This window comes from Alphaproteobacteria bacterium (assembly GCA_004295055.1).
Lineage (GTDB): Bacteria > Pseudomonadota > Alphaproteobacteria > SHNJ01 > SHNJ01 > SHNJ01.
Map to the genome: position 1 here is coordinate 56128 of SHNJ01000006.1, position 57642 is coordinate 113769.

58 protein-coding genes and 1 tRNA gene (1 of these 59 only partly in view) are annotated in these 57642 nt (G+C 51.7%); 47 read left to right on the top strand and 12 right to left on the bottom strand.

Annotated features, from left to right (window positions below; all coding sequences use genetic code 11):
• Positions 1-148, bottom strand: partial view of a hypothetical protein gene (locus EYC62_00715; GenBank protein ID TAH37785.1) — the beginning only. 593 nt of this gene lie to the left of the window's left edge; only the first 148 of its 741 coding nucleotides appear in the window; the start codon lies at positions 146-148; its stop codon lies beyond the left edge, outside the window.
• A 305-nt stretch (positions 149-453) separates the two neighbouring features.
• Here EYC62_00715 and EYC62_00720 point away from each other — a divergent pair, with 305 nt between their 5' ends.
• From EYC62_00720 to EYC62_00755, 8 genes are all read left to right on the top strand, one after another.
• Complete coding sequence (locus tag EYC62_00720; GenBank protein TAH37786.1) at positions 454-663, top strand: 50S ribosomal protein L35; 210 nt, start codon at positions 454-456, stop codon at positions 661-663.
• Between the two features lie 30 nt (positions 664-693).
• On the top strand, positions 694-1050 hold the full coding sequence (locus tag EYC62_00725) for a 50S ribosomal protein L20 (protein ID TAH37787.1): 357 nt from the start codon (positions 694-696) through the stop codon (positions 1048-1050).
• 183 nt (positions 1051-1233) lie between these two features.
• Positions 1234-2313, top strand: a complete 1080-nt coding sequence (locus tag EYC62_00730; GenBank protein ID TAH37788.1) for a phenylalanine--tRNA ligase subunit alpha — start codon at positions 1234-1236, stop codon at positions 2311-2313.
• The gene (locus tag EYC62_00735) at positions 2310-2645 is read left to right on the top strand and encodes a hypothetical protein (protein TAH37789.1); all 336 of its coding nucleotides are present in this window, start codon (positions 2310-2312) and stop codon (positions 2643-2645) included. Before EYC62_00730 ends, EYC62_00735 begins: the two co-directional genes overlap by 4 nt.
• On the top strand, positions 2642-5137 hold the full coding sequence (locus EYC62_00740) for a phenylalanine--tRNA ligase subunit beta (protein TAH37790.1): 2496 nt from the start codon (positions 2642-2644) through the stop codon (positions 5135-5137). Before EYC62_00735 ends, EYC62_00740 begins: the two co-directional genes overlap by 4 nt.
• Complete coding sequence (locus EYC62_00745) at positions 5137-5679, top strand: N-acetyltransferase (protein ID TAH37791.1); 543 nt, start codon at positions 5137-5139, stop codon at positions 5677-5679. The genes EYC62_00740 and EYC62_00745 overlap by 1 nt, the downstream gene beginning before the upstream one ends.
• 16 nt (positions 5680-5695) lie before the next feature.
• Positions 5696-7498 carry an elongation factor 4 gene (locus tag EYC62_00750; GenBank protein TAH37792.1) on the top strand — a complete coding sequence of 601 codons (1803 nt, stop codon included), beginning with the start codon at positions 5696-5698 and terminating at the stop codon, positions 7496-7498.
• Between the two features lie 3 nt (positions 7499-7501).
• A complete protein-coding gene (locus tag EYC62_00755; protein ID TAH37793.1) occupies positions 7502-7792 on the top strand; it encodes a hypothetical protein in 291 nt (96 codons plus the stop codon).
• Here the strand turns inward: EYC62_00755 and EYC62_00760 are convergent.
• Positions 7787-8431, bottom strand: coding sequence for an exopolysaccharide biosynthesis protein (locus EYC62_00760; protein TAH37794.1), 645 nt, complete (start codon positions 8429-8431; stop codon positions 7787-7789). The two genes, EYC62_00755 and EYC62_00760, sit on opposite strands and share 6 nt — an antisense overlap.
• 323 nt (positions 8432-8754) lie before the next feature.
• Between EYC62_00760 and EYC62_00765 the strand changes: the two genes are divergently transcribed.
• The 16 genes from EYC62_00765 (at position 8755) to EYC62_00840 (ending at position 23773) form a co-directional block, all read left to right on the top strand.
• Positions 8755-8844, top strand: a tRNA-Ser gene (locus tag EYC62_00765).
• A 269-nt stretch (positions 8845-9113) separates the two neighbouring features.
• The gene (locus tag EYC62_00770; protein TAH37844.1) at positions 9114-9752 is read left to right on the top strand and encodes a DUF2924 domain-containing protein; all 639 of its coding nucleotides are present in this window, start codon (positions 9114-9116) and stop codon (positions 9750-9752) included.
• Positions 9749-11089: a recombinase family protein gene (locus EYC62_00775; GenBank protein TAH37795.1), complete on the top strand. Its 1341-nt coding sequence runs from the start codon at positions 9749-9751 to the stop codon at positions 11087-11089. Before EYC62_00770 ends, EYC62_00775 begins: the two co-directional genes overlap by 4 nt.
• Positions 11089-11508, top strand: coding sequence for a hypothetical protein (locus EYC62_00780; GenBank protein ID TAH37796.1), 420 nt, complete (start codon positions 11089-11091; stop codon positions 11506-11508). Before EYC62_00775 ends, EYC62_00780 begins: the two co-directional genes overlap by 1 nt.
• The gene (locus tag EYC62_00785; GenBank protein TAH37797.1) at positions 11489-12139 is read left to right on the top strand and encodes a hypothetical protein; all 651 of its coding nucleotides are present in this window, start codon (positions 11489-11491) and stop codon (positions 12137-12139) included. Before EYC62_00780 ends, EYC62_00785 begins: the two co-directional genes overlap by 20 nt.
• 118 nt (positions 12140-12257) lie before the next feature.
• Positions 12258-12485, top strand: a complete 228-nt coding sequence (locus EYC62_00790) for a DNA-binding protein (GenBank protein TAH37798.1) — start codon at positions 12258-12260, stop codon at positions 12483-12485.
• Positions 12482-12958 (top strand): hypothetical protein, encoded by a 477-nt coding sequence (locus EYC62_00795; GenBank protein ID TAH37799.1) that lies wholly within the window; start codon positions 12482-12484, stop codon positions 12956-12958. Before EYC62_00790 ends, EYC62_00795 begins: the two co-directional genes overlap by 4 nt.
• A complete protein-coding gene (locus tag EYC62_00800; GenBank protein ID TAH37800.1) occupies positions 12955-15375 on the top strand; it encodes a hypothetical protein in 2421 nt (806 codons plus the stop codon). The genes EYC62_00795 and EYC62_00800 overlap by 4 nt, the downstream gene beginning before the upstream one ends.
• Positions 15376-15768: 393 nt before the next feature.
• Positions 15769-16473 (top strand): hypothetical protein, encoded by a 705-nt coding sequence (locus tag EYC62_00805; GenBank protein ID TAH37801.1) that lies wholly within the window; start codon positions 15769-15771, stop codon positions 16471-16473.
• A gap of 142 nt (positions 16474-16615) precedes the next feature.
• Positions 16616-16828 (top strand): hypothetical protein, encoded by a 213-nt coding sequence (locus EYC62_00810; GenBank protein TAH37802.1) that lies wholly within the window; start codon positions 16616-16618, stop codon positions 16826-16828.
• Between the two features lie 102 nt (positions 16829-16930).
• The gene (locus EYC62_00815) at positions 16931-17260 is read left to right on the top strand and encodes a hypothetical protein (GenBank protein ID TAH37803.1); all 330 of its coding nucleotides are present in this window, start codon (positions 16931-16933) and stop codon (positions 17258-17260) included.
• 98 nt (positions 17261-17358) lie between these two features.
• Complete coding sequence (locus EYC62_00820; protein TAH37804.1) at positions 17359-18639, top strand: TolC family protein; 1281 nt, start codon at positions 17359-17361, stop codon at positions 18637-18639.
• Positions 18596-19633 (top strand): HlyD family efflux transporter periplasmic adaptor subunit, encoded by a 1038-nt coding sequence (locus EYC62_00825; GenBank protein ID TAH37805.1) that lies wholly within the window; start codon positions 18596-18598, stop codon positions 19631-19633. The genes EYC62_00820 and EYC62_00825 overlap by 44 nt, the downstream gene beginning before the upstream one ends.
• Positions 19634-19651: 18 nt before the next feature.
• Entirely contained in the window at positions 19652-22876 is a 3225-nt protein-coding gene (locus EYC62_00830; protein TAH37806.1) for a CusA/CzcA family heavy metal efflux RND transporter, read from the top strand.
• 11 nt (positions 22877-22887) lie between these two features.
• A complete protein-coding gene (locus tag EYC62_00835; protein TAH37807.1) occupies positions 22888-23304 on the top strand; it encodes a hypothetical protein in 417 nt (138 codons plus the stop codon).
• A gap of 7 nt (positions 23305-23311) precedes the next feature.
• Positions 23312-23773 (top strand): copper chaperone PCu(A)C, encoded by a 462-nt coding sequence (locus EYC62_00840; GenBank protein ID TAH37808.1) that lies wholly within the window; start codon positions 23312-23314, stop codon positions 23771-23773.
• A gap of 8 nt (positions 23774-23781) precedes the next feature.
• Here the strand turns inward: EYC62_00840 and EYC62_00845 are convergent, their stop codons facing one another.
• On the bottom strand, positions 23782-24216 hold the full coding sequence (locus EYC62_00845) for a MerR family transcriptional regulator (protein TAH37809.1): 435 nt from the start codon (positions 24214-24216) through the stop codon (positions 23782-23784).
• 79 nt (positions 24217-24295) lie between these two features.
• Here EYC62_00845 and cadA point away from each other — a divergent pair, with 79 nt between their 5' ends.
• The 12 genes from cadA to EYC62_00905 all read left to right on the top strand — a co-directional run bounded on the left by cadA (position 24296) and on the right by EYC62_00905 (position 35789).
• On the top strand, positions 24296-26485 hold the full coding sequence (gene cadA, locus EYC62_00850; protein ID TAH37810.1) for a cadmium-translocating P-type ATPase: 2190 nt from the start codon (positions 24296-24298) through the stop codon (positions 26483-26485).
• A gap of 521 nt (positions 26486-27006) precedes the next feature.
• On the top strand, positions 27007-27309 hold the full coding sequence (locus EYC62_00855) for an XRE family transcriptional regulator (protein TAH37811.1): 303 nt from the start codon (positions 27007-27009) through the stop codon (positions 27307-27309).
• Positions 27281-28153 (top strand): RNA-directed DNA polymerase, encoded by an 873-nt coding sequence (locus EYC62_00860; protein TAH37812.1) that lies wholly within the window; start codon positions 27281-27283, stop codon positions 28151-28153. The genes EYC62_00855 and EYC62_00860 overlap by 29 nt, the downstream gene beginning before the upstream one ends.
• A 556-nt stretch (positions 28154-28709) precedes the next feature.
• The gene (locus EYC62_00865) at positions 28710-29165 is read left to right on the top strand and encodes a DUF2924 domain-containing protein (protein ID TAH37813.1); all 456 of its coding nucleotides are present in this window, start codon (positions 28710-28712) and stop codon (positions 29163-29165) included.
• Positions 29162-30511 carry a recombinase family protein gene (locus EYC62_00870; protein ID TAH37814.1) on the top strand — a complete coding sequence of 450 codons (1350 nt, stop codon included), beginning with the start codon at positions 29162-29164 and terminating at the stop codon, positions 30509-30511. The genes EYC62_00865 and EYC62_00870 overlap by 4 nt, the downstream gene beginning before the upstream one ends.
• Positions 30508-30933, top strand: coding sequence for a hypothetical protein (locus tag EYC62_00875; protein ID TAH37815.1), 426 nt, complete (start codon positions 30508-30510; stop codon positions 30931-30933). Before EYC62_00870 ends, EYC62_00875 begins: the two co-directional genes overlap by 4 nt.
• Positions 30934-30954: 21 nt before the next feature.
• Positions 30955-31524 carry a hypothetical protein gene (locus tag EYC62_00880; GenBank protein ID TAH37816.1) on the top strand — a complete coding sequence of 190 codons (570 nt, stop codon included), beginning with the start codon at positions 30955-30957 and terminating at the stop codon, positions 31522-31524.
• Positions 31525-31621: 97 nt separating this feature from the next.
• A complete protein-coding gene (locus tag EYC62_00885; protein ID TAH37817.1) occupies positions 31622-31852 on the top strand; it encodes a DNA-binding protein in 231 nt (76 codons plus the stop codon).
• Positions 31849-32316 (top strand): hypothetical protein, encoded by a 468-nt coding sequence (locus EYC62_00890; GenBank protein ID TAH37818.1) that lies wholly within the window; start codon positions 31849-31851, stop codon positions 32314-32316. Before EYC62_00885 ends, EYC62_00890 begins: the two co-directional genes overlap by 4 nt.
• Before the next feature lie 6 nt (positions 32317-32322).
• Positions 32323-34704, top strand: coding sequence for a hypothetical protein (locus tag EYC62_00895; GenBank protein ID TAH37819.1), 2382 nt, complete (start codon positions 32323-32325; stop codon positions 34702-34704).
• Between the two features lie 3 nt (positions 34705-34707).
• Complete coding sequence (locus EYC62_00900; GenBank protein ID TAH37820.1) at positions 34708-35052, top strand: hypothetical protein; 345 nt, start codon at positions 34708-34710, stop codon at positions 35050-35052.
• Entirely contained in the window at positions 35049-35789 is a 741-nt protein-coding gene (locus EYC62_00905) for a hypothetical protein (GenBank protein ID TAH37821.1), read from the top strand. Before EYC62_00900 ends, EYC62_00905 begins: the two co-directional genes overlap by 4 nt.
• Positions 35790-36001: 212 nt before the next feature.
• Here the strand turns inward: EYC62_00905 and EYC62_00910 are convergent, their stop codons facing one another.
• Positions 36002-36217, bottom strand: coding sequence for a hypothetical protein (locus EYC62_00910; protein TAH37822.1), 216 nt, complete (start codon positions 36215-36217; stop codon positions 36002-36004).
• Between the two features lie 132 nt (positions 36218-36349).
• Between EYC62_00910 and EYC62_00915 the strand changes: the two genes are divergently transcribed.
• The 5 genes from EYC62_00915 to EYC62_00935 are packed head-to-tail and all read left to right on the top strand — an operon-like array spanning position 36350 to position 43323.
• Positions 36350-37525 (top strand): ATP-binding protein, encoded by a 1176-nt coding sequence (locus tag EYC62_00915; GenBank protein ID TAH37823.1) that lies wholly within the window; start codon positions 36350-36352, stop codon positions 37523-37525.
• The gene (locus tag EYC62_00920) at positions 37522-39093 is read left to right on the top strand and encodes a type I restriction-modification system subunit M (protein TAH37824.1); all 1572 of its coding nucleotides are present in this window, start codon (positions 37522-37524) and stop codon (positions 39091-39093) included. The genes EYC62_00915 and EYC62_00920 overlap by 4 nt, the downstream gene beginning before the upstream one ends.
• Positions 39094-39107: 14 nt before the next feature.
• On the top strand, positions 39108-39746 hold the full coding sequence (locus tag EYC62_00925) for a type I restriction endonuclease subunit S (protein ID TAH37845.1): 639 nt from the start codon (positions 39108-39110) through the stop codon (positions 39744-39746).
• A 5-nt stretch (positions 39747-39751) separates the two neighbouring features.
• On the top strand, positions 39752-40321 hold the full coding sequence (locus EYC62_00930) for a restriction endonuclease subunit S (protein TAH37825.1): 570 nt from the start codon (positions 39752-39754) through the stop codon (positions 40319-40321).
• Positions 40321-43323, top strand: a complete 3003-nt coding sequence (locus EYC62_00935) for a type I restriction endonuclease subunit R (protein ID TAH37826.1) — start codon at positions 40321-40323, stop codon at positions 43321-43323. The genes EYC62_00930 and EYC62_00935 overlap by 1 nt, the downstream gene beginning before the upstream one ends.
• 29 nt (positions 43324-43352) lie before the next feature.
• Here EYC62_00935 and EYC62_00940 read toward each other — a convergent pair whose 3' ends face one another.
• Positions 43353-43772, bottom strand: coding sequence for an Rrf2 family transcriptional regulator (locus EYC62_00940; GenBank protein TAH37827.1), 420 nt, complete (start codon positions 43770-43772; stop codon positions 43353-43355).
• Positions 43773-43853: 81 nt separating this feature from the next.
• Between EYC62_00940 and hmpA the strand changes: the two genes are divergently transcribed.
• Positions 43854-45077, top strand: coding sequence for an NO-inducible flavohemoprotein (gene hmpA / locus EYC62_00945; GenBank protein ID TAH37828.1), 1224 nt, complete (start codon positions 43854-43856; stop codon positions 45075-45077).
• A 96-nt stretch (positions 45078-45173) separates the two neighbouring features.
• Here the strand turns inward: hmpA and EYC62_00950 are convergent, their stop codons facing one another.
• Positions 45174-47111, bottom strand: coding sequence for a cation-translocating P-type ATPase (locus tag EYC62_00950; GenBank protein ID TAH37846.1), 1938 nt, complete (start codon positions 47109-47111; stop codon positions 45174-45176).
• Between the two features lie 276 nt (positions 47112-47387).
• Entirely contained in the window at positions 47388-47645 is a 258-nt protein-coding gene (locus tag EYC62_00955; GenBank protein TAH37829.1) for a DNA-binding protein, read from the bottom strand.
• Between the two features lie 670 nt (positions 47646-48315).
• On the opposite strand from EYC62_00955, the gene EYC62_00960 reads away from it, so the two are divergent.
• Positions 48316-48933 (top strand): GAF domain-containing protein, encoded by a 618-nt coding sequence (locus EYC62_00960; GenBank protein TAH37830.1) that lies wholly within the window; start codon positions 48316-48318, stop codon positions 48931-48933.
• Between the two features lie 11 nt (positions 48934-48944).
• On the opposite strand, the gene EYC62_00965 is transcribed toward EYC62_00960, so the two are convergent.
• A complete protein-coding gene (locus tag EYC62_00965) occupies positions 48945-49433 on the bottom strand; it encodes a hypothetical protein (GenBank protein ID TAH37847.1) in 489 nt (162 codons plus the stop codon).
• A 282-nt stretch (positions 49434-49715) separates the two neighbouring features.
• Between EYC62_00965 and EYC62_00970 the strand changes: the two genes are divergently transcribed.
• Positions 49716-51632 carry a DUF1800 family protein gene (locus tag EYC62_00970; protein TAH37831.1) on the top strand — a complete coding sequence of 639 codons (1917 nt, stop codon included), beginning with the start codon at positions 49716-49718 and terminating at the stop codon, positions 51630-51632.
• A gap of 9 nt (positions 51633-51641) precedes the next feature.
• Positions 51642-52868 carry a DUF1501 domain-containing protein gene (locus EYC62_00975; protein ID TAH37832.1) on the top strand — a complete coding sequence of 409 codons (1227 nt, stop codon included), beginning with the start codon at positions 51642-51644 and terminating at the stop codon, positions 52866-52868.
• Between the two features lie 82 nt (positions 52869-52950).
• Here the strand turns inward: EYC62_00975 and EYC62_00980 are convergent, their stop codons facing one another.
• Both EYC62_00980 and EYC62_00985 read right to left on the bottom strand, forming a co-directional pair.
• Complete coding sequence (locus tag EYC62_00980) at positions 52951-53157, bottom strand: cold-shock protein (GenBank protein TAH37833.1); 207 nt, start codon at positions 53155-53157, stop codon at positions 52951-52953.
• Between the two features lie 121 nt (positions 53158-53278).
• The gene (locus EYC62_00985; GenBank protein ID TAH37834.1) at positions 53279-53866 is read right to left on the bottom strand and encodes a hypothetical protein; all 588 of its coding nucleotides are present in this window, start codon (positions 53864-53866) and stop codon (positions 53279-53281) included.
• Positions 53867-53906: 40 nt separating this feature from the next.
• On the opposite strand from EYC62_00985, the gene queA reads away from it, so the two are divergent.
• Positions 53907-54947 carry a tRNA preQ1(34) S-adenosylmethionine ribosyltransferase-isomerase QueA gene (queA, locus tag EYC62_00990; GenBank protein TAH37835.1) on the top strand — a complete coding sequence of 347 codons (1041 nt, stop codon included), beginning with the start codon at positions 53907-53909 and terminating at the stop codon, positions 54945-54947.
• 45 nt (positions 54948-54992) lie between these two features.
• On the opposite strand, the gene EYC62_00995 is transcribed toward queA, so the two are convergent.
• Both EYC62_00995 and EYC62_01000 read right to left on the bottom strand, forming a co-directional pair.
• Positions 54993-55556, bottom strand: a complete 564-nt coding sequence (locus tag EYC62_00995) for a fasciclin domain-containing protein (protein TAH37848.1) — start codon at positions 55554-55556, stop codon at positions 54993-54995.
• 242 nt (positions 55557-55798) lie between these two features.
• On the bottom strand, positions 55799-57034 hold the full coding sequence (locus tag EYC62_01000; GenBank protein TAH37836.1) for a DNA polymerase: 1236 nt from the start codon (positions 57032-57034) through the stop codon (positions 55799-55801).
• 99 nt (positions 57035-57133) lie between these two features.
• On the opposite strand from EYC62_01000, the gene EYC62_01005 reads away from it, so the two are divergent.
• On the top strand, positions 57134-57592 hold the full coding sequence (locus EYC62_01005; protein ID TAH37837.1) for a YbaK/EbsC family protein: 459 nt from the start codon (positions 57134-57136) through the stop codon (positions 57590-57592).
• The last annotated feature ends 50 nt before the right edge of the window (positions 57593-57642 follow it).

The following is a 57642-nucleotide window of genomic DNA, read 5'->3' on the forward strand; positions in this document are numbered from 1 at the left end:
CCCGGTCCTGGGGATTGTCGTGGGTTAACAGCCAGCCGCATATTGATTTGGTTTGTTTGTTCCAGCGGATCACAGGGCTGAATCCCAGATCATCCAGGTAGCCTGTTTCCTTGCTTTGCAACATAGCGATACTGTTTTGGCGGCTCATTTATTCTCTCACCCTTATTCCATTTATATATTTGATATTTAATGATATTTTCTCCATAAGGAGTATATATATTTCTTTACAGGAAATATAAGTCATTTATAAAGATATATCAAGAAATATTAACGATATAACAGCATAACAAGGTCAAAAACCGAAATGGGGCGAAATCGTATTTATTTGCATTTTCAAGGATTTCTGCTATAAACCCGCTTTCCGCGCCGATTTGTGCAGATGGGCTGCCCGGCCGGAAATAAGTTAATTAAGGCAGGTCGGCGCCTCGGCGCCGCCACAATAAGGAGAATGAAATGCCCAAATTAAAGACCAAGAGTGGTCTGAAACGCCGTTTTCGCGTATCAGCCAATGGAAAAGTCAAAACCGCACAAGTAGGCAAACGTCACGGCATGCGCAAACGCTCGCGCCGGATGAAACGCAATGCACGCGGCACGGAAGTATTGAAAACTCCGGGCGTAAAAGTGTTCTTGCGCATGGCGCCGTACATCAAGCATTTGCAATAGCGCCTAACCGAAATTTAAAGGAGATTTTCCATGACACGTTCTTTGCCAAAAGTCGCATCGCGTATGCGCCGCAAAAAAGTTTTAAAACGCGCCAAAGGTTATTATGGCCGTAAGAAAAATACCATCAAAGCAGCACGCCAGCAGGTTGAAAAATCCGGCCAGTATGCCTATAACGACCGCCGTTTGAAAAAACGCGACTTCCGCGCCTTGTGGATCGCGCGTATCAACGCCGGTTGCCGCGAATTGGGCTTTACCTATGGCCGCTTGATCGATGGTTTGAAAAAATCCGGTATCGAAGTAAACCGCAAAATGCTGGCTGAAATGGCCGTGCATAATCCAGCGGCGTTTAAATCGGTTGTGGATCAGGCCAAAACCGCTTCTAAGTAAAAATCTTCCTCCCCCTTGTGGGGAGGATAGATATTCTTAGCCGCGAAGCGGATTAGAATATCTTGGTGGGGGTATTCCTGATGATGGACTCTTACCCCCACCCAAGTTAAACTAAATTGCTTTGCAATTAAGTTTAACTATCCCTCCCCACAAGGGGGAGGGAAAAAAGAGCGATAGTTGATAATGTCCGATTATACCTCCCTGAAAAACGAATTGGTTGCCGCAATTAACAATGCGGCCGATCTGGCGCAGCTTGAGAATATTCGCGTTAATGAGCTTGGCAAAAAAGGCCGACTGGCCGAAGCGATGAGCGGCCTTGGCAAAATGTCGCCCGACGAACGCAAAAAAGTCGGCGCCGAATTGAATGTCGTCAAGCAAGAAATCAACGATGCGTTTGCCGCGCGCAAATCGACATTGGAACAAGGCGCGTTGACCGCAAAATTGGCATCTGAAAAAATTGATATTACTTTGCCTGCGCCAACAGCCGCGCCGGGGAAAATTCATCCTATCGCCCAGGTAATCGATGAGGTTACCGCCATCTTTGCCGCGCAAGGATTTGTTGTGGCGGAAGGCCCGGATATCGATACGCAAGATAATAATTTTACCGCGCTGAATATTCCAGAATCGCATCCGGCGCGGCAAATGCACGATACGTTTTATTTGAACGCTAAGGATGAAAAGGGTTTGGATTTATTGCTGCGCACGCATACATCGACCGTGCAAATCCGCACCATGACCAAGCAAAAACCGCCCTTGCGCATTCTGGCGCCTGGCCGCACATTCCGCAGCGATTCCGATATGACCCACACACCGATGTTCCACCAGATCGAAGGCTTTGTGGTGGATGAATCGACGCATTTCGGCCATTTAAAGGGCTGTTTAATCGAATTCGTGCGCGCGTTTTTCGAATTATCGGATGTGCCGGTGCGTTTTCGCCCATCGTTTTTCCCATTCACCGAACCGTCGGCGGAAATGGATATCGGCTGCTCGCGCAAGGATGGCGGATTGAAAATTGGCGCTGGCGATTCGTGGCTTGAAATTCTGGGATGCGGCATGATTCATCCAAAAGTTTTGGAAAATTGCGGCATTGATTCCAAAAAATACCAAGGTTTCGCGTTCGGCATGGGCGTCGAACGGTTGGCGATGTTGAAATACGGCATCCCCGATTTGCGCAGCTTTTTTGGCGGCGATTCGCGTTGGCTGGATCATTATGGATTTTCCGCGCTCGACGTGCCTTCAATGGCTGGGGGGTTATCGCGATGAAACTGACCGATTTATCAAAGGGCACGGTTGACACAATTGCACGCCTATTGTGCATGGGCAATAAGGGATTGCATGAAGGGGTGAATGTCGCTTTGTCGCAAATTGCTACGATTCGCTCTTTGCCAAAGCCAGAACAAGAGGAAATCCGTAAAGATCTTATTTCGGCAATTATGTTGATTGCCAATTGGGAAGGAAACTTGCTGGAAATGAATTTGGAAAAACGGCGCGCCGTTTTTCGCGCCTTGCCGGATTTTATTGCGGTCGAGAAAGGCCGCAAGCAAGTATTGCGCGCTATGTGGGATCAATATAGCCGGCAGGAGATTGCGATATGAAATTCACTTTATCCTGGCTGAAAGAACATCTCGATACCGATGCGGATTTAAAAACCATCACCGACAAATTGACGGCAATTGGGCTTGAGGTTGAAGATGTAGTCGATAACTCCAAGGCCCTCGCGCCATTTATTATCGCCTATGTCGAATCGGCGGAACAACATCCCAATGCCGACCGGTTAAAAGTTTGCAAGGTCAATGATAATCACCAAACCTATCAAATTGTTTGCGGCGCGCCGAATGCGCGCGCTGGCATGAAGGCGGTTTTATCGCTGCCCGGCATGGTGATTCCATCGACGGGAGAGGCCTTGAAAAAAGGCGCGATTCGCGGCGTGGAATCCCAAGGCATGATGTGCTCGGCCGCGGAGTTGGGCCTGGGCGTGGACAGCGCCGGGATTATCGAATTGCCGGCGGATGCGCCGGTGGGTGCGCCATACGCCAAAACCTATGGCCTGGATGATGCAGTAATTGAAATTAATTTAACGCCGAACCGGGCGGATTGTACCGGCATTTACGGCATTGCGCGCGATTTGGCGGCTGCGGGTTTAGGCAAATTAAAACCGATTTCCATGCCGAAAATAAATCCGGCAAACGGACAAAAATGGGATGTTAAAATTGAAACGCCGGATTGCCCGCAATTTGCGTCGTGCCTGATCAAGGGCGTGAAAAACGCCTCTTCGCCGGAATGGCTGCAAAGTAAATTGCGCGCCATTGGCTTGCGCCCCATTTCGGCGTTGGTCGATATCACCAATTATTTTACCATTGTTTATGGCCGCCCGATGCACGTATTCGATGTGGCAAAATTGCGTGGCGCGATGCGCGTGCACCCGGCGAAAGGCGGCGAGAAAATTGCCGCGCTGAATGACAAGGAATATCAGTTGCAGCCTGGTATGACCGCGATTTCCGATGATTCCGGCGTAATCAGCGTTGCGGGCATTGTTGGCGGCGCATCGACCGGCGTCGATGAAAATACCAAAGACGTATTGCTCGAAGTGGCATTGTGGAATCCTGATCGTATCGCCGAAACGGGCCGCAAATTGGAATGCATTACCGATGCGCGGTATCGTTTTGAACGCGGCGTCGATCCCGAATTTGTAAAACCATCGCTGGATTTGGCGACCAAAATGATTTTGGATTTATGCGGCGGCAATGCTGGCGAGCCGGTTGTTACCGGAAAAACGCCGGAATATAAACGGCAAATTGAATTCCGCGCCTCGCGCATTAAATCGCTGGGCGGCGCGGATTTGCCTGCATCTTCGGCGCAAGATATTTTGGCAAAATTGGGTTTCCAAGTTGCGGATAGCGGTAAAGAAATTTGGGCCATCACCCCGCCATCCTGGCGCGGCGATGTGCATGGCGAGGCCGATATTGTCGAAGAAATTATTCGCCTGATCGGGTTCGATAATATTCCAGCCGCATCCTTGCCGATGGGCAAGATAGAGGCAGGACAGGCCTTAAGCGCCTCGCAAAAAAGAATTGCCTTGGCGCGGCGCGCCTTGGCGGTGCGGGGAATGTTGCAATCCACCTCGTTTGCCTTTGTTTCGCGTGAACAAGCGGAATTGTTCGGCGATATAAAAACCGAATTGACGCTGAAGAATCCCATTGCTTCCGATTTAAATTATATGCGCCCCAGCATTTTGCCGTCCTTATTGCAGATGGTGAAATCGAACGCGGATCGCAGCAATCCGGATTTGGCGATATTTGAAATTGGTCCGCAATATGCGGGTGTAAAGCCGGAAGATCAAAAAATTGTGGCTGCCGCCATCCGCAGCGGCGTAACCCCACGCCATTGGCAGGAAAAATCGCGCAAGGTTAATGCGTTCGATGCCAAGGCGGATGCGTTGGCCTTATTGGCGGAATTGGGCGTCGATGCGTCCAAAGGACAAATCACGGCCGGCGCGCCGGAATGGTATCATCCTGGCCAATCGGGCGTCGTTAAATTTGGCCCGAATATTTTGGCGCAATTCGGCGTGCTGCATCCAAAAATATTGGCGCATTACGATATAAAATTGCCAGTGGTTGCGGCAGAAATATTTCTGGAAAATATTCCAGCGCCAAAATCCAAAAGCGGCAAGGCGCGCACATTGCTGAAATTATCACCATTTCAACCGGTTTCGCGCGATTTCGCATTTTTGGTAGATCAATCGGTTTCGGCCGATGCGGTGATACGCGCCGCGCGCGATGCGGATAAAAATTTGATCGTCGATGTTTATGTATTTGATGAATTTAGATTTAAAAAAGATGCTGCAATAAAAGACTTGGAAACAGAAAAAGCAATTGCTGAAGCTAGTCAATACCCTATAATTGATATGTCGGATTCAGAATTCAATAGTGTCGCTAAAGATAAGAAGTTTACGGCGGTTAAATCTATTGCCATTGCTGTGACCATGCAGCCAGCCGATAAGACCCTGACCGATGCGGAAATCGAAGCGGTTTGTAAAAAAATCGTCGATTCGGTGATCGCCGCGACGGGCGGAACGCTTAGAACTTGATGATTGCCAAGCCATTATCGCAAATTGAAACAGAACGCTTATTGCTACGCCCTGTTACGGCCAATGATGCGCCGGAAATTTATTCCAAATGGGGCAGCAGTGCGATTGTCGCCAAATACATGAGCTGGAAATGCGGCATTCCGGCGGAAACCGAAAAATTCCTGCGTTATGCCGAGACGGCCTGGAACACGGGCGAGGAATATACCTGGGTGATTGCGTTGAAATCCGCGCCAAAGGACTTGATCGGGTCGTTCGGAATCCGGGTACGGGCGGATGATGCCGATTTTGGATATTTATTAATGCCTGAGTTCTGGGGCCGGGGTTATATCGCCGAGGCAGGGCAGCCAATCATCGATTGGTGCTGGAAATTGCCCCATATAAAACGCATATGGGCGGTGCATCATGCCGACAATCCAAATTCCGGCCGGGTAATGCGAAAATTAGGGCTAGGGCTAGAGTCTATTTGCAAAAATAACAAAATTTACCCGCAAATCAGCGATACTATTTTGCAGGATGAATGTTTGTATTCTATTGTAAAATAAGCTAAAACTACCGCCCATGACGCACGATTTATCGAAAATTAGAAACTTTTCCATTATTGCCCATATCGATCACGGCAAATCGACTTTAGCCGACCGTTTGATCCAATATTGCGGCGGCTTGACCGACCGGGAAATGACCGATCAGGTTCTGGATAATATGGATATCGAAAAAGAACGCGGTATTACCATCAAGGCGCAAACCGTGCGTTTGAATTACAAGGCCGATGACGGCATTACCTATCAGTTGAATTTGATGGATACCCCAGGCCACGTGGATTTTGCTTACGAAGTATCGCGCTGTCTCGCCGCTTGCGAAGGATCGTTGCTGGTGGTCGATTCCACTCAAGGGGTCGAGGCGCAAACGTTGGCCAACGTGTACCAAGCCATCGATGCCGGTCATGAAATTATTCCGGTGGTCAATAAAATCGATTTGCCGGCGGCCGATGTTGAAAAAGTAAAAACCCAGATCGAGGATATTATAGGCATCGATGCATCGGACGCCGTGCCGATTTCCGCCAAGGCAGGGATTGGGATCAAAGAAACGCTGGAAGCAATTGTTAAACGTTTGCCAGCGCCAAAGGGCGATGTAAACGCGCCGTTAAAGGCGATGCTGATCGATTCGTGGTACGATCCTTATTGGGGCGTTGTGACATTGGTGCGCGTGCGCGAAGGCGTTTTGAAAAAAGGCCAGAAAATCCGTTTTATGTCGAATAATGCGGCCTATTCGCTGGATCGTCTCGGTATTTTCACGCCAAAAAATGTCGAGAAAGACGCGTTATATCCTGGGGAAGTCGGATTTTTCACCGCTGGCATTAAAACCATTTCCGATACCAAGATCGGCGATACGATTACGGATGATAAAACCCCAACCGCGGAACCGCTGCCCGGATTTAAGCCCAGCATTCCTGTGGTTTGGTGCGGCCTTTATCCGACCGATGCCGGAGAATTTGAAAAACTGCGCGATTCCTTGGCGAAATTGCGCCTGAATGACGCCAGCTTTCATTTTGAACAGGAAACATCGCAGGCGCTGGGATTCGGATTCCGCTGTGGTTTCCTTGGATTGCTGCATTTGGAAATTATTCAGGAACGGCTGGAACGCGAATTTAATCTGGATCTGATTACCACCGCTCCATCGGTTATTTACAAAGTCTACATGACCGACGGAACATACAAGGAATTGCATAATCCTGCCGATTATCCCGATGCGACCAAATTAGAAAAAATTGAGGAGCCTTGGATCAAGGCGACGATCATGACGCCGGATGAATATCTGGGCGGGATTTTGCAGTTATGCAACGACCGTCGCGGCGAACAAGTGGATTTAACTTATGTCGGGCCACGCGCGATGGCGGTTTACCGTTTGCCGCTGAATGAAGTGGTGTTCGATTTTTATGACCGTTTGAAGTCTATTTCACGCGGTTATGCCAGCTTTGACTATCAAATCGAAGATTACAAACCGGAAGATTTGGTGAAAATGACTATTCTGGTCAATGGCGATCCGGTCGACGCGTTGGCCATCATCGTGCACCGCGCTCGCGCCGAAAAACGCGGCCGGGTATTGTGCGAAAAATTAAAAGAATTGATCCCGCGGCAAATGTTCCAGGTTGCGATTCAAGCGGCCATCGGCGGGAAAATCGTGGCGCGCGAAACTATTTCCGCGATGCGCAAAGACGTGTTGTGGCGTTGTTATGGCGGCGATATTACGCGTAAACGCAAACTGCTGGAAAAGCAAAAAGAAGGCAAAAAACGCATGCGCCAGGTGGGTAACGTCGAAATCCCGCAATCCGCCTTTATCGCCGCGCTGAAACTGGACGATTGATCTATGCCGCCGCAGAAACCGCCGCATATCCTGAATGCCGCTTCGAATTTGCTGGGAATTTGCTTTATTTTGATTACCGGCATTAAATTGACGGCGCGGGATGTAAACACTCTGGCGGATGAAATAACCGTGTTCGCGGCATTTTGTTTTTTATCCAGCTGTATTTTATCTTATTCCGCGATGCGGTCTGAAAGAAATTCCAGCCGGTTTGAAGATTTTGCCGATCACGCTTTTATGCTGGGCTTGATTATCTTGTTTATAGCCGTATTTATTTTCGCAGGCGGCATATTATAAAAGATTGTTATAAACTTTCATAATGCCTTCCACCCCTAATAAAACAACGGTGGCATTGAACGCCAGCGCCATTGCTCCGACAATCATCCCAAGCAGGACGAACAATCCGTCTTTTTCAATCATACCAAGAGCGATAAGCGCGATCGGTATTGCCAACACCAGATTTCCCAGCGGAATCGGCAAAGACATGGTTGCCGCCATCACCAATATTGCCAGCCCAACTGCCGGTTTCATGTAAGGATGGGTTAATCCCATCAGCCTGGGACGCAATATGCGTTCCACTTTTTCAATAATTGGCCGCGCCTTGGAAAAAAGTTTCTGGAAATTTTCTTTGTCGATACCGCGTTCCATCACCGATTTCGGCAGCCAGGGCCGTTTCAACCCCAACAATAATTGCAAACTGATTAATGCCATCGGCACGCCGAATATGGTGGACAGTCCGGGCAGGGGCAGTGGGATTAAATTTGGCAAATCCAGAACCAGAATTAACAAGCCATAGCCGCGCGATCCAAGCGCATCGACCAAATGGCCGATAGTGACTTTGGATTCTTGATGTGATGCGCCGAAATTTTCCAAAAGCGTGGATACGCTTTTGCGGTAATTGTCGTTGGCGAGGCTGGGAGGATTTAATGGATTCATAAGGTTTCTTTATCTAAGGCTTTTTATCCGAATTTCCAACCGCAAAGCGTTACCGAAAATCAGTATTCCAGAATTGGCCTGTGGCCTGGGGCATAAGCAAGAATATGGCGAAAATCCTGAAAAGAAGGATGTTTTTCATGCAAAAATCGGCGTAAAAGCCCCCATATTTTAATAAAGGAATGTTTGCCAGAAAAAGTCAATTGCGCTAAAAAGACAGGCTGATAAGTTGGGGTAACCAATAGAAGCTTGTCTGGTGGAAACAGTCCACCTTCGCCAAGGCTTCGGTGGACAACCTGTACTTATTGTTTTTTACGGTAAAGGTTGGATGGGTGGCCGAGTGGTTGAAGGCGCACCCCTGGAAAGGGTGTAGACGTGAAAGCGTCTCGTGAGTTCGAATCTCATCCCATCCGCCATTATCCCTATCACGAACATTCTCTGTCCGGTTTTTCCGGTTAGCGACAGCCCGCCTTTCATGGGTTAGCGGCACATTTTCTGTGTACCGCGTCGTCAATGCCGGTTTGCTCAACAGCGCCCGATTTTTCTCTGAATGGGGTTTTATTCTCTGATGGGTGTGTACTGTTTGAGGTCGGTACTCACCCGTAAACGGCTGATTCGCCTGATGCGTGATTTCCGGTTTCGGTTCTGGGGTTCGTCACCCGATTTCGAGCATTTTCAGGGGTCAATGTCGTATAGAAGGGTGTTCTATCGTGTTCAAAGGTTATTGTTGCCCTTTTCGCGCGCGCGTAAAATCAGGGTATGTCAGCACCTCGCAAAAACATCGGTTTCTCTGGTCTATTCGACTGGACTTCATCGCGGAACGGAGCGTTCATGGCGAAACTTCTCAGGAAAGGAGAGTCGCACCGTGAGCAATAATATTATCGCCCGCATTTCAGCCCTGCCCGCCATGACAGCGCCTGATCTGAAAAAACTCTGGAAGGATTTGTACCCCACCGAACCGCCGCCTTTCAACAAAGTCTATTTCGTCAAACGGCTGGCCTACAGGATGCAGGAGCTGGCCTATGGCGCAGACACCTATGTGCTGGAAAGAAAGCTGGAAGCCCATGCCCGCCAGTGCATGGATGCCCAGGGCAAGGTTATCAAACGGGCTGTCAGGCTGTCTCCCGACAAACCTGTCGCCGGAACGCGGCTGATGCGGGAATACAACGGTGAAAACCATGAGGTGACGATACTGCATCACGGCTTTGACTATCGGGGCAGACGCTACAAAAGCCTGTCCGCCATTGCCCGCAGCATTACGGGGACACAATGGTCGGGGCCTCTGTTCTTCGGCCTGAAACGCAGGAATGGAGGCCAGCCATGACGATCAAGCAGAAAGTCCGGTGCGCCGTCTATACCCGCAAGTCGCATGAAGAAGGTCTGGAACAGGAGTTCAATTCGCTGGACGCGCAGCGCGAGGCCGGTGAAGCCTATGTCACTGCCCAGCGGCATGAAGGTTGGCTACTGGTGGCAGATCATTATGATGATGGCGGTTTCTCCGGCGGCAATCTGGAACGGCCAGCTTTGAAACGCCTTATGGCTGATATTGAGGCCGGAAAAATCAACGTCGTGGTTGTTTACAAGATTGACCGCCTGACGCGCTCGCTGCTGGATTTCTCTCACCTGATTGAGGTGTTCGAGAAGCATAAAGTCTCGTTTGTTTCCGTCACGCAGCAGTTTAATACGACCACGTCCATGGGACGGCTGATCCTGAACGTGCTGCTGTCTTTCGCGCAGTTTGAGCGTGAGGTCACCGGAGAACGCATCCGCGATAAACTTGCTGCTTCCAAACGCAAAGGGCTGTGGATGGGCGGTGTGCCGCCGCTGGGCTACGACATCAAAGACCGCAAACTGGTGATCAATGAAACGGAAGCTCTGATTGTACGGCAGATATTCAGCCGCTTCGAACAGCTGCAGTCCGTGACCTCTGTGGCGCAGGAAATGCGTGACAAGGGATGTCGCAGTAAAACCCACACAAGCCGCAAGGGAAAAACACGCACCGGCAGACTGATGGATAAAGGCTTTGTCTACAGAGTGATCACCAATCCGATTTATATCGGCCAGATCGTTCATAAAGATCAGTCTTATCCAGGCCAGCACCTGCCCCTCATCGACCAGGGTCTCTGGCAGCGGGTGCAGGATACGCTGAAAGCCAGCCCCCGCGCGCGTGGCAACTATCACCGCCGTGAAATCGGCGCAGCCCTGCGTGGCGTCCTCAAATGTGCAGGCTGCAGCTCCGGCATGACGCCAACCAGTACGAGACGGCGTGGACGGCTCTATCGTTATTACACGCCGAATGCCCACATGAAGAAATCCTGCGCTTCCTGCCCTGTTGGCAGCGTCAGTGCCGGAGAAATAGAGGAAATTGTCCTGACGCAGCTGCAGGGAATCCTGAAATCACCGGAGATGGTTGCCGAAGCGTGGCGACAGGCTAAAGCATCAGACCCTTACGTTACAGAGCAGGACATTCACAAGTCGCTTGGCAATATCACGGAGGTCTGGGAGCATCTGTTCCCTGCCGAGCAGGAAAGGCTGATCCGGAATCTGGTGCAGGAAGTGATCCTCAAACCAGATGGCGTGGAAATCGCCATACACAGGTGTGCAGTCGGTCAGCTGGCGCAGGAATCAAGCGAAAAACTCCCGCAGAAGGAGGCTGTCTGATGGAAATAACACCGGACGCCATCCGTATTCATGTGCCTGTAGCTTTCAAACGCCGTGGCGGGCGCAAGCTGATCATGCTGCCGGAAGGCAGCCCTGCCGCAGCCGCCTCTGCCCGACAGGACGCGACGCTCATCAACGGCATCGCCAAAGCATGGCGTTGGCAGGAACTTTATGAGAGGGGAAAATTCGCTTCTCTTGAGGCTTTTACCGAAAAGTATAAGATCAACAAATCATATGCCGCACGGGTCATGCGACTCAATCTTCTGGCTCCCGACATCCGCATGGCGATCATGGATGGAGAACAGCCGAAAGACCTGCAGCTGGCCGACCTGCTGCATCCTTTCCCGGCGGACTGGCGGGAGCAGAGAAAAATATTTGGATTTATAAAGGAGAATAAAAATGGCATTGCCGAAACGTGAATATTATTATCTGCAGGAAGTTGTTCAGAAGCTGGAAATCACAGAATTTGATCTGCAATATTATTTGTCGCATGGACAGATGCTGGGATGTACCTGGATAAACAAAAGTATGTTCATTCATGAGCAGAAAGGCGTCTCATCAAAAGATGGTCAGAAAGCGCATTCGGCGCCTTACGAGGGATACGTGACTCTATCCCCCAATGACTGTCGTGAGATTTTTACCACAGGCTTTGTTCATGCCCGCGAATTCTTTGACTATCCGGAAGTGCGTCTCATCGTGCCGGAAGAACAGCCCGCAATCCTGATACGGCGCGGAGGTTTGATGGTCAGCATGTGGGATTTTGAATTTTTTGTGGAGCAATACCTTTCCGGTAAAGAAAAAAAGCCGAATCGTGGAGGTCGTCCAAGTGTGATGAAGAAAGTCCTTGAAGAGCATGAACGGCGCATTCAAAGGAATGAAGCTTACAAGCACAACACGCGTGAAGCACTGACGTTGCGCCAGTGGGCCGAGTTGCACTTCAAGAATCGGGAAGATGTCCCCTCACAAAATACCATTCGCAACGCGCTCATCACTTATAAGCCAAACTCTCATATAAAGCAGCAGAGCGAAGACTTGCATACTGCCGTGTAATCCGTCCCAGACTGCCTGAAACATATTTGAGTTTCAGGCAGTTTAATGCGCCTGTTTCGGGCAGCGCATAGTGTGAATGATGGTCTCCAGAGCAACAAGGGCATGGAGGCCACAGCACATGACGGAAATAAAGCATTTTAACCAGGTAGAACTTTCGCGCAGGCTTGGCGTGTCCTGCCGCACGCTGGAGCGCTGGCGGTGGACGGGTGTCGGGCCGAAATTCATCAAGGTCGGCGGTCGCGTCAAATACCGCCTTTCGGATATTGAAGCCTACGAGCTGTCCAGGCTCTGCCAGTCAACAGCTGATCAGCATTACTTTGAACGGCTGAATGCGGTGAAGCCATGAGCAGGCAGTGGCAGGGGATGAATAAAGAGCAGATCACGCGGGCAATCGGTCTTGTCGAAGACACCGAGCATGTTGTCGCGGTGTTCAAGGCGCTGCGAGACTTCAATGTACGGGTTCTGATCATGCCGCCGGGGAACGATCCGATTGATTTCCGTGGCAGTACAAACCAGCGTCCGTTTATTGCCATGGTTGCTGATGACGGGGACAAGGCGCTGGGGCCGGAAGGATTTCACCCGCCCTCTCTCACCGAGCTTGTTAAAATGACGGATCATGCGGCGGTCATCTCGACAGCGCCCGTCACAGACCTTTACCAGATGATGAGCCTGATGCCCAGCTATCTGCGGACGGGATCGCTGATCATCGAAACGCGCCCCTCCCACGATCTGGCCTGGGTGCGGTTTCTACAGAATATCAAGCCGGACATGCCGGTTGTCCTGAGCGTGCCTCAGCCTGAGAAAAAGGTGAATGCATGACGGAATTGAATATAGGCCATGTTCGCCAGCAGGATATCTCCATCATCGCCGCTTCTCTGAATGCGCGCATCGATGCCCTTGCAAAACATCTGCTGGGCGAACCGAACAAAAGCCTCAGTACGGCGATGCAGCTTCGTTACGGCAGCAAAGGCAGCCTGGCGGTTGATATTTCCGGCAACAAAGCCGGTGTCTGGTATGACCATGAACAAGGCGTCGGCGGCGATGCGCTGGAGCTGGTGTGCAATCGGCTGAACCTGGAAAAGAACGCGGCCTGCAACTGGGCACAGCAATGGCTGGGCATGGCACCGCAAACGCAACATAGAGCCGAGCCTGAAAAAAAGTCGACGCCAGAAGACAGAGCCGCTAAAGTTGCCGACATTGTCGGGGATTGCGGCCCCGTCGAAGGCACACCTGCTGAGCGATACCTGAAACGGCGTGGTATTACGGTTGCGCCGCCAGCCTCTGTTCAGTTCCGGCCTTACGCTTCCGGAAGCTATGGCGCTCTGGTGGCGCTGGCAACGGATGCCTCCGGAAACGTGCTGGCCATACAGCAGATTTACCTGACTGATGCTGGAGAAAAGGCACCATTGGCAGTCGTCAAGCGCACGAACAAGGCTGTGGAGAAATGGGCAGAAAAGTCCGCTGTGCGCCTGCCAGGCAAGCAGCCTGTCATCCTGACCGAAGGCGTCGAGACCGCCCTTTCGGTCTGGCAATCCACAGGTCAGGAGACATGGGCATGCCTCGGCATCAGCAATATCGGCAACGCGCCGGTGCCGGAAAAATCCTCCGTTACCATTGCCCGTGACGGCGATCTCCCCGGCAGCAGGGCGGACGGCCAGATCGGGCGCGCCATTGCCCGGCTGCAAAAACGCGGATGTACCGTATCGGTTGCAGCGCCGCCGCAAGGCACAGATTTTAACGATCTTCTCCGTACCGGCGGAGAGGAGACCGTTCGCGTCCTGATCAGTGAGGGTAAACCCTGTGTCCATCCGGGGTTTTCTGATCGGGCGCGGACGGTTTTTATTGGCTCCGACGTGGAAATTTCCGTCCGTATGCGCGAAGACCTGATCGAGAAATACGGACAGATCGTCCATGCCGAGGGGCAGTTCTGGCGCTACGCGGCGACACGCTGGGAAGCCATACAGGAACATGAGCTGCGTGTGGCCGCACATATATATGACGGGGCCGGTTATAAAACGCCCAGGGGTGAGCCCACTTGCGTCAAACTTGGCAAAAGCCGCGTGGATTCCATTCTGCACGAGCTGGCCGCTCTACTGACACAGGAAAAATTCTTTGCAGACGCGCCCGTTGGAATCAACTGTAGCAGCGGGTTTATCCGGTTTTCTGCGGATGGCAACGCCAGCATCGAGCCGCACAGCCGCGAGCACCGCTGCCGCCATACGCTCCCCGGAAAATGGACGCCGGACGAACAGCCGCGACAATCCGCCAGCCATCTTCTCCATTGCCTCCTGCATGGGGTGTTTCAGGGCGACGATGACGCCTTTGAAAAAACACATGTGCTGGCTGAAGTCTGCGGATCAGCGGCACTGGGTTATGCCACCCGACTGCTCCAGCCACGCGCCGTGATCCTCAAGGGCGCCAGCGCTGAAAACGGCAAAAGCCAGGTGCTTGATCTTGCGCGCGGATTATTGCCCGCCAGCGCCATCAGCTCCGTTCCAGCCGGACGCATGGGAGATGAACGCCATGTCATCGGCCTTGCGGGAAAACTGCTCAATGCCAGCGATGAGCTGTCATCTTCCGTCGCCATCGCTTCGGACACCTTCAAATCCATCGTGACGGGCGAGCCGGTCGATGGCCGTGACGTTTACAAGAGCCGGGTCGAATTTCGTCCGACAGCGCAACATCTCTTCGCCACCAATGCTCTACCGCCGTTTCAGGGCGGAATGGACCGCGGCGTGCAGCGCCGATTGCTGGTTATCTCATTTAACAGGTTTATCCCCATGGAAGAAAGAGTTGAAGCTATCGGGCGTCGCATCGCCTCGGAAGAGGCCGACCTGCTGCTCGCCTGGGCGGTGGAGGGAGCATCCCGTCTCATCCGGCAGCGAAATTTCACGATCCCACCCTCCAGCAAGGATGCACTGAGGGAATGGATACTGGGCGCCGATCCGGTACTGGCATGGCTGGACGCCTGTGTTGAGGTGAAGCCCCATGCCTGCGGCTATCCCCGCCTCGCCGCACGCGAGGCGCACGAACAGTTCCATACCTGGGCCGTAGCCGAGGGATACAGCCGCGACAAGCTCCCCGCTATCAACGGTTTTGTCCAGCGCATTCTTGCCAATGCGGCGGGCATGGAATCCAAACGCCTTAATACAGGGCGCGTTTTTCTGGGCATGACACTGAAACACGCCGTCTCCACCTCAACCTACGCATCCACACGATACGGGAGTGACGCATGAGTGACACAAAAGTGACAGGTTTTCGGGCACAAGCCTTTGAAAGTGTTGAGATGACGCACCAGACTCTTAACTATCGCGATATAGGGGAAAAACGAGACACATATATATCGTGTTCTTACCCCCTATATAAAAAGGATGATGCCGGGGTGCGTCATCTCAACACTATCAGACAGTTAGACAGGTTTTCACACCATTCTGACGTCACTGGCGCGTCACGCGACGTCCTCTCTATGAGGTGGATGAAGCAGAGGGAAAAGAAATCCCGCCGCGCGTCAGGCCAGATATCACGAAAGAATATCTCCCACAGCCACAGGAGAAACACGCGCTGACAGGTCGCGCCCCATCTGTCAGGCCGCTGCCGCCTTCCGGCAGCATCACGAAAGGAAATAAATTATGAAACCGGAAACCCAGAAGCAATATGCTGCCACGCTCAAAATCTTCAAAGCCGCCGACGCATACATATCACAACACAGAAAAGTCGATGAAGCCTTCGCGGCGCTTGAAGTGGAACGCCAAGCCATGGAGAAAGGCCACAAGGAATTTCTGGCAACGGCGGGACATATCGAAGCCCGCCGCCTGCTCGGAGAAACGACAGAGGCCGACAGCCAGCAGGTGAGCGCTGGGCTGTTGCAGGTGCGCGATCAGCAAGACCGTCTCGCCGCCGCCCGATCCGCTCTGGAGGAGAGAAAGAAAACGCTCTCCGCGCAAATCGAGGCTCAGGCCGAAGCCGCCAACGGGTCTCTCTCCGATCTCAGCAGCGCCATTGCCAAAGAGATGGACGAGGAGCTGAGGAGGATCGTCGAGAACCTAAACAGCTTTGCCGCGAGATGCTACGCGATCTATTCCGGCACGCATTACGACTCCTGGCGCAACCGTGATATGTTCAGCCTCCGTATCAACTCTCTGGAGTCGGGGGGAAATATCTTTGAAGACCCCACCCATGGCAAGCGGCTTGAGGAAGGTGCAGAGCCTGTCCCTCAATGGACGCTAGATCCCTCTGCCATGAAGATATACGAGCAACTGCGCGATCTCGGCCAGACAAACCGTACCCTGCAACGCATGGAGAGAGAAATGCTGGATGCGAATGTCGGCACCTGACGGCGTTTGACGGGTCCTTCCTGCGATAAAACGCATGCGGGCGGGCAAGGCGCCCGGGTTTTTTAGCGACAGGCGAAAAAAACGGGTTACAGGTTACAGTTACAGGTTACAACTGGCGGGAATACCGCCAGAAAGGCTCACTATGTCCTACAAGAAAAAATCCATCGATCAGGTCGCCCGCAATTATTTCGGAATCTACGATCTGAACAGCGCCAAAACGCAGACGGTCAAAATCTCCGGCAAGCTGCTGCACTCCGCCCTGAAAGCGGTTTACGAGTCAGGGATGTACGATAAACCCGACATGCGGGCGGTCGCCCTGGAGATTGCCATGGCGCCGACAAAGCGACCTCGATAAATATGACTATCTACACACTTGCTAAAGCATTGAATCTCATTCGACGAAGGTGCGCGATGCTATAAAACTTGACATTCTGCATAGAGCAATTACCTTAAGAGCATGAGATTCTTGTTTTCATTCCTGATCGTCCTGTCCCTGCTCATCGCTCCCGCGATGGCGCAGGCGGCAGATTCGTGCTTTAGCGCGAACTGCTCTGTGTCGGTCGATGTCAGCAAGAACAAAGAGACCGCCAGCAAATCCCAGCCCGACAGCAAGAAGACCGTCAAGGCTGACCACTGCTGTGCTTGCGGCGGCTGCCATACCATTTTCTCCGCTTTCCTGTCTGGCGCGAATGGTGTTGAACATTCACAGCAGCAGCCCATGATGGCAGCGGCTTCTCTTGCTGGCCTTGGCCCGCAAAGCCCCCTGGAACCCCCCCGAACCATCTAAATCCTGAATCCTGTCCGGTTTGAACGGATGCGCTTGGTATGTGCCAGCGCGTTCCTCATGCCCGCAGTCCCATCAATTCAGTCATTTAGTGGTTTATCATGCGTTCTAAAACTCTTCTCCTATGTGCTGGTCTTATCGCCGCGACCTTAAACACGGCTCATGCTCAAGAAGCTGCCCCTGCCGCCGACACCAAGCTCTCGCTGGAAGCGGCCATACGTCAAACCCTGACCTATTCGCCAAAACTCAAGGCGGGATTGGAAGGCATCGGGGTCAGCCGTGGCGAAAGGCAGCAAAGCGGCCTCATCCCCAACCCCGAATTCTCGGCGGAAGCTGAAAACTTCGCAGGCACAAAGTCTGCAAAGGGCTTTGACGCAGCCGAAGTCACCCTGGGCGTGGCGCAGCCCATCGAAATGGGCGGCAAACGCTCTGCCCGCATCAAGGCGGCGGACATGCAGATGAGCATTGCCGACCTTGAACTCCGCGCCACCGCGCTCGACCTTGTGCGCGACACCACGGTTGCCTGGGCGGAAGCCGTGGCCGCGCATGAAGAGGTGGAAGTCGCGCAAAATCAGCAGGAACTAGCCGAAGATGTCCTGCAAAGCGTGGCGCGCCGCGTCGCTGCTGCGGCGGAGCCTGCCATCCAGCAAAGCAAGTCCGAGGTCGCCTTGGCCAGCAGCAAGATCGCGCTGCAAAAGGCCGAGCGCAACCTTGAGGCCGCGATGAAAAACCTTGCCCGCATGTGGGGGCAGGATGCGGTGGATTATCAGATCGACGAGGACAGCTTCTTCACGACACAGGATGTTCAGGGCAAGCCCTCTCTCGAAAACAACCCCGATGTGAAACTACTGCAGGCGGGCATCGGCCTTGCGGGCGCAAACCTTGACGTTGAAAAAGCCAACGCCGTGCCGGATGTGACGGTCGGCGCTGGCATCAGGGATTCACGCGGAGACGACAGCCAGGCCTTTGTGGCGAGCCTCTCCATCCCGTTCCCTGTGTTCAACCGCAATCAGGGCAACATCATGAAGGCGGGCCATGAAGTGGCGAAAGCGGAACACCAGAAAACCGCTGCCGTGCAGGAAATTGAGCTGGAGCTGGTACGGGTGCAGAACGCACTGCAAACTTCACGGCTGGAAATCGAAAGCCTTGAGAAAAGCATCGTTCCCGCCGCCGAAAAATCCTTCGCTCTTGCGAAGAAAGGTTATACGGCGGGCAAGTTCCCCTATCTGGAGGTGCTGGACGCGCAGCGCACGCTGGCCGATGTCCACATGCAGCATGTCAGCGCCTTAAAAGACTACCACATCGCGCAGGCGCAATTCGACCGCCTGACCGGAAAGAATGTCGACCTTCTCAATGCCTATGGAGATAAAAATGCTCAATAAGAAAAAACTCGTCCTCTTTGCCTTCGTGTCCATGCTGGCGCTTAGTGCCGCAGCAGTGCCGGTCTATGCCTCCGGCGATCACAAGGAAGAAGCTGCCACCGCCAGCAAGGGTGAAGAACACGCCGAAGAAGGCGGTGAACACGGCCACGGCGCGGAAGGCGGCGAAGACCATGATGAAGAAGGCAAGGCTGCCATCGACCCGCAGGCCGCCGCAGACATGAAGATCGTAGCGGCGGATGCCGGGGCTGCGGTCATCCAAAGCTCCATCCCTGTGACGGGCAAGATTTCCCTCAACCGCAACGCCATGGCGGAAGTCAAAGGCCGCTTTGCGGGCGTGGTGAAATCCGTGACCAAGACTCAAGGCGAAACCGTGAAGGAAGGCGAAACGCTGGCAACAGTCGAGGCTAACGACAGCTTGCAAGTCTATGCCATCAAGTCACCGATCAGCGGCATCGTGCTGGCCAGAAACACCAATATCGGCCACATCGCCGGAGATGAGCCGATGTTCGTCATCGCCAACCTCTCCAGCCTCTGGGGTGAATTCCACATCTTCCCCAAGGATATGATGTCGGTAAGCAGCGGCCAGAAAATCCGTATCAAGGCGGTCGGCGGCGACATGATCAGCGACACCGAGATTGCCTCGCTGCTGCCGCTGACGGAAAGCGCCAGCCAGACTGTCATCGCGCGCGCGGAAGTCAGCAACGCGGACGGCAAGTGGCGTCCTGGCATGTCCGTCCACGGCGATATCTTCACGGCGGAAAAGAGTGTGCCTGTGGCCGTCAAGCTCTCGGCCATTCAGCGCATTGAAGGCAAGCCTGTTGTCTTTGTTGAAAAGGACGGGAACTACGAGACCCGCAACGTCACGCTCGGCCTGCAGGACAGCACTTGGGCAGAAGTGACCGAGGGCGTACAGGCAGGCGAGAAATACGTTTCCGAAGGCAGCTTCGTCGTCAAAGCGCAGATCGGCAAAGCCGGCGCGGAACACGCACATTAAAGGTAAAGGACGCATATCATGTTTGAACGCATTATCGGCTTTTCCCTGCACCACCGCTTTTTGATCGCGCTCTTGACGCTGACGATTGCCTTGGTCGGGGTTTTCTCCCTGAAAAACCTCCCCATCGACGCCGTACCGGATATCACGAACAAACAGGTACAGATCAACACCGTCGCACCAGCTTTCTCCCCCATGGAAGTCGAGAAACAGGTCACGTTCCCCATTGAAACGGCGCTGTCGGGCATTCCTGGCCTTGAAAGCACCCGCTCGATCTCCCGCAACGGCTTCTCGCAGATCACGGCGATCTTCAAAGACGACGTGGACATTTACTTTGCGCGGCAACAGGTCGGTGAGCGTATTTCCGAGGCGAAAGAAAGCCTTCCCCAAGGTGTGGAGCCTGGCATGGGCGCGATCACGACCGGCCTTGGCGAGATTTATATGTGGACGGTGGAATACGAACACCCTGGCGGCGAAGGCGCGGAAGTCAAGAACGGCCAGCCTGGCTGGCAGAGCGATGGCAGCTATCTCACCCCCGAAGGCCAGAAGCTGAAGGAGGACTTCGAGCTGGCGTCCTACCTTCGCACCGTGCAGGACTGGATCATCCGGCCGCAGTTGAAGTCCGTGGCGGGTGTCGCGGGCATCGACGCCATCGGCGGCTACGTCAAGCAGTACCATGTGCGCCCGTATCCGGAGAAACTGGTCGCTTTCGGCCTTAACTTCTCGGAAATCATCGAGGCGATTGAAAAGAACAACGCCAGCATTGGCGCGGGCTATATCGAGAACAACGGCGAGTCCTATGTCGTGCGCTCCGATGGCCGTATCGAGGCGGCTGACGAGATCGGCAATATTGTCGTTGCCCACCGCAAAGGCACACCGATTTATCTGCGCGATGTGGCCGACATTGGTCTTGGCAAAGAGCTGCGGACGGGTTCTGCCAGCGAAAACGGCCACGAGGTTGTGGTCGGTACTGCGCTTATGCTGATTGGCGAAAACAGCCGCACCGTTTCGGCGGCAGTCGACAAAAAGCTGACCGAGATCAACAAGTCTCTGCCTGTTGGCCTCAAGGCTAAAACCGTCCTGAACCGCACCAAGCTCGTGGATGCGACGATCAGCACGGTTCAAAAGAACCTGTCGGAAGGCGCTTTGCTGGTTATTGCCGTTCTATTCCTGACGCTTGGCAATATCCGCGCCGCCATCATTACGGCACTCGTCATCCCTGTTTCCATGCTGATGACCGCCATCGGCATGGTCAAGGGTGGGATCAGCGGCAACCTTATGTCGCTGGGCGCGCTCGACTTCGGTCTGATCGTGGATGGCTCCATCATCATCACGGAAAACTGCCTGAAACGTCTGGCCGAGAAGCAACATGAGACAGGGAAAACCCTGACGCTGTCGGAACGACTGCACGAAGTCATGGCAGCCAGCCGCGAAATGATCCGCCCGACCGTCTTTGGTCAGGCGATCATCATCATGGTTTACGTTCCGATGCTCACCTTCACAGGCGTCGAAGGCAAGATGTTCGAGCCGATGGCAATCACCGTCATCCTCGCGCTGGCCGCGGCCCTTGTGCTGTCCCTGACCTTTGTTCCCGCGATGATCGCTATCTTCGTCAAAGGCAAGGTCGAGGAGAAAGAAGGCCGCCTGATCGGCGGCGGCAAGCGCGCCTATGAGCCGATGCTGAAACGCGCCATCAACAACCCGCTCAAGGTGGCGGCGGTGTCTTTCGCCGCTTTCGCCTTTTCGTGTGTGGTGTTCATGTCGTTGGGACGGGAATTCATCCCGACGCTGGACGAGAAGGATATCGCCATGCATGCCATGCGTATCCCCAGCACTTCCCTGAGCCAGTCTCAAGCCCTGCAGTTCGAGGTAGAAAGAACGGTCAGCAAGTTCCCCGAAGTCGCTTTTGTGTTTGCAAAGACGGGTACGGCGGAAATGGCGTCCGACCCCATGCCGCCCAACGTCTCGGACACCTTCATCATCCTGAAGGACAAAAAAGAATGGCCGGACAAGTCGCTGGAGAAGGCCGAGCTGATCAAACGCATCGAGGAAGCCGTGAACAAGGTTCCTGGCAACAACTACGAATTCACGCAGCCGATCCAGATGCGCTTTAACGAGCTGATCTCCGGCGTCCGCAGCGATGTGGCCGTGAAGATTTACGGCGATGACTTCGGTGCCATGGAAAAATCGGCCAACGAGATCGCCGCCGCGATGAAGTCCATCCAAGGCGCTGCGGACGTAAAGGTCGAGCAGACCTCCGGCCTTCCCATGCTGGAAATCAAGCTGGATAAGCCCGCCATTGCCCGTTACGGCCTCAATGTCAGCGATATTCTGGAGGTGATCTCCATCGCTGTCGGCGGGCGCGAGGCTGGCATGGTGTTCCAGGGCGACCGCCGCTTTGACATCATCGTGCGCTTGCCCGAACAGTTGCGGGAGGATAAGGAGACCTTGCAAAACCTCCCCATTCTCCTGCCCGCAGAGGACGACAACGGCCACGATAGCGGCCCCACTTATGTCCCTCTGCGTGAGCTGGCCAATATTGAGCTGGTTGACGGCCCTAACCAGATCAGCCGCGAGAACGGCAAACGCCGCGTGGTCATTCAGGCCAACGTGCGCGGGCGCGATATCGGCAGCTTCGTGACCGACGCGCAGGCCGCCATCGCCGCCAAGGTCAAGGTTCCGGCCGGATACTGGCTGGAATGGGGCGGGCAGTTCGAGAACATGAAGGCCGCATCCGAAAGGTTGGCTGTTGTGGTTCCCGCCTGCTTCCTCGCCATCTTCCTATTGCTGTTTATTGCGCTCGGATCGGTGAAACACGCCATCCTGGTCTTTAGCGGCATCCCCTTGGCCTTGATCGGCGGTATCCTGACGCTCTGGCTCTTCCATCTGCCATTCTCGATCTCGGCAGCGGTGGGCTTTATTGCGCTCTCCGGTATCTCCGTCCTCAACGGCCTGGTCATGGTCACTAGCATGAACCAGCATGTGCAGGCGGGTAAGAAAGTGGCTGAGGCCGCCGTGCGCGGCGCGGTGGACAAATTCCGCCCGATGATGATGGCGGCGATTGTTCCGTCCCTCGGCTACGTCCCCATGGCGATCTCCACAGGCGCAGGCGCGGAAGTGCAACGGCCTCTGGCTCTCGTCGTCATCGGCGGTCTGATCGTTTCCACCATGCTGACACTGTTCGTCTTGCCCGCGCTGTACAAAAAGTACACGACCGAGACCGACAATGTTGAAGAAGCTTTATAAGGAGGTATGAAATGAAACGGTCTATATTGCTCACTGGCGCTCTTGTCCTGTTAACGGCATGCGTGTCGGTACCACCGAAAACCTTGGATCAGAAGCTGGCCGAAGCCCAATCGCCCGCTGACAGGAAGGAAGTCTTGAGGCTGGCGTGCTTGAACGAAGCGGAGGTCGTTAATGGTAAGGCTTACCCCTTTAAAGCCCCCACGAGAGGCCGCTCCGTGAAGCACACGCCGCAGGAAGTATACAAAACGAAAGCCCTGTGCAGAAAGATGGACAACCTTAGCGGCGATCAAGGCGACGATACACCGCAAATCAGAGCGGCTCTGTCCAGCGAATGCTCCTCCATGCTAAAGACCTATGCTGAAAAATACCCCAAAGACACCAGGCATGTGTCAGCCATGACAAAAATATGCCGTGAAATGATCAAGTGAAAGGAAAATGAATATGCGTAAAATCATCTACCCTGCCTTAGCTGCCGTTATGTTTGTATCCGTGAGCGCCCATGCAGCCAACGAAACAATCAAAATCTCTGATGTCTGGGCATGGCCGACTGTCCGCAGCGCAAAGGTTGGCGGCGTCTATTTGACGATCACCAACAACGGCTCTGAAGCAGACCGTCTGATGTCCGTCACGACCGACGAAGCCGAAAAAGTCCAGCTCCGCACGCTCTCACAAGGCAGCGTCCCGCAACTGCGGGATTTTGAAAGCGGCCTGGAAATCCCCGCAGGCCAAACCGTAACGCTTGCCCCCGACAACACACACCTTGCTTTAAAGGGCTTAAAAGAGCCTCTGCAAAAAGGCGGTGAGGTTCATTTAACGATGCAGTTCAAAAAGGCTGGAACCATTGATGTCACCGCCAATGTCATGGCCAGAGGCTACACAGGGAAGGCTGCTCAATGAGGATAAAATCAATGCACTTTTGATTTGCATTTTGCGTGGTCTGCCAGAGTTTCAATGATACGGCATTCAGAGATCGTGCCGTGTTTACAGGAGGTGACGATATGACTTAATTCTTTCTCAAGCTTCTTCAGCTTCTTGATGCGCTCTTTCACGCTTTCTAAATACCTCTGTGCGATGCCATCGACAATGGCGCAATCTTGACTTGGTTGCTCAGAGAGATTGATCAATTCGCGGATGTCATCAATATCAAAGCCCATATCCCGTGCATGACGGATAAAGTGCAGGCGCTGCAAACAGGCTGTATTATAGCGCCTCTGGTTGCCAGAGGTTCGTGCGGGAGCTTCAAGCAAACCAATTTTTTCGTAGAATCGAATTGTTTCGACCTTACAGCCGGTCTGACTGGAAAGCTCGCCAATTGTTATTTCTTTCAATGACTTAGTCATTGCCACTTACCTCTTGAATCTATAGTCACTACAGGTTGTAACATAGTATATAAAGCCATAAAAAGCAAAGGAAACCGCTATGTCCGCGTCAGAACAGAAAAAAGAAACCATTTTTGTCATTCAAAAAATGGATTGCCCCACAGAAGAAAAATTGATCCGCAACCGTCTCCAGAACATGGCAGGCGTTGATGATTTGCGGTTTAACCTGATGGAGCGTGAGTTGACAGTGCGCTATAGCCTTGAGAGTGATGAGACAATTGAAGCCGCGCTACAAGATCTAGATATGGCACCCGCGCGGAAAGACAGCGGCGATCAAAAATCAGACGCCCATGCAGCAATACCGAATGCCACGAAAATTGTTGTCGGTTTGTCAGGCGTCGCAGCTCTTACTGCCGAAATTTCTGGATGGGTGACAGGTAATGAACAGAGTCCTGCCGTTATCGCTCTCGCGGTGATCGCCATTCTAACAGGCGGGTACGGAACGGCAAAGAAAGGCTGGACGGCTCTTCGTACTTTCACACTGAATATCTATTTTTTAATGACGATAGCGGTAATCGGTGCTGTTCTCATTGGCGAGTGGCCGGAAGCCGCCATGGTCACGTTCCTGTTTGCCTTTGCGGAATTGATTGAAAGCTATTCACTAGACCGCGCCCGTAATGCCATACGGAGCTTGATGCAAATGACTCCAGATACGGCAACCGTAAAGCAGCCGGATGGCAGCTGGCAATCAATTTCTGTGGACGATGTTAAGGTGGAAGCACTGGTGCGAGTAAAGCCAGGAGAGCGTATTCCCCTTGATGGAATCATCACTTCCGGTCAGTCCAGTATCAACCAGGCACCCATTACAGGCGAAAGCATGCCAGTAGAAAAGAAGGTCGGAGATACTGTTTTTGCTGGTTCAATCAATGAGCGAGGCTCTTTCGAGTTCCGTGTGACCTCCAATAAAGGCAACACCACGCTGGCGCGGATCATTCGCTCAGTCCAGGCGGCCCAAGGCGATCGTGCGCCCACACAACGTTTCGTCGATAGATTTGCGGCTTACTACACGCCCGCCGTGGTCGTACTGGCAATTTTGATTGCCGCCGTGCCGCCGCTCTTCTTTGGGGCAGTATTCAAGGTATGGTTTTATAAAGCACTTGTTATGCTGGTCATTGCTTGCCCTTGTGCCCTGGTTATTTCCACGCCTGTCACTGTTGTGAGCGGCCTTGCTGTTGCCGCGCGCAATGGAATACTCATCAAGGGCGGCGTTTATCTGGAAGAAGGCCGTAAACTAAAAGCTTTGGCGCTCGATAAGACCGGAACACTCACCCATGGTAAGCCGGTGGTGACGGATATTTCACCTCTTGATGGGGAGGCCGCTGACAAATATCTGCGAATAGCCGGAAGCCTCGAAAGCCACTCAGAGCATCCGGTGGCCAGAGCCGTAACAGCGCATGTGGTCAAAGAAAAAGGCCAGAATACCCTGCAGGAAGTGACAGATTTTGAATCCATCACTGGACGCGGTATTAAGGGTAAAATTGACGGTACCCTTTATTATATTGGCAACCACCGCCTTGTCGAAGAACTCGGTATTTGCAACCCCAATGTTGAGGCCGTTCTTGAAAAATTAGAAAAAGAAGGCAAGACAACGGTCATATTGGCAACAGAGCAAAAGCCGCTCTGCATCCTAGCCGTTGCGGACACCATCCGTGACACTAGTGTTGCGGCGATTCAAGATTTGGAAGAGCAAGGCATTCGCTGTGTCATCCTGACCGGGGACAATCAAGTCACGGCCAATGCTATCGCCGCAAGCACAGGCATTAAAGATGTGCGCGGCAATATGCTGCCGGAAGATAAGTTAAAAGCAATTGAAGAACTCCAGCAACGCTACGGCGTGATCGGTATGGTTGGTGACGGCATAAACGATGCGCCTGCCCTTGCCAAAGCCTCCATAGGCTTTGCCATGGGCGCTGCAGGCACCGACACGGCACTGGAAACAGCAGACGTCGCCCTCATGCAAGATGATCTGCATCGTTTGCCGCTATTCATAGCATTGAGCCAAAAGACCGGCGCCATCCTGAAACAGCACATAACTCTCGCCATTACCATTAAGGCGGTGTTCTTGGTGATGAACTTTGCCAACGTGGCAACCCTGTGGATGGCTGTTTTTGCCGATATGGGCGCAAGTTTGATTGTGGTGTTCAACGGCCTGCGTCTTTTGAAATTTAAGAAGGCGGCTTGTTCTCACGATCACGATGGTCACAACCACGGCCATGATCATCGCCATTAGAAGGCTACTCATTTCGGAAAACAAATAAATTCGCTATTAGAGAATTTTTTGGATTGACGCTCACGAGCGAATCGCTCAATGTATTTCTGACGGCTGAAAAGTTGATCGACCCATCCTATGAGCTACTACAGCTCGCGGGTGCCGAAAGGCACTTACCAAATGAGGCGGCATACAGCGTCATGTGATAACACGATGTCATCATATGTCAGCGTCTCGTATCGGGAAAAATGGTGTCGGGTAGACTCCGATGTCACGCTATCCAGTTTTTGGGTCAGTTACGTTTTGAATGAGCAGGCGAAACGTAAACCTAAACTGGAAAGGAGGTGAATGCCCCATGGGCAAACGCTCTGTAAAGCCGTCTGACAAAGGAGCTGGCAACCACGGGACGAAGCGGCTGAAGGCCTTGCTGCGTAATCCCCTGGTACTGAAGTTGGTGATGAAGGTGGTCGTCCGAGTTCTGGATCACATCTTCAGCCTGATGAACGGTAGCTAACCCGACACCATATTTTTCTTAGAAAATTATGATTGGCAGAGCCTTAAAAATTATTCGCAAGTTTAACCATGTAAAGCAAAAGGAATTTGCCGCCAGTACAGGTTTGTCTCCTTCCTATGTATCGGAGATAGAAAACGAGATTAAAGAACCCACAATAGAGGTCATTCAAAAATACAGTGAACGCTTCGATATCCCGATGTCTTCAATTCTTTTCTTTTCGGAGCAACTGAAGAACAAAAAATTCTCCGAGAAAGTACGCCTGAAGTCAGCGGATAAAATATTAAAAATGTTGGAATGGATAGATGACGCCGAAGACGAAAAAACCGATTAAACAATATACGAGGGAACAGTCTCCCTTGTTCAATATCCAGTCAAAAAGAAAATTGGCTGCAATACTAAAGGTAGATTTTGATACATGTAAAAGACTTATTTCAGGCGGCGACACATACTATAATGTATGGCCCAACAAAAAAGGGCGCTTGATCGAGGAGCCTGTAAAAGACATGCGGATCACGCATGATACAATTGCTAAATATTTGAAAAAGATTCAGGTACCAGATTTTTTATTCTGCCCCGTAAAAGGCAGATCGGCTTTGGACAATGCAAGAAGCCATATCGGGAATGATGAATTGATTAAGCTGGATATAGGAAAATATTTTCCCTCCACGAAATTTGAACGCATCTTTGATTTCTTTCATTCTGGCATGAAATGCTCACGCGATGTTTCATGGAGCCTAGCAAAAATATGCTCATACCAAGAACACCTGCCGACGGGGAGCCCTCTGAGCCCCTATATTTCTTACTTCGCCCATGAAAGAATGTGGCAGAAAATAAAAGAAATGTGCGGACAGGATAATTATATAATGACCGTATATGTAGACGATTTATCGATCTCAGGGAAAAAACTCAAGGGCGAAACAATCTGGCGCATAAAAAATGAGATCAAAAAATATGGCCTGAACTATCACAAAGAAAAGAAATACAGCAAAAATCATCCGAAGCTCGTTACCGGTGCCGTCATACAAGACGGGAACATCAAGTTAAGAAATAAACATCACCAGGAGATCAGGAAGTTAAAGAAGGAAATTAAAAGCACCAAGAACCTGGTAGAAAAACAAAAATTAGAAAACTCTCTTAAAGGGCTCTCCAGTTATAGAAATCAGGTGGAGGCCTAACCAGTGATCCCCGCACAAACCGCCAGTGTTGACGCTAGACTTTGCTCTCTGGAGAAGGTTTAATGCCCGGTATTGTTCACACCGCCATTTCTATTACTCGAAAATGCCCAAAGTTATTTTACCCCCTCATAAATCCCCATGTGATGCGGGGTTCAGGGGCGTTTTGTGTGTACCGCGCTCAGCGGGTAGACTTGCCGTTATTTTCGCGCTGATGCTCTGAACGGGCCGATATACTCTTTTTGGTGTGTACTTGATAAACTCGGTCGGTACACAGCCACAGGCTGATTTGACTCACATTTTTCATCGTACATTTTTAACCGCCATGAGCGGTGCCGTTTTTGAGCATGGCAAGCGGCGTTTGCGTGAATAAAAGGGTTTCTTCGTAATTAACGGCGATTGTTGCTCTCTCCGCCGGACCGTAGCATGGACGCTATGGATCGACATCCGCCCATAGAGCCGAAAACCCTTATAAATCTGCTCTTTTCGCGCTTATCAACTGGACTTCGCGCGGTACCGAAGCATTCATGTCGAACCTTAAGAAAGAGAGGCATTCGACATGAGCAATAAAATGACAGCAAGGATTGCGGCCCTGCCGGACATGACGGCTGCGGAACTGAAGGCGCTGTGGCAAAGCCTTTACGCCAAAGAGCCGCCACCCTTTAACAAGACGTATTTCGTCAAACGGTTGGCCTATCGGATTCAGGAGCTGGAATACGGCGTAGACAGCCGCCCACTGGAACGCCAGCTCGAAGCCCATGCCCGCCAGCAGATCGACATGCAGGGCAAGCCCAAGCGTAAAGGCAAGCGCCAGACCCGTGATGCTCCCATCTCCGGCACACGGCTGATGCGCGAATATCAGGGCGAAGAGCATGTGGTGACGGTGCTGCCGCATGGCTTTGATTATCGCGGCCAGCGGTTCAAAAGCCTGTCCCGCATTGCCCGCACCATCACGGGCAAGCAATGGTCGGGGCCTGTGTTCTTTGGCCTGCGCAGTAACGGAGGTTTAAAATGAATAGTCCTACAAAACCAAAAATCCGTTGCGCGGTTTATACCCGCAAATCCCACGAGGAAGGGCTGGAACAAGAATTCAATTCTCTTGATGCGCAGCGCGAGGCGGCGGAAGCCTACATCACGGCGCAGCGTCATGAAGGCTGGATGCTCTATCCCGACCGCTTTGATGATGGCGGGTTCACGGGCGGGAATATTGAACGCCCCGCTCTCAAGCGTCTGATGGCGGATATTGAGGCAGGCAAGATCGACGTGGTTGTGGTTTACAAAATTGACCGACTGACGCGATCACTCGCAGATTTTTCAAAACTGATTGAGGTTTTTGAAAAACACTATGTCAGTTTCGTGTCGGTGACGCAGCAGTTCAACACCACGACTTCGATGGGACGGCTGGTGCTGAACGTCCTTTTGTCTTTCGCGCAGTTTGAACGTGAAGTCACGGGCGAACGCATCCGCGACAAACTGGCGGCGTCAAAACGTAAGGGCATGTGGATGGGTGGCGTGCCGCCCATGGGATATAATGTCGATAATCGCAAGCTCGTCATTGATCCGCCCCAGGCCGAAATCATCCGCTTTATCTTCGCGCGGTTTCTGGCCACGCGCTCCGTGACCACCGTCGCGCTTGAAACCCGCGAACACGATTACCGCACCAAGACCCATACGAGCCGTCGGGGTAATACCCGCGAAGGGCATCTGCTGAATAAGGGCATTATTTATCGCATCATCAGCAACCCTGTTTATACCGGGATCATCACGCACAAAGGCGCATGGCACCAGGGCCAGCACGAGCCGCTCATCAGCCGTGAGGTATGGGATAAGACACAGGCTATCTTGAAAGAAAATCCGCATGTGCGCGGCGGCGAGTTACGCCGAAAAAAGATGTCTGCCCCCTTACGCAATCTCCTGCGCTGCGGCGGCGGATGTGCATCCGGCATGACGATGACGGCCACGACCCGCAACGGGCGCGAATACCGCTATTATGTGCCGACGAATTATTTCAAGAAAGCCTGCCTTGATTGCCCCGTCCGCAGCCTTGGCGCGGGTGAGCTGGAGGAAGCGGTCATCCGGCAGCTTCAGGGTATTTTTACCGCGCCGGAAGTGATCAGCGAAACCTGGAAACAGGCGCAAACGCAGCAGCCGGACATTACCCTGCCGGAGGTGCGCGCGCAGCTCGGCAACATTCTTGAGGTCTGGCAGGAGCTGTTTCCGGCGGAGCAGACGCGCCTGATCCGCCAGATTGTGCGTGAAATCGTTGTCAGCGAAGACGGCATGAAGATTTATCTGCACAGCCGAGATTTAAGCGCACTGGTTCAATCTGCCTCGATCAAAACGCTGGAGGCCGCTGAATGAACGACGATCTCTGCATCCATGTGCCTCTTTCCATCAAGCGCCGTGGCGGACGCAGGCTGATCATCCTGCCTGAAGATGCCGCGAATGCGTCGCATATGCCGCAGCATCATTTTGACGACACGCTGATGAACGGCATCGCCAAAGCCTGGCGCTGGCAGGCGCTTTATGAGCGCGGAAAATACCCATCGCTCGATGCGTTCGCCGAAAAGCATAACCTCAATAAATCCTATGCCGCGCGCATCATGCGCTTGAACCTGCTGGCACCTGATATCCGGCTTGCCATTTTGACCGGAAAGCAGCCAAAGGGCCTGAAACTGGCCGACCTTATGAACCCCTTCCCACCGCTGTGGGAGGAGCAGCGTAAAATATTTGGCTTAACGCCCGACAGTGCTGCCACTGCCTCAGTATGTAAGCATTCGTGAGTAACAGAAGGAAGGTGACGGATGCCACTGCCAAAACGGGAGTATTATTTTCTTGACGAGATCATGACCCGGCTGCCGCTGACGGCGCGGGATGTGCAATATTACATCTGCCATGGACATCTGCTGGCCTCGGTCTGGGTACCGCTGACGGAATTTTCCGGTCAACCGCCGTACCGGGGCTATGTCCATCTTGATCCTGATACGGGATTTGACCTATTTTGCCATGGCAAAGCCGAAGCGCGGAGTTTTTATCATTTCTATCCGTTCACGAAGCTGCTCATCCTGGATGACAGGCCTGGAATTGTCCTGACCGAATCCAGCCTCCTTGTTCATGCCAGCGATTTTGATGCGTTTGTCGCGATCTACGATGTTCCGCTGCCTGATATTAAACGTGCCGCCGGACGCCCCAGCATCATGCCTGCGATCGTCGAGGAATACCGGAAACGGCGCGGTGCGAATAAAGACCATAAAACCCTGTCCGCCGAAAGCGAATTTCTACATGCATGGGCGGCAGAGCATTTTTCTGCCAAATCTGTTCCGCAGCCGACCAGCATTCGCAACGCGCTGATCCAGGAAAAGACAGGCGCATAAAATAAAAACATTTCATGCAATTTAATGCGCCTGTTTCGTGCAGCGCATCGAAAGCATGATGGTCTTCAGAGCAATTCAGGCATGGAGGCCATAACACATGACGGAAATCAGACATATGAATCAGGTCGAACTCTCGCGCAGGCTTGGTGTGTCCTGCCGGACGCTGGAGCGGTGGCGATGGATCGGCGTCGGCCCGCAATTCATCAAGGTGGGCGGGCGCGTCAAATACCGCCTTGCCGATGTGGAATCCTTCGAGCAAAGCCGCTTGTGCCAGTCCACGGCTGATCGTCATTATTTCGATGAGCCAAAAAATACGGTGCGGTCATGATGATCGACCGCGCGACAAAAGAGCAGATCGCGGCGATTCTCGCCATGCCGCAGACGCCGCCTTATCTGAAGCCAGTCTTCGAGGTCGTGCGCGACTATGGCGTTGGCTATCTGACTCTGCTGCAAAATGGCGATGGCCTGGAGCCAGATAGGTTGAAAAGCCAGAACCCCATGATTACGGTTGTGGGCGACGATACGAACGCCGCCCTTGGACCTGATGCATTCGATGCCGCGACCTTAAAGATCCTCACACTACGCGCTTCCTGCGTCGCCATTATTTCAAGCGAGCCAGTGCCGAACATCTACACGCTGTTCAGCCTGATGACGGGACTGCTGCGTGCCAATACGCTGATCATCGAAACGCGCCCCGAACAGGAACATGCCTGGGTCGATTATATACGCACGCTTGCGCCGCACACGCCCGTCATCCTCAGCACGTCACTCCCTGAAGCATGGGAGACGTAAATAAGCATGACGGATCGCATTTCTCTCCCCGATGTTGCCGCCGCCCTGAATGAGCGTATGGAAGATCTTGCTTTGCATCTGCTGGGTGAGCCAAACCATATCTTAAGCACGCGCGAACAATTGCGTTACGGCAACAAGGGCAGCGTGGCCGTCGATATCGCAGGCGATAAAACTGGCAAATGGTACGACCATGAAAGCGGTATTGGCGGCGACGGGCTGGAACTGATCTGTCATACCATGAATCTGCGCAATGGCGCGGCCTGCGACTGGGCCAGAAACTGGCTTGGGTTATCCGAAAACAATCCTATCAAAATCGCTACGCCTTCATCAAAGCAACAACAGGACGATAAGGCAGAAAAAGTCGCCGATATTCTCAAAGGCTGCGGCCCTATCGAAGGCACCCCCGCCGAGCGTTATCTGAAACGGCGCGGCATCAGGGTAGAGCCGCCACCCTCCATTCAATTCCGACCCTACGCCTATGCCGGATATGGCGCGTTGGTCGCGCAGGCCACGGATGAGAACGGCCATGTTCTGGCTATCCAGCAGATTTATCTGACCGATGCCGGTGAAAAAGCCCCTGTTCCGGTTGTTAAGCGCACGAACAAAGCCATCGAAAAATGGGCAGACAAATCCGCCGTCCGCTTTCCCGGCGCGCAGCCGCTGATCCTGGCCGAGGGCGTTGAAACTGCTCTCTCACTCTGGCAAGCAACGGGTCAGGAAACATGGGCTTGTCTTGGGATTGCCAATATCGGATTAGCCCCGGTGCCTGAGAGAGCCTCTGTCATCGTCGCCCGCGACGGCGATTTGCCGGGCAGCAAGGCGGATGGACAGATTGGTCGGGCGATTGCAAAACTGCGGACGCGCGGCTTTTCCGTTGCCGTCGCCACGCCGCCAGAAGGCAAAGATTTTAACGATCTTCTCCAGTCGGGTGGAGAGGAAGCGGTGCGCGCCCCGGTCATACAGGCCGATCCTGGTCATTCCGTCAACCAGGAACGGGCGCGCACCGTCTTTATCGGTTCTGATGTCGAGATCGCGGGCCGCGTCCGTGAAGATTTGATCGAACGGCATGGAAAAATCATCCATGCCGAGGGGCATTTTTGGCGATATGCGACAACACACTGGGAAGCCATTCCCGACCATGAGCTGCGTTTGGCTACTCATATATATGACGGCGCACATTATAATACACCCAAGGGCGATCCGACCCGTGTGAAGCTCGGCAAGGGTCGCGTGGATTCAATCCTCAACGAACTGGCGGCGTTGCTGACGGAAGAAAGTTTCTTTGCCGATGCGCCTGTTGGCATCAACTGCAGAAACGGCTTTATCACATTCCTGCCCGATGGTGCGGCACATATCATGCCGCATGAGCGCGAGCATCGCTGCCGCCATACCCTGCCGGGTCGATGGCAGGCGGATAAGAAAGTTTCCAGCCACCTTCTGGAACGTCTGCTGCATGGCGTATTTCACGGCGATGATGATGCCGATCAGAAAACCAGCCTGCTGGCCGAGGTATGCGGCTCTGCTGCTTTAGGCTATGCCACGCGCCTGATACAGCCACGCGCGATCATATTGAAGGGTGAGCGTGCCGAGAATGGTAAAAGCCAGATTCTTGATCTGGCGCGCGGGCTGTTGCCAGTCTCGGCCATCTCGTCCGTCACTGCCGCGCGCATGGGTGATGAGCGCCATGTCATCGGCCTTGCCGGAAAACTGCTCAACGCCAGTGACGAACTGTCATCATCATCCGCCATCGCCTCAGAAACTTTCAAGGCGATTATCACGGGCGAACCCGTGGACGGGCGTGATGTTTACAAATCGCGCGTAGAGTTCCGGCCCGTGGCGCAGCATATCTTCGCTACCAACACCCTGCCGCCGTTTCAGGGCGGGATGGATCGGGGGGTGCAGCGCCGCCTGCTGGTTATTACCTTCAACCGCGTGATCCCGATTGAGGAACGTGTCGAGGCAATCGGGCGGCGCATTGCCTCCGAAGAAGCCGATCATCTCCTGGCCTGGGCGGTCCAAGGCGCATCACGCTTGATCCGTCAGCGCAACTTCACCATCCCGTCCAGCAGCAAGATCGCTTTGACCGATTGGATACTGGGAGCCGATCCGGTGCTAGCGTGGCTAGATGAATGCGTCGAGATAAAACTTTCTATTGCCAATACACCCATCACCACCCGCTCGGCCTATGAACAGTTTCATGGCTGGGCGGTAGCCGAAGGTTTCAACCGCGACAAGCTGCCTGCCATCAACGGATTTGTGCAGCGTGTGCTGGCGAATGCGCAGGGCGTGGAATCCAAACGCACAAAAACGGGTCGTGTTTTTCTTGGGCTTTCACTCAAGCACGCTGCGCCCGCCTCAACCTACGCACAATCACGATATGGGAGGTGACGCATGGGTGACGCAAAAGTGACGGATTTTCTGGATCAAGTTGTTGATTGTGTTGAGATGATTCACCGATACCCCAACCATCGCGATATAGGGGGAAAAGGTGATCAATATATATCACATCATTATCCTGCATATATAAGGGTTGGACCCAAGGTGCGTCATCTCAACATCGTCAATAGGTTAGATGGATTTTGCCGTCATTTCAGCGTCACTCATGCGTCACCCGCAACGCTGCAATCCCTATCTCTCAAACCAGCTTTCTTCCCCGCGCTGACAGGTCGCGTTCTATCTGTCAGGTCACTGCCGCCTTTCCGGCAGCACATCACCCCTGAAAGGAACCATCCATGAAACCCGAAACACAAAAACAGATTGCAGCCACGCTCAAAGCGTTCAAGCCCATCGAAGCCTATATCGCGCAGAAGAAGAAAATCGCTGCCGCTTTCGATGCGCTCGAAGAAAAAGTTGCCCGCACCGGAGCAGAGCATAAATCATTCCTGCAAAAAGCCGGGGCGCTTGAAGCCAAACGCCTGCTTGGCGAAGCCAGCGATGCGGATGCTCAGGTGCTGGACACAGATCTGATCGCCGTCCGCGATCAGCAGGATCGTCTCTCTGCTGCACGTCAGGCATTGGAGCTTCAGCAGGCGGAACTTGATCATCGGGTCAAACCGCTCTACGAGGCGGCAGGTCAGGCTATCGGCGATCTGCGCCGTGTAATAGAGGCCGATCTCGATCAGGAAATGCGGCAAGCGGCGTCCATGCTAACCTCCATCGTCAGCAGGCTGTATGCCTTTCGTCATGCAACAGGGATTGGTCTGCCGAGCCGTGAAATCATGGACATGAAGATTCCGTCCGTGGTCGATGGCTCAAATCTGTTTCAAGAGCCTGCGCGTTTCCATCCGCGCAATGACAGCGTGATTGAAGCCGCATGGGAAAAAGACAAGGATGCCAAGGCTCTCCATGACAGTCTGCAGGCGTTTGGTCTTGCCTACAGCATCTTGCATCGTGACGAGCGGCGTGTTGATAGCGAAGAAAGACGAACAGAGCGTGACACCGAGCAGCCGCGCGCTACTAATGATGCGGTCTGAGAATATCTTGGGTCCTTCCTGGCCGAAAACCATAGCGGGCGGGCAAGGCCCGGCGGTTTTCTAGCGTCAGGCCCGCAAAACGGGTTACAGGGTCGGTTACAGGTTACATGTTTCCGGCCCGAAACCCCGGTTGAAAGCCATGAAATGATGCTGAATTGACTGGATATATCGCAGGAATGAAGCGTTCATGGGGATATGTAACCCGTAGGATGTCATGACCGATTAAAACAAAGACCGTTATTCAAAACGCCATCACTGCCAACCTCGCCGCGCTGTCCCAGCGTTTGACGGAAGCAGCAAGCCTGGCCGAGCAAGCACACACCGCCATGACGCAGGGTGAGCAGAATCAGTCCATCGGCACGATCCTTGACTTCGACCGGATATTGCCGGAGGCGCAGACACTCTACGCCGCTGCCATCGCCCTGCATGGTGGTCTTTAACGGGAGCGGAGCTTTAGATAGAAATAAGCAATCTTATGACTATCTAATTGAAATAAAACGCTTTACCGCGACCCCAAATTATATATTGCAATTTTAACAAATCGTGTTAATTTTGCACACATGTATCAGAGAGAGCTTACCCAGCAAATCACGGACGGCCTTGCCCACAATGCGGCGGTAGCGCTTCTGGGGCCGCGCCAGATCGGGAAAACAACGCTGGCCCTGGATATTTCCAAAACCAGGCCTGCCGTTTATCTCGATCTTGAAGACCCAGACGATTTTCAAAAACTGCAAAATCCCGTTGAATACGCAAACCTCCACGCCGACAAACTGATTATTCTTGATGAGGTGCAGCGCTATCCAGACCTTTTCACATCCCTGCGTGGCATCATCGATCAACGTCGCCGCGAAGGCCGTGGCGAAGGCCGTTTCCTGCTTTTGGGATCGGCCTCAAACGAATTGCTACAGCAAAGCTCTGAAAGCCTTGCGGGGCGCATCAGCTATCTTGAGCTTTCGGGTCTCAACCCCACCGAGGTCGATGCAAAAGATTCCGCAACACTTCAAAAACTCTGGCTGCGGGGCGGTTTTCCCCGCAGTTTTTCTGCGAAAGACGACAAAGAAAGCGACGCCTGGCGCAAGGATTTCATCCGCACCTATCTGGAACGTGACATCCCTCAGCTCGGCCCCCGCATTCCCGCCGCGACGCTGATGCGATTCTGGACGATGCTGGCGCACACACAGGGCGAGAATTTCAATGCCTCGAAACTGGCATCTTCCCTTGACGTTTCCAGCGTCACCGTCAGCCGTTATCTGGACTTGATGGTGGATTTACTTCTGGTACGCAAGCTGGAACCATGGCACGGCAATGTGAAAAAAAGGCTTGTGAAGGCGCCGCGCGTCTATGTCCGCGACAGCGGCATTCTCCATCACCTTTTGCGCATCTCAGATTACGAAAACCTTCTCTCCAATCCCGCCCTCGGCAAAAGCTGGGAAGGCTTCGTCATTGAAAATATCCTCGCCGCTTTGCCGCACCGCGTGCATCCCTTTTATTACCGCACGGCAGTGGGCGCGGAGATCGACCTTTTGCTTGAGGTCGCGCATCAAAAATACTGGGCGATTGAAATCAAGGCCGGACAGCGCCCAGAGCTTGAAAAAGGGTTTTATACCGCCTGCGACGATCTGAAGGTCAAACGCAAGATTGTCATTTACGGTGGTCAAGAAGTCTTTCCGATGGGTGACGGTGTCACGGCCATGCCGCTCACGGCGTTTTTGAAAGAAATGGAAGAATTACGATGAACAACACCAAAAAAGAGCAGGAACGCGCCGCGCTGCATTCGACCATCTGGCGGATCGCCAACGATCTGCGCGGCAGCGTGGATGGGTGGGATTTCAAGCAATATGTGCTGGGGATGTTGTTTTACCGTTTCATTTCTGAAAATCTCGCCAGCTACATCAACGAAAAACAACGCGAGGCTGGAGAAAAGAATTTCAACTATACTGCCCTCAAAGACAAAGAAGCCGAGCGCGGGCGTGAGCTGATTTTGGAGGAAAAAGGCTTTTTCATCCACCCCAGCGAGTTGTTTGATAATGTTCGGAAAGCAGCGGCAAGTGACACCAATCTGAACGAAACACTGGAAAAGGTTTTCAAAAACATCGAAGCCTCCGCCAAAGGCACGGACAGCGAAAACGATATGCGCGGGCTGTTCGATGATATCGACGTGAACAGCAACAAGCTGGGCGCAACGGTGCAAAAACGGAACGAGCTTCTGACCAAGCTCATGAATGCCATCGGCGATCTGCCTGTGGGCAGCTATGGCGATAATACGATTGATGTCTTCGGCGACGCCTATGAATACCTGATGACTATGTACGCCGCCAACGCAGGGAAATCCGGCGGTGAGTTTTTTACGCCGCAGGAGGTCTCGGAGCTTCTGGCGCGCATCACGGTTGTCGGCAAAACCGAGGTGAACAAGGTTTACGACCCCGCCTGCGGCTCCGGCTCGCTTCTCCTTAAATTCGCCAAGGTGCTGGGCAAGGAAAATGTGCGTAACGGATTTTACGGTCAGGAAATCAACATCACGACCTATAACCTGTGCCGTATCAATATGTTCCTGCACGATATCAACTACGAACAGTTCGACATCGCCCATGGCGACACGCTGGCCGAGCCGAAACATTGGGACGATGAGCCATTTGAGGCTATCGTTTCCAATCCGCCTTATTCGATCAAATGGGACGGCGACGCAAACCCCATCTTGATTAACGACGAGCGCTTTACGCCCGCCGGAATCCTCGCGCCAAAATCCAAAGCCGACCTGGCCTTTGTCATGCACACGCTTTCTTGGCTGGCAACGAACGGCACGGCGGCGATTGTTTCCTTCCCCGGCGTGCTTTATCGCGGCGGAGCGGAGCAAAAAATCCGGCAATATCTGATTGATAACAACTTCATCGATGCTGTTATCCAGCTTCCGCCGGATTTGTTTTTCGGCACGACCATCGCCACCTGTATTCTTGTTCTAAAGAAGAACAAGAAAGACAACAAAACCCTGTTCATCGACGCCAGCGCGGAATTTGTGCGCGGGTCAGCTAAAAATAAGCTGACAGCGGCCAATGCCAAAAAAATTCTGGATTGCTACACCACGCGCGACAGCATCGAGCATTTCTCTCGTTTGGTAGATAATACTGAGATCATAGAACAAGGATATAATATAGGTGTCGGCCAATATGTCGAACAAGAAGATAGAAGAGAAACCGTTAACATTTCTGAATTAAACGCACGTATTACAAATATCGTAGCGCGACAGGCCAAATTAAGGACGGAAATTGACGCAATTATTGCTGATCTTGAAGGAGATGCGGCATGAATAAAATAGAAAAAATGATCGCTGATCTTTGCCCGAAGGGAGTAAAATCCTCAAAATTTGGAGATTTAGCAACAATTGTCCGTGGTGCATCGCCTCGACCAATCCAGAGTTTTGTTACAAGCGACCCTGATGGGGTGAATTGGATTAAGATCGGTGATGTTCCCCCAGGAGGAAAATATATAACGTACACAAAAGAAAAGATTACAAAAGAAGGTGCAGAGAAATCACGGTATGTGAATAAAGGGGATTTCGTTCTTTCCAACTCGATGAGTTTTGGGAGGCCTTACATCATGAAAATCACGGGATGTATTCATGACGGATGGCTGGCTATCAGTGACTTTGATAAAGCTTATATGTCTGATTTTCTCTACTATCTTCTTAGCTCATCTATTGTTCAGAGAATGATGGCGCAGCGCGCGTCGAGCGGAACGGTACAAAACCTAAATGCTGATATTGTCAAATCTCTAGACCTCCCCGTTCCGCCATTAGAAATCCAACGTGAGATCGTGAAAATACTTGACACGTTCACGGCTCTCGAAGCAGAATTGGAAGCAGAATTGGAAGCGCGTCGTCGGCAGTATTCGTACTATCGTGACGCGCTTCTTGCTTTTGATGACGCAGACATAGATAGCGCCGCAAGCAAGCAAGCGTAAGGTGGATGGCGATGGCGTCAATAGCTAAATACTCCGACACGCGAATTAGTGCTAATGCCCTCGACAACGATAACTATGTCGGGGTTGACAACATTCTGCAAAACCGTGCCGGAAAAACATCCTCAAATTATGTTCCACAAACTGGCAAATTCACCTGCTATGAACAGGAAGATATTTTGCTTGGAAATATTCGCCCCTATTTGAAGAAAATTTGGCATGCTGACCGTCAAGGCGGGACCAATGGCGATGTTCTGGTGGTGCGAATAAGGGACGAAGAAAAAGAAACCATCAATTCGCGTTATCTCTATCAGATTTTGGCAGATGACAAGTTTTTTGATTACAGCATGCAACACGCAAAAGGCGCAAAAATGCCGCGAGGCAATAAATCCGCCATCATGGATTATAAAATTCCCGTCCCGCCGATGGAAGAACAGGAACGCATCGTTTCCATTCTCGATAAATTCGATGCCCTGGTGAACGGTATCTCCGAGGGTTTGCCCGCCGAAATCGTCGCCCGCCGCCAGCAATACGAACATTACCGCGATCGCCTTTTGACGTTTCAGGAGGCAGCATAATGACGGAATTAAACATCATCGCCGAAAATCCTAACAGTACCGTCGTCGCGGAATACGTGCCTGTTGATAAAGGCGCGCAAAAATATCAATCCGAGGCCGAGCTGGAGGTGGAATTTATCCGCATCCTGCAAAGCAACGGCTATGAATATCTGCACATTAACAGCAATGACGATTTATTGAAGAACCTACGCGCGCAGCTCGCGCGGCTGAACGCCGTCACCTTTTCCGATGCCGAATGGGACCAGCTCCTTACCCATTACCTTTCAAACAAAAACGATTCCATTGAGGAAAAAACAATCAAGATTCAGGAGGATTATATCTATAACCTCCGCCGCGACGATGGCACGACCAAGAATATCCGCATTATCGATAAGGACAACATCCACAATAACGCGCTTCAGGTCGTTAACCAGTACGAAGCCGCGGGGACGCGGCAAAACCGCTATGACGTGACCGTCCTCGTCAACGGACTGCCGCTTGTGCATGTGGAGCTGAAACGGCGCGGCGTTGCCATCCGCGAAGCATTCAACCAGATCAATCGCTATCAGCGCGATAGCTTCTGGGCGGATTCTGGCTTGTTTGAATTCGTACAATTGTTCGTTATCTCCAACGGTACGCATACCAAGTACTACTCCAACACCACCCGCAGCGCGCATCTGAAAGAACAGGCGGGCAAAACATCTGGCAAGAAAACCAGCAACAGCTTTGAATTTACGTCATGGTGGACAGACGGAAAGAACAAGCGCATCCCCGATCTGGTCGATTTCGCCAAGACGTTCTTTTCCAAGCATTCGCTTCTATCCGTTCTGACGCGCTATTGCGTGTTCACGACCGACAAGATGCTTTTGGCCATGCGCCCCTACCAGATCGCGGCGGCAGAGCGTATTTTGAACAAGATCGCCATGTCCACAAACCTGAGGGCTTTGGGCGATATCGATGCGGGCGGTTATATCTGGCACACCACAGGCAGCGGGAAGACGCTGACCAGCTTCAAGACCGCGCAGCTGGCCAGCCGCCTGGACTTTATTGACAAGGTTCTTTTCGTTGTTGACCGCAAAGACCTCGATTACCAAACGATGAAGGAATACGACAAGTTTGAAAAAGGATCGGCGAATTCCAACACCAGCACGGCGATTTTGACGAAACAGCTTGCCGACCCCAACGCCAAAATCATCATCACGACTATCCAGAAACTGGCCAAATTCATTTCCGGTAATAAAGGCCACGGCATCTTTGATGGCCATATCGTGATGATTTTCGACGAATGCCACCGCTCGCAATTCGGTGAAATGCACACAAAAATCACCAAGGCCTTCAAGAATTATCATATCTTCGGTTTCACCGGCACGCCCATCTTTGCCGCCAACGCCGCTTCGGGCGGCAATCCGCACCTTAAAACTACGGAGCAGGCTTTTGGGCAAAAGCTTCATGCCTATACCATCGTGGATGCGATCAACGATGAAAACGTCCTGCCGTTCAGGATTGATTATATCAATACCCTGAAGATGAAGGACGACATCAAAGATAAAAAAGTCCGCGCCATCGACATTGAGAAGGCGGCGAATGCACCAGAACGCATCGCGCAGGTGACAGATTATATACTTGAGCATTTCGACCAGAAAACCAAGCGTAACGAGCGTTATACGCTCAGGGGCAAGCGACTCTATGGCTTTAATTCTATTTTTGCCGTCAGCTCCATCGAGGTGGCCAAGAAATATTATGCTTCTTTCAAGGCGCGGAATGCGGATTTGAAGGTTGCCATCATCTACAGCTTCGGCGCGAATGATGAGGAAGGCGATGACGGCATCCTGCCGGATGAGGATTTCGACACCAGCGGCCTGGACAAAACATCACGCGATTTCCTTGATGCCGCCATTGCGGATTATAATAAGGATTTCAGCACGAGCTTTGATACCAGTTCCGACAAATTCGAGAATTACTACAAAGACCTCTCGCAGCGGGTCAAAAACCGCGAAGTTGACCTCCTGATCGTCGTCAATATGTTCCTGACGGGTTTTGACGCGACAACGCTGAACACCCTTTGGGTGGATAAGAACCTGCGACATCATGGATTGCTGCAAGCTTTTTCCCGGACCAACCGCATTCTCAACTCCGTCAAGACTTTCGGCAACATTATCTGCTTCCGCGATCTGGAGCAGGCGACCAATGATGCCCTTTCCATTTTCGGCAACAAGGAAGCTGGCGGAATCGTCATCTTGAAGCCCTACAGAGATTATTATTACGGTTGGGATAAAGATGATGGCACGCACCAGCGCGGCTATAAAGAACTTGTCGCCGAATTGCAGGAACATTTCCCCTTGCCTGTGTATATCGAGGGCGAACAAGCCGAAAAGGACTTCATCAAGCTCTGGGGGGCGATCCTGCGCCTTCGCAATATCCTGTCATCCTTTGACGAGTTCGCAGGCAATGAAATCCTGACCGAGCGCGAGTTTCAGGATTATCAGAGCGTTTATCTTGATCTCTACGACAAACTCCGCAAGCACAAGGATGCTGACAAGGAAAACATCAACGACGACATCGTTTTTGAAATCGAGCTGGTCAAACAGGTCACCATCAATATTGATTACATCCTGCAGCTCGTCGCCAGGTACAACACGTCCAAAGATAAAGAAATCCTGGTCACGATTGACAAAGCGATGGGCTCCAGTCCCGACCTGCGCAGCAAGAAAGAACTTATCGAACAGTTTATTCAGACGCTCAATGCCGGGACAGATGTTGACCGCGACTGGCGTATCTTCGCGGATAAGAGCCGCGCGGACGAGCTGGAAAAAATTATCACGGAAGAAAACCTCAAGCCTGAAGAAACCCGCAATTTTGTCGCCAACGCCTTCCGTGATGGGCAAATCAAGGCGACAGGCATGGCTTTTGCGGGCATCCTCCCGCCTGTGTCCATGTTCGATGCTGACAACGCCCGCGCCAAAAAGAAAGGCGCAGTACTGGATAAGCTGCGGGCGTTCTTTGATAAGTATTTTGGGGTGTAGCGTTAATCTTTCTCTACAAGATCCCGATTCTATAAGGTAAACAGCTTTCTATTTTTCACGGTATCCGCCAGCGTGTGCTTGTCGAGGGACGCTAGAAAGGCCTGTTTCGCATCGAATAAATAATGTTTGAGCTGGCATGCGCTGGCAATGCGGCAGGTGTTCGTGTCCTTGTTGAAACATTCGACAATGTCCATGTTCGGCTCCAGCGCCCGCACCAGATCACCCAGCTTCAATTTGTCAGCCCGTTGCGCAATCTTGATACCACCCCCTTTGCCTTTGCTGCTGTCAATGTATCCAAGCTGCGCCAGACGATGCACAACCTTAACCAGATGATTGCGCGAAATCCCGTAATGCTCGGCAACCTCCCTGACGCTGCAGCGGCGGTCAGGATGGGCGGCAAGATACATCAGGCTGCGCAGGCCGTAATCTGTAAAAATGGTCAGTTGCATGAATACTCAATCATTCTGTTATTGACTCCTATAGCATAAACTTTAATATGTATGATAGATACATATTAAAGGAGATTCCCCATGCTCAACGAAAAAACCATCCAGATCGTCAAATCCACCGCCCCCATCCTGCAAGAGCATGGCGAAACCCTGACCCGCCATTTTTACAAGCGCATGTTCAGCCATAACCCAGAGGTTGCCCCATTCTTCAATCCCACCAATCAGACCGCAGGAAAACAACAACGCGCCCTGGCAGGAGCCATCGCCGCTTATGCCGCCAACATCGATAATCTGGAAGTGCTGGGCGGTGCGGTCGAGCTGATTGCCCAAAAACACGCATCCCTGATGATCAAGCCGGAGCATTATCCGATTGTTGGTGAAAATCTGCTGGCATCCATCCGCGAGGTACTGGGCGAAGGCGTAACCGACGACATCATCAATGCCTGGGCGGAAGCCTATGGCTTTCTGGCCGACATCCTGATTGGCCGTGAAAAACAGATTTACGATGAAAATGCCAAGAAACCTGGCGGCTGGGAGGGCTTTAAATCCTTCCGTGTCCTCCGCAAGGAAAAGGAAAGCAGCAACATCACATCATTCTACCTTGTCGCCGCCGACGGTGCGCCACTCCCTACGTTCAAACCTGGGCAGTACATCACCGTTCGTACTGAAACCCCGAATGGCTCGACCACGATGCGAAACTACAGCCTCTCCGACAAGCCGGGGCAGGAGCATTTCCGCATCAGCGTCAAGCGTGAGGTTCCACCGGAGGCGAACACGCCTGCCGGATATGTTTCAAACATGCTGCATGACAAGATTGAAGTCGGTCATACTATCGAGATCGCGCCGCCTTGTGGTGAATTCTTCCTGGACGTCAGCGAAAACCATGCCCGTCCATTGGTTTTGCTGGCAGCGGGTGTTGGGATCACGCCGATCAACAGTATTCTTCTGACAGCACTGGATGCTTTCCCTGAGCGTGAGATCGTCCTTGTGCATGCCGTATTGAACGAGGATGTGCAGGCGTTCCGTAACAGCTTTGATGCCCTAGCGCAGAAACATAAAAACCTGAAAGTCTATTACCGTTACAGCGATGCGCCACAGACAAGCGCCGCCAATGCCAGCAACGGCTTTGTGACAGCGGAATATTTGGAAACGCTTCTGCCAGGACGTGATGCCGATTATTATTTCTGCGGCCCGCAACCTTTCATGGTGACCCTCTATCATGGCCTGATGCAATGGGGCATACCTGCATCCCAAGTGCATTTTGAGTTCTTTGGCCCACGGCAGGAGCTGGAACGCGCAGCATAATCGGTGGCCAAGAAAACCACCGGTCGCTCAAAAAAGAAAGAGAGCCACTTAGCTTAACGCCAATGACGTCTTTATGATATACATCTCTAAAGATGTTTAGCGCCCGGTTGGGTGCACACGTCCATGAGCGAGCAAGCGCAATCCGTTCAGCACAACAAGCACAGTGCCACCTTCGTGACCGATAACCGTCAGGGGTAGAGGCAGATCAAAAAACAACCCTCCGGCAACCAGAACGATCATCGCACCAATCGCGAAGGTCAAGTTTTGTCGTATGATGGATGCGGTCTTACGGGCAAGCAGGTGGGCTGAGGCCAGTTGCGCCATATCTTCGGATAAAAGAGCGACGTCTGCAGCCTGCAGCGCCACATCTGACCCGGCGGCTCCCATTGCAATCCCGACATCTGCCCGAGCAAGAGCCGCCGCATCATTAACGCCGTCGCCGACAAACGCGATCCTGCCCTCGGCGGCCAGATCTCCGACCCTGCGTACTTTATCTTCCGCCAGCATATCGGCGAATATGTTGTCTGGGTGCAGACCAAGCTCCTCGCCAATCCGCAAGGCCACTGGATAGCGGTCGCCAGTCATCATTACAATTTTCTTGATGCCTCCTGCCTTCAAGGAGGCAAGTGCCGGGAGTGATGTCACGCGCAGCTGGTCAGCGATACTGACCGCCCCCAGCACCTGTGATCCCAGACCCAGATAAATGATTGTTTGCGCTGTGCTGGCCAGTTTTACCAGATCGGGATGATCGAGCGCGGCGCCCATCTCCGCTGCCAGCCTTGGATTTCCTGCCCACAATTCCCCGTCTGCATGGCTACCGACGATTCCCGCACTCGGGCGATTGGTAACATTTTTCACAATGGCGAAAGCAATGCCCCGTGCCGTAGCTTCCCGCCTTATAGCGCTTGCGCTGTGATGCTCTGATTGCGCCTCAACACCCGCGAGAAGTGACAAGAAACGCGTTTCGTCACCATCGAGCGCGACCATGGCAGTAATAGCAGCCCTGCCTGTCGTAAGCGTGCCCGTCTTGTCGAAAGCAAATGTATCTACCGCTGCGAGCGTTTCTAGGGCCGCACCACCCTTGAAGAGAACGCCGCCGCGCGCCGCCGCCGAAAGCGCGGACAAAATCGCGGCAGGCACGGAGATAACAATCGCGCAAGGGCTTGCGGCTACAAGCAGCGTGGCAGAACGGTAAAGAGCCTGATCCCAATCGCGGCCAAACCAGTAAAATATTATGAATGCCAAAACCGCGCCCACGAGTACCGCCACCGTATAACGCTGCCCGAACCAGCCGCTGAACCGTTCTGAAGGGGCTTTAGCAGCTTGCGCCTGCGTTACCAAAGCAATCATGCGCGCAACGGTGCTTTCCGCGAGAGCTTTGGTAACTCTCACCTCAAGTACGCTATCGAGATTGATGGTGGCCTCAAAAACAGGCGCGCCAGGGTCTTTACTGACTGGCATGGATTCGCCCGTAATGCTCGCCTCGTCGATAGCACCGTGACCGTTCAGGATCATGCCATCGGCAGGGATGCGCGCTCCTGGACGAAGTATGACAATATCGCCCACGCAAAGCTCGGTAGCTGAAATTTCGGTGACGACCCCATCGGCAGACTTGCGTAATGCCGTTTCCGGGCGCAGCGCCATAAGGGCTTCTATAGCCCGCCTTGCGCGGCCCAGCGCCCTTTCTTCCATTGTCGTAGACAGACTGAAAAGGGTGAGCAACACGGCCCCCTCAAAAGGGGCACCGACAACGGCTGCCGCAATTGCGGCTATGACCATCAAAAGGTCTATATCTAAGACACGCTCTCGCCACAGCGCGGTCATGGCGCGCCAGGCGGCGGGCACTCCGCCTGCAAGGTAAACCAGCGATATGCCCACAACGGAAAGAATTTGTGACGTGTTTTCATCTAATGGCAAGAAACCGGCAATCGACAGCGCCATTCCCAATACGGCCACCCCTGTCAGTAAAACGTCGCCATAACCCGCAAAACTGATCCAATCACCATACCGCAAGGAATTGCAGAAGGAGCACATTTTTGAGGGGGCAGGTTTTGCGATCTTCATGGTTGTCCGATTCTTTTGAATTATCGACAGTATCTGGCAAAAACTGCAGAATACAAGGAAAGGAGACAAAGTACATTCCTTTATCGTTGCTCTTGCTGCAACCACGCGCTCATTTTTGGATAGTCCACGCCGTATCCTAATTGCCAGACGTGTATTGTCTCTCCTACTGATAGTCATAGCTTTGTGGTTCGCTGTTTCGACGAGCGGGGCATTAAAATAAAACGCATAATCTTTGCCTACCAGAATCTATAAAATTCTATCGCTTTTCGCAGCATGGATAGGCATCTGTTCATCAAAATAGTATCGGTCAGAGGTGGCTTGACACAGACGACTATGTTCATATGTCTCGATATCACAAAGTCGGTATCGTACACGTCCACCTATCTTGATAAAGCGAGGTCCAATACCGATCCAGCGCCAGCGCTCAAGGGTTCTGCACGAAACGCCGAGGCGCTCACTCAATTCCTTTTGGTTAATATGTTGAATGGGGGAATTCTTTTGCATGGCTTTTCTCCTTCTCCACGCATGAATGCTTCATTCCAATCTTATATCCAATTAATTCGGCATCATTTTGCGGCTTTCAAAAGATAGCCTGCTTGCCATGCCTTAAGGCCGTTTGATCACGTATCAAAGTAGCGAGTACAATTCCAAAATAAATATAAAACACAATCATCATTTTCCGCCTGTGTACCTCTGCGCTTCTCTCAGGAGCACCGGGCCCCTTTCTCGAACACTCCGCTACACAGGGGCAAAATTTTGTGCTTATATGGCTGGAACGGTAGTAAATACCTCAGATCATTACGAAGATTTCGCCATGGATTCGAGAATAATTCGACAGAGTAAGTCAAAATATGTGGAACCTGGCGCTCCGTTTCTAGTTTTAATTTGAGTCAGTTTCACACCTCCATTTTCTGTATTGATGCGCCGCCGCAATATTGTTCACCCCATGGCTGCATACGGCCACATGCGGTTGCATAAAATTTTAATTAATCTTCCGATTAAAATCCACAAACAGGCCAAAAGTCTTTGCAATATAAGGCTAAATTTATCTTTTTAAGCCTATAATAAAAATATAAAAAATGATTGGCTATAATGCGCTCCTTATGGAAATTTAATGCGCCGGTATTTAGAATCATAAATACCTATGGCATGGAGTAAGGATCAGGAGATCTGTATGGGTAATTCCGACGATGCCCAGGCCGCATCGAAAGGACATAAAAATAAGATCGATCAGGACAAATATGTCGAATCTGTTTTTCGGCTGATTGAGGTTGTCCAGGATTTATCGCATGCGCGCAATTTAAGCGCGGTGATCAATATTATCCGTTCCGCCGCCCGTGATTTAACCGGTGCCGATGGCGCGACGTTCGTATTGCGGGATGGCGACGAATGTTATTATGCCGAAGAAAATGCCATCAGCCCCTTATGGAAAGGCCGACGTTTCCCGCTAAGCGCATGCATTAGCGGCTGGGTTATGTTGAATTCACAAGTGGCTGTTATCGAAGATATCTATGCCGATCCCCGGATTCCGCATGATGCGTATCGCCCGACTTTCGTAAAAAGTTTGGTAATGGTGCCCATTCGCCGCAGCGCGCCGCTGGGAGCCATTGGCAATTATTGGGCACAACAACGCAAACCAACGGAACAGGAAGTGGCTTTATTGCAGGCTCTTGCTGACTCTGCATCCATGTCTTTTGAAAATGCGAATCTATATGCGCAATTACAGGAGAAACTGCGTTTTCCCGCAGATATTGAACCTACCCCGAATAACGGCAGCGAGATTAGACAATAATATTCCGATATCTATTTAGAGGCGGGATACGCTATTGAATCCCGCAACTTGGACATATAATGAACGAAATCCGGGTCTTCACCGGATAACATCACATCCAGCGCCTTGCGAAAATCGTCGCGCTTCATCCAAAACCGAATATAGTCGTCCCAAGACTGCCAAAGACGCTGGGTTTGCTTGCTCATATGTTCTTCGTAAACCAGAATGAAGGCGCGTTCGAACAGAGACAATAATAGATCGAAAATAATCCGTTTTCTTTCTTGCTGCTCATCGGTTAATTGAGAATCCGGGATTACTTTGCCGCTCATTAAATGCAAATCGGCGTTGGTCAGCAATAATTGGCAAAAATCGGCATATTCATCCGATAGTTTTTGATAAATTTCTTCTTCTTCGTTTTGCCGTTCGCGTTTTTGTTCGTACCAAAACAACATCACGGCATAGGGAAGACCGAATACGGTCACAACATAGGAAGCCATTTCCCAAACTTCCAACGGGCTCAACCCGGACAACATAATAACTCTCCATTTTATCTACTTAGGTATTATAGCGTCTCGTTGTGACAACCGCATTACCTTATAACGCATTGAAATATAATAATTATCTATTTAATATTTAAAATTAAGGCTATAATTCGAAGAAAATTTTAAGGATAAAAAATTTGCATTAAAGAAACTTACGTGGTAACATCTATGTTATAATGCTTAAATCCGGTGGGTAATAAACAGATATTTTAGACCACTTATTTCCCCCAATAAATAAGCAATAAGCCGAATGGCGTCAAAATGGGTAAAGGGCAGAAAATGGTCGATAACAATCTAAATCAACAGACTATCACCAACACATTAAGCCAGTTAAAAGCACAGGTTGCCAAAGGTCCCACCTCCACCACTATTTCATCCGCCGATAAATCCAAACTATCCAAAGCGATTGCCGAATCTAAACCGGTTAAAACGGTTGATATGGCCGCCGCTCAATCTTTCATCGCCAAGGAAACCAGGGATAAACTGATGACCAATCTGTCTGGTTTGGTCAAAACGCCGATTGCGGCCGTAAGTGCCAGGGGCGCCTCGATTCCACGGACATCCACGCAGGCGCGCGCCGATGCGGCGGCTATTTTGTCATCTCCGGACGGCACCAATAATTCACCTAAACCAGCTCCGGTCGGTTATGAAATCCGCCAGATTCCCGCAATGACTTTAACTGCTATGCATCGTTATGGTTTGGGGCCCGCTCTGGGTGAAGAAGAAGATATTAATCGGGCTGGTGGGCCGGTTAACTGGCTGCGCGCACAAACCACGGCGCCGTTGGATTTTGGCGGCGATTATCGTCGTACCAGCGATATGCTGGATATTTATGAATCGCGCCATCCATTGGGCGGATTTAACAATACGACCTGGGCGATGTTTTGGAACGCCTATACCGAAGAATGGGGAAAATTTCTGCGCGATGCGGTTTCAACCCGCATGCCTTTCGCCTTTGCTTGGGCAATGTTCTGGTTCAATCATTACGGCACTATCCATAAAATGGATTATTTGGATATGGGCAGTGCGAAGCTGGGAATGCTTGGCACCGCGTTCATCAAAGACGTGGTGTTGCCCAACATGTTTCGTAAATTCGAAGATATTCAGCTGGCTTCTTTTAATAATGCCGGGATGTCATTTCATTTAAATGGGGAAACGGACGGCCGTAATCCAAATCAGAATTATGCCCGGGAAGTTTTAGAATTACATACGGTTGGCCGCGAAGAACGGTATTACCGCAACAGCGGCGCGCCGATGTATACTACTAATACCATTCAAGAATTATCCTATATTTTTAGCGGTCGCGTGGTGCGGATGACGCCGTTTGCCGGCAACGATCAATATGCGCCGGGTGTTCGCGGTTCCATATTCGGTTATCGCGGCACGCACGCGCATCCTGGCGGCACCGCGACCAGTACTCCACTTCCATATCTAGGCAGGCCGTTCGATTTACGGCCATTTCTAAATTACACTTTGGATCGATATCCGGTTGATGCCCATTATATCCAATGGCATATCGAAGACGAACAGACTAAGGTCATGCGTCAAATCGCCAATCACCCCGCGGTTGCCTGGCACCTGGCGGAAAAATTGGTCCGCTATTTCGTCGGCGATGTTGGCATGGAACGCGGCACTTCGCGCGCCTTGATTACGGAACTTGCAACCGTTTGGAACAATACTGGCGGCGATCTTGGGGCGGTAGCAAGGGCGTTAGTAAGCTATCCAGGCGTCTTAACGACCAATAACATGTACATTCCGAAAAAATTCGCCAATCCACAGCAATGGGTTATCAAAACTTTACGGACTTCCGGCTTGTTCTCTTTGAAACCGGCGGGAAGCACCGAACCGGCAGCCTTGAATGATTCTCAGCGGGCGATGATTCAGACTGCGTTGTTTGAATATTTGCGGAAAATGGGAATGAAGTTTGGTTATGCGCCGGATGTACGAGGTTATTTACCGGAAGATAGCAATTGGAAAACGCCATCCGGCATGTTGCAGCGTTTGTTGATTGCATCGGAAATTGGCGAATTGATCAAAGGCCGGGAATCTGCGCGCAGTCTTTATAACCGAACTATTGCAACCATTCGTCTAAATTTCAGCCGTAGTCCGAGCATCTTAAATCTAACATCGAATCAGCATACCGCGTTGCTGGTCAGCGAAGAATTTTTAAAGCGGTAGGAGAGAAGTATGAGTAACTTTTCCAATCTCAGCAGGCGCGGTTTTTTAAAAATTGGCGGCGCATGCGCTGGATTAGCGGTCACGGCCGGTATGCCGGAATTATCCTATGCCACTGTGCCGGGAAACAAAATATTTGTTTTTGTCATGCAAAATGGCGGACCAGACGCGTTGGATTATGTATGTCCATTCAATGATTCGATTTACCGCAACGAACGCCCGGTTTTGCGCCGATCCGCGCCAGGAATCGACGCCAGTTCAGTATTGGATATCAATCACGGTTATTATGGGCTAAGTCCGAATCTTGGATCGATGCGTAATTTATATATGTCTGGAAAGGTTGGATTTTTCCACTCTGTCGCATTTAGCGATTCGCAAGTGCATGGAGGATCGCATTTTGCCGCCACAAACGATATGGTCAGAGGGGCGCCCAATGACAGCGCTGTACGCACAGGATGGGTTAATCGTTTGATGCAGGTGTTGGGCGGTGCAACAGGCATGTCGATGGCGGAATCCAATCGCTCTATGCCATTTCTCGATGGCAGCGGAAATGTTCTAACCTATCAGGCGCCGGGACCCGCGACCGACGTTGGTCTTGTTAATATGATGCGCGAACTATACAGCCCTCTAAGCGGATTAAGCGATTTGTTGCAGCAAGGTTATTCTCAGGACATGGTACTTAGCTCTTCTTTGGCTGGTCATGAAAACCTGACGAATGCCCCGCGCATTAATGATATGTGCAATGCTTTGCGGGAAAGAATGGCGCTGGCCGCATATATGGCGATTGCCGGTGTTGCAAATTGTTTTGTTCTGCGGGGCGATGGCAATGATACCCATAATGGCGCGGTGGTAGCGCAATGGGCCCGCGCTTATGCCGACGGGATGGCTGCTTTTCACGCGATCATGGAAGGCGCCGGCCGTTCCAACGATTATTTGGTGGTAACTGGCGGTGAATTCGGCCGGACAGTAAATGAAAGCGATAACGGCACGCAACACGGCGATGGTGGCTTGATGACGGTAATGTCCGGCAATTCAACCCTAATGGCTGGGATTGGCGGTCAGGTTTTACCGGGACAATTAAACTTGAATCAGCGCTCCATCAATAATTCTATGCGGCCGACAGTATATGCTTATGACATTATACGAGGCTTATTGCGCGCGTTTTATGGTTTAACCAATGCAGAAGCGATGCAAGTATTTCCAAACCGTATAATTAGCAATGTTGGAGGCAATGCCTAAATTTTTAAAATAACCAAGAGAAGCGAGGGAGAAAAAAAGCCGCCCATATGGGGCGGCTTTTTTGTTGAAAGTTCTGGAAATCCTAAGCAACCAATTTTAAGTTGGCTGCGGCTGGTTTACCTTTTTGGGTTACGATTTCATAACTGATTTTTTGGCCTTCGTTCAAGTTTTTCAAGCCAGCTTGTTCCACCGCCGTAATGTGAACGAAAACATCTTTCGATCCATCTTCCGGTTGAATGAAACCAAAGCCTTTATTTGGATTGAACCATTTTACGGTACCGTTAGGCATTTAACACTCCATAGTAAGTTATCGAAAGCTTTGAACTACAAGCTGAGTAAATGCCGAAGCAAACACGTAAGCCAAAAAGGTAGTCAAGCGATACGGAATAATACTCCAATGCCGAATTTTGTCAAATCGCCGGCTTATTAACCTTTTGGCGCCGATAGAGCAGCAGCAATACAAACCCGTTATTCAAAATCACCAGCGATGCAGGATATAAAGCAGTGGTCCAATTAAATATTTCTAACGCCATCAAGGCCGGAATAAATTTCAAACCCGCTATCAAATAACTTAGCAATGGTTCCGCCCATGGCGAACTCCAAGATTTACGGAAAGTCGGATAAAATCCCAATGCATCGACTGCGGTTACAATAATTATCGACCATAATGGATCGTCCGTTAAATACCATGCTATCAAAGATAGAACAGCCGCAATCAATGCCATCAAGTCGGTTTTGGTAATGTTTTTTTCGCCAATTATTAAACTGATAACGGCAATAATGCAGCAACTGAACGCTGTGAATCCCATTGCCCACGCGCCGGGACCGGCGCCGCTTACTACTTGTGCGGCAAACGCGATAATGGTCAATGCGCCCCAAATCAGCCAGGTGAAAAAATGCGGCCGGGTGGTTTTTTGCCATAATCCAAAGAAATAAAGTCCCGTTCCCAGAACACCCATTCCAACCGACAAGGCGCCTAAAATTTCTTTATCGATCATCGCTTGCCTATAGCATAAAACTGGCGCTATAAAAACCGCTATGAATGCAACCGCATTAACATTGAAAGATTTCGACTTTGATTTGCCGCAAGACCGGATCGCGTCGCGTCCGATTTCACCGCGCGATACTGCGAAATTGCTGGTGGTTAAAGATGGCGGATTGATGGATCGGCAGGTGTGCGATTTGCCGCAATTATTGCGCGCGGGCGATTTGCTGGTATTCAACGATACCAAGGTTATTCCCGCCCGGTTGATCGGCGATTGCAATGGCAGGAAAATAGAAGTGTTGTTGCATCGGCCGTCCGCCGGCAATTGGCAAGCCATGGCGCGGCCAGCGAAAAAACTGCGCCTGGGCGATACGATTGTTTTCGGCAAGGATTTCAGCGCCGAAGTGCGCGCCAAAGATCCGGAACAAGGTTTTGTTTATCTGCGGCTTTTGGCGAAACGCGACGATATTATGGGCGCGCTGGCGCAATATGGGCATATTCCGATTCCGCCATATTTCAATCGTGAAGATGACGAGCAGGATAAGCGCGATTATCAAACGATTTTCGCCAAATCCGAAGGCGCTGTGGCCGCGCCAACGGCCGGGCTGCATTTCACGGAATCATTATTGAATAATTTAAAACAATCCGGCATCGATCATGCGTTTGTTACATTGCATGTCGGCGCCGGGACTTTTGCGCCGGTTCGCGCGGAAAAATTATCCGACCACGTCATGCATGCGGAATGGTATGACGTGTCGCCGAAAACCGCGGATAAGATCAGTGAAGTCAAAAAAAATGGCGGACGTGTTGTCGCGATTGGAACCACAGTGGCACGGTCGCTGGAATCGGCCGGATCTCGCGGAGAAATCGCGGCGCGCCAGGGCGAAACGCAAATCTTCATCACGCCGGGCTATTCATTTAAAATTGTCGATATTCTATTCACCAATTTTCACTTGCCGCAATCGACTTTGCTGATGTTGGTGTCGGCCTTTGCGGGAATGGAAACCATTAAAAATGCATATGCGCATGCTATCGCCAATCAATATCGTTTTTATTCCTATGGCGATGCGTGTCTATTATTCCCAGGCAAATAAAAAAGGCGGCCCAAAGGCCGCCTTTAATAGGAATTCGAACCAGAATTAGTTGGTTGGAACGCTTGCTGCCGACGGCATCAACACGGTATCGATCGTGTGGATGATGCCGTTGCTGGCGCTGATATCGGCGCTGGCAACTTGGGCATTGTTGATTTTGCTGCCGTTGCTGCTGGCGGTAATCGCCAAGCCGGCCAAGGTTTGCTGGCTGGCCGATTTTGCCAAATCAGCCGAAGCCAATTTGCCGTTGCTGATGTGATAGCTCAGAACGCGGCGCAATTCAGTTTTGTTTTCCGGTTTTTGCCAGTTGGCAACGGTGCCTGCCGGCAATTTTGCAAAAGCGGCATCGGTTGGCGCGAAAACGGTGATTGGACCTGGGCTGGTCAAAATGCTGTTCAAGCCAGCGGTTTGAATCAAGCTGTTAAAGGTCGACAAATTGCTGTTGGATGCAATGGTGCTGGCCACGGTTGCGGCAGCGTTGCTGTTCGCGGAAGCGGCGTTTTTGCTGTTCAATGCATTTTTCGCAGCGGCGGTGATCGCGGCGTTAGCGGCTTGTTCATCGCTGTTTAAATTGCTGCCAGGCGCGGTGTTGCTGTTGGTGGAAGAATTCATGCTGGTTAAAACGTTCGAGCCGGAAGCAGAATCGGTTTTTCCAACATATTGTGCGGCGGCAATAACCACCACGATGGCCACCAGGACCAAAAGGGTTTTTTTGAAGTTGTTATTCATAATTTTCTCCGTTGATATGAAAGCATTTTGGGAATGCGGGATAAGATGCAGTTTCTTACCGATAAACACTAATCCGGTCAATCCTTAAAAGGCATGATTTGCGGCTTTTTAGTGGCGCGCGTGCGTTAAAACTCCTCAAAATCCGGCACTTTTTGAAACGCGATGCGTCCATTAAAATGCCGGAAATCCGGCTTCAGGTCGCCAAACCCGATAGTGCCATACCCATAGCGTTTATTGATTTTATCCATGGATCCAAGCAGGCTGGATTCGACTTTTTGTTGTGCTGGAACCGCGAATAGATCCATCTGATGCGAGGTCGCCGCGGTAAAATCCGACAAAACTATGGTGACGCGTAACGGCGGATTGTCCGGCGCGTTTGCCCACATTTGTTCCAGCCAGGATAATAAATCCTGACTGCTTTGGGTTTCGGCAAAACGCATGTCGTCGGACCAATATCCGCCTGGTTTTGCAAATTTGACCTGGACCGATAAATGCCGGCAATAAAGCCCCAGGCTGCGCAGCCGCTGGGCGGCCTTCATCAATAAATACCGGGCGAATTTGCGCGCGCCATCGCGATTGCGTAATGGCGGTTCAAGAACATGTTGATGGCTGATGCTGCGCCGTTCCGATGTGGGGCGGTATACCGATTCGCCATGCAACATCGCATAAAACCGGTCGCCCTCGATCCCGCCCCAAATATCGTGCAATTCTTCGGCGGATGCATCGTATAGGTCTTCGATGGAAAAAATTCCGGCATTGTTCAGCCTTTGCAGCATCCCATCGCCGATACCGCACAGATCCGATAGGTCCAGCGGCAATAATTTTCCGGGCAAGTCCGCCCTGGTTATTACCGTCAAACCATCCGGTTTTTTCATATCGGACGCAACTTTGGCCAGAAATTTATTCGGCGCCAAACCGATCGACGATGTCAGGCATTCGCCAACCTTTTCGCGGATATTGGCCTTGATTTTTTTGGCCAGCGCCGTTGCCGCATCGACCGGTTTCTCGTTATCCATCAGTTGACAGGCCATTTCATCAATCGACATAATGCTTTCGATTGGAACGCATTCTTCGACCGCTTTAATAATGGCATGGTGATATTCCAGGTATAAACGGTGCCGCGCGACTTGCAGATGGATATTGGGACATAATTTTTTGGCATCGCCCACCGAAGTGCCCGTGCGAATGCCGTGTTTTTTCGCCTCGTAACTTGCGGCGATGACGGATGTGGAATCGGTCATGGATGGAACGATCGCAACCGGTTTGCCGCGCAAATGCGGGTTGGATTGTTGTTCGCAGGAAGCGAAAAAACTGTTTAAATCCAGGATCAACCATTCGACTTGCATAGGGGCCTCTTTCATGTTCCTGTTTTGTTCTATAATAATGGGGCTGAAATCAAAGTCAAGCCGGGCTTGGCTTTGCCGCTGTTTTTTTGTATCGTTCCTTGTGAAAGGTGTGTCATGGCAAAAAATAAAGTGGAAGAATTTATTGAAAATCAGGGGCTTGGAATTGTGGTAAAGGAAATGCCGCAGACATGCCGTTCCGCCGCCGAGGCGGCTGCATCGATTGGGTGTACCGTCGCGCAAATCGGCAAATCGATCATATTTAAAGATAAGGCGCAGGACCAGGCGGTATTGGTCATCACCAGCGGCGTTAACACGGTGGATGCCAAAAAACTGGCCAATCAAAATAATTTGCAGCTGGAAAAAGCCGATGCCGACTTCGTTCGCGATAAGACCGGGTATGTCATTGGCGGCGTTCCGCCGTTTGCGCACGCGAATCCGGTGCGCACCTTTATGGACGAATCTTTATTTCAATTTGCCGAAATATGGGTGGCGGCCGGGCATCCATACAAGGTGATGCGAATGACCCCGCAAGAATTGCATAAAATTACCGGCGCTCAATTAATTGCGGTTTAAAAAAGGCAAAACCGCCGTATTTTTAGGCGTTGTGGAATAATTGCTTTTGC

Coding starts and splice junctions, on each gene's coding strand:
- EYC62_00950 (TAH37846.1), bottom strand. CDS start 47,111: ATGTGCTCCTTCTGCAATTCCTTGCGGTATGGTGATTGGATCAGTTTT.
- EYC62_00760 (TAH37794.1), bottom strand. CDS start 8,431: ATGAATCCATTAAATCCTCCCAGCCTCGCCAACGACAATTACCGCAAA.
- cadA (TAH37810.1), top strand. CDS start 24,296: ATGTCCGCGTCAGAACAGAAAAAAGAAACCATTTTTGTCATTCAAAAA.
- EYC62_01000 (TAH37836.1), bottom strand. CDS start 57,034: ATGAAAGAGGCCCCTATGCAAGTCGAATGGTTGATCCTGGATTTAAAC.
- EYC62_00855 (TAH37811.1), top strand. CDS start 27,007: ATGATTGGCAGAGCCTTAAAAATTATTCGCAAGTTTAACCATGTAAAG.
- EYC62_00735 (TAH37789.1), top strand. CDS start 2,310: ATGAAACTGACCGATTTATCAAAGGGCACGGTTGACACAATTGCACGC.
- EYC62_00995 (TAH37848.1), bottom strand. CDS start 55,556: ATGAATTCTTCCACCAACAGCAACACCGCGCCTGGCAGCAATTTAAAC.
- EYC62_00930 (TAH37825.1), top strand. CDS start 39,752: ATGGCGATGGCGTCAATAGCTAAATACTCCGACACGCGAATTAGTGCT.
- EYC62_00805 (TAH37801.1), top strand. CDS start 15,769: ATGAAACCGGAAACCCAGAAGCAATATGCTGCCACGCTCAAAATCTTC.
- EYC62_00875 (TAH37815.1), top strand. CDS start 30,508: ATGAACGACGATCTCTGCATCCATGTGCCTCTTTCCATCAAGCGCCGT.
- EYC62_00840 (TAH37808.1), top strand. CDS start 23,312: ATGAATATGCGTAAAATCATCTACCCTGCCTTAGCTGCCGTTATGTTT.
- EYC62_00870 (TAH37814.1), top strand. CDS start 29,162: ATGAATAGTCCTACAAAACCAAAAATCCGTTGCGCGGTTTATACCCGC.
- EYC62_00920 (TAH37824.1), top strand. CDS start 37,522: ATGAACAACACCAAAAAAGAGCAGGAACGCGCCGCGCTGCATTCGACC.
- EYC62_00905 (TAH37821.1), top strand. CDS start 35,049: ATGAAACCCGAAACACAAAAACAGATTGCAGCCACGCTCAAAGCGTTC.
- EYC62_00730 (TAH37788.1), top strand. CDS start 1,234: ATGTCCGATTATACCTCCCTGAAAAACGAATTGGTTGCCGCAATTAAC.
- EYC62_00970 (TAH37831.1), top strand. CDS start 49,716: ATGGGTAAAGGGCAGAAAATGGTCGATAACAATCTAAATCAACAGACT.
- EYC62_00835 (TAH37807.1), top strand. CDS start 22,888: ATGAAACGGTCTATATTGCTCACTGGCGCTCTTGTCCTGTTAACGGCA.
- EYC62_00925 (TAH37845.1), top strand. CDS start 39,108: ATGATCGCTGATCTTTGCCCGAAGGGAGTAAAATCCTCAAAATTTGGA.
- EYC62_00780 (TAH37796.1), top strand. CDS start 11,089: ATGGAAATAACACCGGACGCCATCCGTATTCATGTGCCTGTAGCTTTC.
- EYC62_00895 (TAH37819.1), top strand. CDS start 32,323: ATGACGGATCGCATTTCTCTCCCCGATGTTGCCGCCGCCCTGAATGAG.
- EYC62_00800 (TAH37800.1), top strand. CDS start 12,955: ATGACGGAATTGAATATAGGCCATGTTCGCCAGCAGGATATCTCCATC.
- EYC62_01005 (TAH37837.1), top strand. CDS start 57,134: ATGGCAAAAAATAAAGTGGAAGAATTTATTGAAAATCAGGGGCTTGGA.
- EYC62_00795 (TAH37799.1), top strand. CDS start 12,482: ATGAGCAGGCAGTGGCAGGGGATGAATAAAGAGCAGATCACGCGGGCA.
- hmpA (TAH37828.1), top strand. CDS start 43,854: ATGCTCAACGAAAAAACCATCCAGATCGTCAAATCCACCGCCCCCATC.
- EYC62_00915 (TAH37823.1), top strand. CDS start 36,350: ATGTATCAGAGAGAGCTTACCCAGCAAATCACGGACGGCCTTGCCCAC.
- EYC62_00755 (TAH37793.1), top strand. CDS start 7,502: ATGCCGCCGCAGAAACCGCCGCATATCCTGAATGCCGCTTCGAATTTG.
- EYC62_00985 (TAH37834.1), bottom strand. CDS start 53,866: ATGATCGATAAAGAAATTTTAGGCGCCTTGTCGGTTGGAATGGGTGTT.
- EYC62_00885 (TAH37817.1), top strand. CDS start 31,622: ATGACGGAAATCAGACATATGAATCAGGTCGAACTCTCGCGCAGGCTT.
- EYC62_00725 (TAH37787.1), top strand. CDS start 694: ATGACACGTTCTTTGCCAAAAGTCGCATCGCGTATGCGCCGCAAAAAA.
- EYC62_00845 (TAH37809.1), bottom strand. CDS start 24,216: ATGACTAAGTCATTGAAAGAAATAACAATTGGCGAGCTTTCCAGTCAG.
- EYC62_00770 (TAH37844.1), top strand. CDS start 9,114: ATGTCGTATAGAAGGGTGTTCTATCGTGTTCAAAGGTTATTGTTGCCC.
- EYC62_00865 (TAH37813.1), top strand. CDS start 28,710: ATGAGCAATAAAATGACAGCAAGGATTGCGGCCCTGCCGGACATGACG.
- EYC62_00940 (TAH37827.1), bottom strand. CDS start 43,772: ATGCAACTGACCATTTTTACAGATTACGGCCTGCGCAGCCTGATGTAT.
- EYC62_00790 (TAH37798.1), top strand. CDS start 12,258: ATGACGGAAATAAAGCATTTTAACCAGGTAGAACTTTCGCGCAGGCTT.
- EYC62_00980 (TAH37833.1), bottom strand. CDS start 53,157: ATGCCTAACGGTACCGTAAAATGGTTCAATCCAAATAAAGGCTTTGGT.
- EYC62_00810 (TAH37802.1), top strand. CDS start 16,616: ATGTCCTACAAGAAAAAATCCATCGATCAGGTCGCCCGCAATTATTTC.
- EYC62_00960 (TAH37830.1), top strand. CDS start 48,316: ATGGGTAATTCCGACGATGCCCAGGCCGCATCGAAAGGACATAAAAAT.
- queA (TAH37835.1), top strand. CDS start 53,907: ATGAATGCAACCGCATTAACATTGAAAGATTTCGACTTTGATTTGCCG.
- EYC62_00740 (TAH37790.1), top strand. CDS start 2,642: ATGAAATTCACTTTATCCTGGCTGAAAGAACATCTCGATACCGATGCG.
- EYC62_00830 (TAH37806.1), top strand. CDS start 19,652: ATGTTTGAACGCATTATCGGCTTTTCCCTGCACCACCGCTTTTTGATC.
- EYC62_00785 (TAH37797.1), top strand. CDS start 11,489: ATGGCATTGCCGAAACGTGAATATTATTATCTGCAGGAAGTTGTTCAG.
- EYC62_00975 (TAH37832.1), top strand. CDS start 51,642: ATGAGTAACTTTTCCAATCTCAGCAGGCGCGGTTTTTTAAAAATTGGC.
- EYC62_00910 (TAH37822.1), bottom strand. CDS start 36,217: ATGCAGGGCGATGGCAGCGGCGTAGAGTGTCTGCGCCTCCGGCAATAT.
- EYC62_00860 (TAH37812.1), top strand. CDS start 27,281: ATGACGCCGAAGACGAAAAAACCGATTAAACAATATACGAGGGAACAG.
- EYC62_00820 (TAH37804.1), top strand. CDS start 17,359: ATGCGTTCTAAAACTCTTCTCCTATGTGCTGGTCTTATCGCCGCGACC.
- EYC62_00955 (TAH37829.1), bottom strand. CDS start 47,645: ATGCAAAAGAATTCCCCCATTCAACATATTAACCAAAAGGAATTGAGT.
- EYC62_00815 (TAH37803.1), top strand. CDS start 16,931: ATGAGATTCTTGTTTTCATTCCTGATCGTCCTGTCCCTGCTCATCGCT.
- EYC62_00935 (TAH37826.1), top strand. CDS start 40,321: ATGACGGAATTAAACATCATCGCCGAAAATCCTAACAGTACCGTCGTC.
- EYC62_00775 (TAH37795.1), top strand. CDS start 9,749: ATGACGATCAAGCAGAAAGTCCGGTGCGCCGTCTATACCCGCAAGTCG.
- EYC62_00750 (TAH37792.1), top strand. CDS start 5,696: ATGACGCACGATTTATCGAAAATTAGAAACTTTTCCATTATTGCCCAT.
- EYC62_00900 (TAH37820.1), top strand. CDS start 34,708: ATGGGTGACGCAAAAGTGACGGATTTTCTGGATCAAGTTGTTGATTGT.
- EYC62_00880 (TAH37816.1), top strand. CDS start 30,955: ATGCCACTGCCAAAACGGGAGTATTATTTTCTTGACGAGATCATGACC.
- EYC62_00720 (TAH37786.1), top strand. CDS start 454: ATGCCCAAATTAAAGACCAAGAGTGGTCTGAAACGCCGTTTTCGCGTA.
- EYC62_00890 (TAH37818.1), top strand. CDS start 31,849: ATGATGATCGACCGCGCGACAAAAGAGCAGATCGCGGCGATTCTCGCC.
- EYC62_00745 (TAH37791.1), top strand. CDS start 5,137: ATGATTGCCAAGCCATTATCGCAAATTGAAACAGAACGCTTATTGCTA.
- EYC62_00825 (TAH37805.1), top strand. CDS start 18,596: ATGTCGACCTTCTCAATGCCTATGGAGATAAAAATGCTCAATAAGAAA.